50 protein-coding genes, 1 tRNA gene and 1 pseudogene (1 of these 52 cut by a window edge) are annotated in these 57,493 nt (G+C 58.3%); 18 read left to right on the top strand and 34 right to left on the bottom strand.

The features are described from left to right. From uvrB to coaE, 3 genes are all read right to left on the bottom strand, one after another. A protein-coding gene (uvrB, locus tag ACRCJM_RS06845; RefSeq protein ID WP_431464321.1) for an excinuclease ABC subunit UvrB crosses the window boundary here: on the bottom strand, nt 1-943 show its beginning. Its footprint begins 1,202 nt before the window's first position; 943 of the gene's 2,145 nt are visible here — the first part of the coding sequence; its start codon is at nt 941-943; its stop codon lies off the left edge, out of view. An 85-nt stretch (nt 944-1,028) separates the two neighbouring features. After that, nucleotides 1,029-2,861, bottom strand: a complete 1,833-nt coding sequence (locus ACRCJM_RS06840; protein WP_237206867.1) for a BCCT family transporter — start codon at nt 2,859-2,861, stop codon at nt 1,029-1,031. Nucleotides 2,862-3,091: 230 nt separating this feature from the next. Continuing rightward, nucleotides 3,092-3,733 carry a dephospho-CoA kinase gene (coaE, locus tag ACRCJM_RS06835; protein ID WP_431464320.1) on the bottom strand — a complete coding sequence of 214 codons (642 nt, stop codon included), beginning with the start codon at nt 3,731-3,733 and terminating at the stop codon, nt 3,092-3,094. Between the two features lie 62 nt (nt 3,734-3,795). Between coaE and ACRCJM_RS06830 the strand changes: the two genes are divergently transcribed. Further along, nucleotides 3,796-4,485 (top strand): IMPACT family protein, encoded by a 690-nt coding sequence (locus tag ACRCJM_RS06830; protein WP_237209330.1) that lies wholly within the window; start codon nt 3,796-3,798, stop codon nt 4,483-4,485. Here ACRCJM_RS06830 and ACRCJM_RS06825 read toward each other — a convergent pair. The 3 genes from ACRCJM_RS06825 to polA all read right to left on the bottom strand — a co-directional run bounded on the left by ACRCJM_RS06825 (nt 4,482) and on the right by polA (nt 10,934). Then, nucleotides 4,482-6,002, bottom strand: coding sequence for an inorganic phosphate transporter (locus tag ACRCJM_RS06825; RefSeq protein WP_423816955.1), 1,521 nt, complete (start codon nt 6,000-6,002; stop codon nt 4,482-4,484). The genes ACRCJM_RS06830 and ACRCJM_RS06825 overlap by 4 nt on opposite strands. 322 nt (nt 6,003-6,324) lie before the next feature. Continuing rightward, nucleotides 6,325-7,785: a 30S ribosomal protein S1 gene (rpsA, locus tag ACRCJM_RS06820; RefSeq protein ID WP_237185579.1), complete on the bottom strand. Its 1,461-nt coding sequence runs from the start codon at nt 7,783-7,785 to the stop codon at nt 6,325-6,327. Between the two features lie 329 nt (nt 7,786-8,114). Further along, nucleotides 8,115-10,934, bottom strand: a complete 2,820-nt coding sequence (polA, locus tag ACRCJM_RS06815) for a DNA polymerase I (protein ID WP_431464319.1) — start codon at nt 10,932-10,934, stop codon at nt 8,115-8,117. Nucleotides 10,935-11,012: 78 nt separating this feature from the next. Here polA and ACRCJM_RS06810 point away from each other — a divergent pair, with 78 nt between their 5' ends. The 3 genes from ACRCJM_RS06810 (at nt 11,013) to ACRCJM_RS06800 (ending at nt 13,007) form a co-directional block, all read left to right on the top strand. Then, nucleotides 11,013-11,441, top strand: coding sequence for a PaaI family thioesterase (locus tag ACRCJM_RS06810; RefSeq protein WP_431464318.1), 429 nt, complete (start codon nt 11,013-11,015; stop codon nt 11,439-11,441). Nucleotides 11,442-11,543: 102 nt separating this feature from the next. After that, nucleotides 11,544-12,812: a dicarboxylate/amino acid:cation symporter gene (locus tag ACRCJM_RS06805; protein ID WP_431464317.1), complete on the top strand. Its 1,269-nt coding sequence runs from the start codon at nt 11,544-11,546 to the stop codon at nt 12,810-12,812. Nucleotides 12,813-12,836: 24 nt separating this feature from the next. Beyond that, nucleotides 12,837-13,007 carry a hypothetical protein gene (locus ACRCJM_RS06800; protein WP_431464316.1) on the top strand — a complete coding sequence of 57 codons (171 nt, stop codon included), beginning with the start codon at nt 12,837-12,839 and terminating at the stop codon, nt 13,005-13,007. A gap of 141 nt (nt 13,008-13,148) precedes the next feature. On the opposite strand, the gene ACRCJM_RS06795 is transcribed toward ACRCJM_RS06800, so the two are convergent. Continuing rightward, a complete protein-coding gene (locus ACRCJM_RS06795) occupies nt 13,149-13,763 on the bottom strand; it encodes an ANTAR domain-containing response regulator (protein ID WP_185173006.1) in 615 nt (204 codons plus the stop codon). A 208-nt stretch (nt 13,764-13,971) separates the two neighbouring features. Between ACRCJM_RS06795 and ACRCJM_RS06790 the strand changes: the two genes are divergently transcribed. After that, nucleotides 13,972-14,054, top strand: a tRNA-Leu gene (locus ACRCJM_RS06790). Between the two features lie 339 nt (nt 14,055-14,393). Here ACRCJM_RS06790 and ACRCJM_RS06785 read toward each other — a convergent pair. Next, the gene (locus tag ACRCJM_RS06785; protein WP_431464315.1) at nt 14,394-14,576 is read right to left on the bottom strand and encodes a hypothetical protein; all 183 of its coding nucleotides are present in this window, start codon (nt 14,574-14,576) and stop codon (nt 14,394-14,396) included. A 608-nt stretch (nt 14,577-15,184) separates the two neighbouring features. On the opposite strand from ACRCJM_RS06785, the gene ACRCJM_RS06780 reads away from it, so the two are divergent. The 3 genes from ACRCJM_RS06780 to ACRCJM_RS06770 are packed head-to-tail and all read left to right on the top strand — an operon-like array spanning nt 15,185 to nt 16,449. After that, nucleotides 15,185-15,490 carry a helix-turn-helix domain-containing protein gene (locus ACRCJM_RS06780; protein ID WP_431464314.1) on the top strand — a complete coding sequence of 102 codons (306 nt, stop codon included), beginning with the start codon at nt 15,185-15,187 and terminating at the stop codon, nt 15,488-15,490. A 1-nt stretch (nt 15,491) separates the two neighbouring features. Further along, complete coding sequence (locus ACRCJM_RS06775; RefSeq protein WP_237185571.1) at nt 15,492-16,208, top strand: hypothetical protein; 717 nt, start codon at nt 15,492-15,494, stop codon at nt 16,206-16,208. Beyond that, nucleotides 16,195-16,449: a hypothetical protein gene (locus ACRCJM_RS06770; protein ID WP_237185570.1), complete on the top strand. Its 255-nt coding sequence runs from the start codon at nt 16,195-16,197 to the stop codon at nt 16,447-16,449. The genes ACRCJM_RS06775 and ACRCJM_RS06770 overlap by 14 nt, the downstream gene beginning before the upstream one ends. A gap of 79 nt (nt 16,450-16,528) precedes the next feature. On the opposite strand, the gene ACRCJM_RS06765 is transcribed toward ACRCJM_RS06770, so the two are convergent. The 6 genes from ACRCJM_RS06765 to pyk all read right to left on the bottom strand — a co-directional run bounded on the left by ACRCJM_RS06765 (nt 16,529) and on the right by pyk (nt 21,288). Continuing rightward, nucleotides 16,529-17,251, bottom strand: coding sequence for a hypothetical protein (locus ACRCJM_RS06765; RefSeq protein WP_431464313.1), 723 nt, complete (start codon nt 17,249-17,251; stop codon nt 16,529-16,531). Between the two features lie 21 nt (nt 17,252-17,272). Further along, nucleotides 17,273-17,656, bottom strand: coding sequence for a PH domain-containing protein (locus ACRCJM_RS06760; protein ID WP_431464312.1), 384 nt, complete (start codon nt 17,654-17,656; stop codon nt 17,273-17,275). A gap of 213 nt (nt 17,657-17,869) precedes the next feature. After that, nucleotides 17,870-18,622 carry a hypothetical protein gene (locus tag ACRCJM_RS06755; protein ID WP_431464311.1) on the bottom strand — a complete coding sequence of 251 codons (753 nt, stop codon included), beginning with the start codon at nt 18,620-18,622 and terminating at the stop codon, nt 17,870-17,872. 37 nt (nt 18,623-18,659) lie between these two features. Next, nucleotides 18,660-18,764 (bottom strand): excalibur calcium-binding domain-containing protein, encoded by a 105-nt coding sequence (locus tag ACRCJM_RS06750; protein WP_237185560.1) that lies wholly within the window; start codon nt 18,762-18,764, stop codon nt 18,660-18,662. Between the two features lie 501 nt (nt 18,765-19,265). Continuing rightward, entirely contained in the window at nt 19,266-19,721 is a 456-nt protein-coding gene (locus ACRCJM_RS06745; protein ID WP_431464310.1) for an SRPBCC family protein, read from the bottom strand. 97 nt (nt 19,722-19,818) lie between these two features. Continuing rightward, complete coding sequence (pyk, locus tag ACRCJM_RS06740; RefSeq protein WP_431464309.1) at nt 19,819-21,288, bottom strand: pyruvate kinase; 1,470 nt, start codon at nt 21,286-21,288, stop codon at nt 19,819-19,821. A 330-nt stretch (nt 21,289-21,618) separates the two neighbouring features. Here pyk and ACRCJM_RS06735 point away from each other — a divergent pair, with 330 nt between their 5' ends. After that, nucleotides 21,619-22,209, top strand: a complete 591-nt coding sequence (locus tag ACRCJM_RS06735) for a flavodoxin domain-containing protein (protein ID WP_431464308.1) — start codon at nt 21,619-21,621, stop codon at nt 22,207-22,209. Nucleotides 22,210-22,211: 2 nt separating this feature from the next. Then, nucleotides 22,212-22,769 carry a flavodoxin domain-containing protein gene (locus ACRCJM_RS06730; protein ID WP_431464307.1) on the top strand — a complete coding sequence of 186 codons (558 nt, stop codon included), beginning with the start codon at nt 22,212-22,214 and terminating at the stop codon, nt 22,767-22,769. Nucleotides 22,770-22,839: 70 nt separating this feature from the next. Here the strand turns inward: ACRCJM_RS06730 and ACRCJM_RS06725 are convergent. From ACRCJM_RS06725 to adhP, 3 genes and pseudogenes are all read right to left on the bottom strand, one after another. Beyond that, nucleotides 22,840-24,302, bottom strand: a pseudogene (locus ACRCJM_RS06725) (glutamate synthase subunit beta). After that, complete coding sequence (gene gltB, locus ACRCJM_RS06720) at nt 24,295-28,995, bottom strand: glutamate synthase large subunit (protein ID WP_431464306.1); 4,701 nt, start codon at nt 28,993-28,995, stop codon at nt 24,295-24,297. The pseudogene ACRCJM_RS06725 and the gene gltB overlap by 8 nt, the downstream one beginning before the upstream one ends. A 564-nt stretch (nt 28,996-29,559) precedes the next feature. Further along, a complete protein-coding gene (adhP, locus tag ACRCJM_RS06715) occupies nt 29,560-30,603 on the bottom strand; it encodes an alcohol dehydrogenase AdhP (RefSeq protein ID WP_237195784.1) in 1,044 nt (347 codons plus the stop codon). 182 nt (nt 30,604-30,785) lie between these two features. Between adhP and ACRCJM_RS06710 the strand changes: the two genes are divergently transcribed. After that, nucleotides 30,786-31,808: an aminoglycoside phosphotransferase family protein gene (locus ACRCJM_RS06710; protein WP_431464305.1), complete on the top strand. Its 1,023-nt coding sequence runs from the start codon at nt 30,786-30,788 to the stop codon at nt 31,806-31,808. A 71-nt stretch (nt 31,809-31,879) separates the two neighbouring features. Here the strand turns inward: ACRCJM_RS06710 and ACRCJM_RS06705 are convergent, their stop codons facing one another. From ACRCJM_RS06705 to hutU, 10 genes are all read right to left on the bottom strand, one after another. After that, on the bottom strand, nt 31,880-32,332 hold the full coding sequence (locus ACRCJM_RS06705; RefSeq protein ID WP_431464304.1) for a hypothetical protein: 453 nt from the start codon (nt 32,330-32,332) through the stop codon (nt 31,880-31,882). Nucleotides 32,333-32,503: 171 nt separating this feature from the next. Further along, nucleotides 32,504-33,415, bottom strand: coding sequence for a prolipoprotein diacylglyceryl transferase (gene lgt / locus ACRCJM_RS06700; RefSeq protein WP_431464303.1), 912 nt, complete (start codon nt 33,413-33,415; stop codon nt 32,504-32,506). Between the two features lie 10 nt (nt 33,416-33,425). Further along, nucleotides 33,426-34,274: a tryptophan synthase subunit alpha gene (gene trpA / locus ACRCJM_RS06695; protein ID WP_237235889.1), complete on the bottom strand. Its 849-nt coding sequence runs from the start codon at nt 34,272-34,274 to the stop codon at nt 33,426-33,428. Further along, nucleotides 34,274-35,626, bottom strand: coding sequence for a tryptophan synthase subunit beta (gene trpB / locus ACRCJM_RS06690; protein WP_431464302.1), 1,353 nt, complete (start codon nt 35,624-35,626; stop codon nt 34,274-34,276). Before trpB ends, trpA begins: the two co-directional genes overlap by 1 nt. Nucleotides 35,627-35,720: 94 nt before the next feature. Then, on the bottom strand, nt 35,721-36,548 hold the full coding sequence (trpC, locus tag ACRCJM_RS06685; protein ID WP_431464301.1) for an indole-3-glycerol phosphate synthase TrpC: 828 nt from the start codon (nt 36,546-36,548) through the stop codon (nt 35,721-35,723). 188 nt (nt 36,549-36,736) lie between these two features. Continuing rightward, nucleotides 36,737-36,985, bottom strand: coding sequence for an HGxxPAAW family protein (locus ACRCJM_RS06680; RefSeq protein ID WP_237185301.1), 249 nt, complete (start codon nt 36,983-36,985; stop codon nt 36,737-36,739). Between the two features lie 146 nt (nt 36,986-37,131). After that, nucleotides 37,132-38,673, bottom strand: coding sequence for a histidine ammonia-lyase (hutH, locus tag ACRCJM_RS06675; protein ID WP_431464300.1), 1,542 nt, complete (start codon nt 38,671-38,673; stop codon nt 37,132-37,134). A 73-nt stretch (nt 38,674-38,746) separates the two neighbouring features. Beyond that, nucleotides 38,747-39,754, bottom strand: coding sequence for a formimidoylglutamase (gene hutG, locus ACRCJM_RS06670; RefSeq protein ID WP_431464299.1), 1,008 nt, complete (start codon nt 39,752-39,754; stop codon nt 38,747-38,749). Further along, on the bottom strand, nt 39,754-40,944 hold the full coding sequence (gene hutI, locus ACRCJM_RS06665) for an imidazolonepropionase (protein ID WP_431464298.1): 1,191 nt from the start codon (nt 40,942-40,944) through the stop codon (nt 39,754-39,756). The genes hutG and hutI overlap by 1 nt, the downstream gene beginning before the upstream one ends. 2 nt (nt 40,945-40,946) lie before the next feature. Continuing rightward, nucleotides 40,947-42,611: a urocanate hydratase gene (gene hutU / locus ACRCJM_RS06660; protein ID WP_431464297.1), complete on the bottom strand. Its 1,665-nt coding sequence runs from the start codon at nt 42,609-42,611 to the stop codon at nt 40,947-40,949. 147 nt (nt 42,612-42,758) lie between these two features. Here hutU and hutC point away from each other — a divergent pair, with 147 nt between their 5' ends. After that, nucleotides 42,759-43,505 (top strand): histidine utilization repressor, encoded by a 747-nt coding sequence (gene hutC / locus ACRCJM_RS06655; protein ID WP_431464296.1) that lies wholly within the window; start codon nt 42,759-42,761, stop codon nt 43,503-43,505. Here hutC and ACRCJM_RS06650 read toward each other — a convergent pair. The 4 genes from ACRCJM_RS06650 to ACRCJM_RS06635 are packed head-to-tail and all read right to left on the bottom strand — an operon-like array spanning nt 43,502 to nt 46,970. Continuing rightward, nucleotides 43,502-44,128, bottom strand: a complete 627-nt coding sequence (locus ACRCJM_RS06650; RefSeq protein WP_431464295.1) for a Trp biosynthesis-associated membrane protein — start codon at nt 44,126-44,128, stop codon at nt 43,502-43,504. The two genes, hutC and ACRCJM_RS06650, sit on opposite strands and share 4 nt — an antisense overlap. After that, complete coding sequence (locus tag ACRCJM_RS06645) at nt 44,129-45,697, bottom strand: anthranilate synthase component I (RefSeq protein ID WP_431464294.1); 1,569 nt, start codon at nt 45,695-45,697, stop codon at nt 44,129-44,131. 31 nt (nt 45,698-45,728) lie between these two features. Beyond that, the gene (gene hisI, locus ACRCJM_RS06640) at nt 45,729-46,124 is read right to left on the bottom strand and encodes a phosphoribosyl-AMP cyclohydrolase (RefSeq protein WP_237198878.1); all 396 of its coding nucleotides are present in this window, start codon (nt 46,122-46,124) and stop codon (nt 45,729-45,731) included. Nucleotides 46,125-46,178: 54 nt separating this feature from the next. Next, the gene (locus ACRCJM_RS06635; protein ID WP_431464293.1) at nt 46,179-46,970 is read right to left on the bottom strand and encodes a lytic transglycosylase domain-containing protein; all 792 of its coding nucleotides are present in this window, start codon (nt 46,968-46,970) and stop codon (nt 46,179-46,181) included. Between the two features lie 152 nt (nt 46,971-47,122). Here ACRCJM_RS06635 and ACRCJM_RS06630 point away from each other — a divergent pair, with 152 nt between their 5' ends. Together ACRCJM_RS06630 and ACRCJM_RS06625 are read left to right on the top strand one after the other, a co-directional pair. Next, nucleotides 47,123-47,761 (top strand): TIGR03085 family metal-binding protein, encoded by a 639-nt coding sequence (locus tag ACRCJM_RS06630; RefSeq protein WP_431464292.1) that lies wholly within the window; start codon nt 47,123-47,125, stop codon nt 47,759-47,761. Between the two features lie 260 nt (nt 47,762-48,021). Next, nucleotides 48,022-48,420: an N-acetyltransferase family protein gene (locus ACRCJM_RS06625; RefSeq protein ID WP_431464291.1), complete on the top strand. Its 399-nt coding sequence runs from the start codon at nt 48,022-48,024 to the stop codon at nt 48,418-48,420. A gap of 217 nt (nt 48,421-48,637) precedes the next feature. Here the strand turns inward: ACRCJM_RS06625 and ACRCJM_RS06620 are convergent, their stop codons facing one another. From ACRCJM_RS06620 to ACRCJM_RS06610, 3 genes are all read right to left on the bottom strand, one after another. Then, nucleotides 48,638-49,831 (bottom strand): MFS transporter, encoded by a 1,194-nt coding sequence (locus ACRCJM_RS06620; protein ID WP_431464290.1) that lies wholly within the window; start codon nt 49,829-49,831, stop codon nt 48,638-48,640. 15 nt (nt 49,832-49,846) lie between these two features. Further along, nucleotides 49,847-50,329, bottom strand: coding sequence for a DUF2087 domain-containing protein (locus tag ACRCJM_RS06615; RefSeq protein WP_431464289.1), 483 nt, complete (start codon nt 50,327-50,329; stop codon nt 49,847-49,849). Between the two features lie 321 nt (nt 50,330-50,650). Next, nucleotides 50,651-51,508, bottom strand: coding sequence for a PhzF family phenazine biosynthesis protein (locus tag ACRCJM_RS06610; protein WP_431464288.1), 858 nt, complete (start codon nt 51,506-51,508; stop codon nt 50,651-50,653). A gap of 222 nt (nt 51,509-51,730) precedes the next feature. Between ACRCJM_RS06610 and ACRCJM_RS06605 the strand changes: the two genes are divergently transcribed. From ACRCJM_RS06605 to ACRCJM_RS06590, 4 genes are all read left to right on the top strand, one after another. Further along, the gene (locus ACRCJM_RS06605) at nt 51,731-53,722 is read left to right on the top strand and encodes a type I restriction-modification system subunit M (RefSeq protein WP_431464287.1); all 1,992 of its coding nucleotides are present in this window, start codon (nt 51,731-51,733) and stop codon (nt 53,720-53,722) included. Next, entirely contained in the window at nt 53,722-54,933 is a 1,212-nt protein-coding gene (locus ACRCJM_RS06600) for a restriction endonuclease subunit S (protein ID WP_431464286.1), read from the top strand. Before ACRCJM_RS06605 ends, ACRCJM_RS06600 begins: the two co-directional genes overlap by 1 nt. 5 nt (nt 54,934-54,938) lie before the next feature. After that, nucleotides 54,939-55,859, top strand: a complete 921-nt coding sequence (locus ACRCJM_RS06595; RefSeq protein WP_431464285.1) for a hypothetical protein — start codon at nt 54,939-54,941, stop codon at nt 55,857-55,859. A gap of 100 nt (nt 55,860-55,959) precedes the next feature. Beyond that, on the top strand, nt 55,960-57,273 hold the full coding sequence (locus ACRCJM_RS06590) for a hypothetical protein (protein ID WP_431464284.1): 1,314 nt from the start codon (nt 55,960-55,962) through the stop codon (nt 57,271-57,273). Nucleotides 57,274-57,493: the final 220 nt, after the last annotated feature.

Raw genomic sequence — 57,493 nt, 5'->3', positions numbered from 1 at the left:
CGATGCCGTTACAAAAACCCATCTGCTCCATCATCTCCAGATCGTATTGGGTGCGCATGCGCAGACGTTGGGCTTCAACGAGCTTGTTCTGGGATTCGAGTTCTTGCAGGCGGTCGCGCAGCTCGTCCTCGATGGAGGTAATAGCTCGGGCCATGCGTTCGGCGCCGGCAACGTAGTGGGAGGCCGGGAAAACGTACATTTCGGTTTCTTCGCGGATGACGTCGCCGGTGAGCGGGTGCAGGGTGTAAATAGCTTCGATTTCGTCGCCGAAGAATTCGATGCGGATGGCGTTTTCTTCGTACATGGGGATGATTTCGACGGTATCGCCGCGGACGCGGAAGGTGCCGCGGTGGAAGTCTAGGTCGTTGCGGGCATACTGCATGGAGACAAACCGGCGCAGCAGCTCGTCCCGGTCGATTTCTTCACCCTGGCGCAGGGTCACCATCTGGGCAACGTATTCTTCGGGGGTACCCAGGCCGTAGATGCAGGAGACGGTAGCAACCACCACAACGTCGCGGCGGGTCAGCAGGGAGTTGGTGGCGGAGTGGCGCAGGCGCTCGACTTCTTCGTTGATGGAGGAGTCTTTTTCGATGAAGGTGTCGGTCTGCGGCACGTAGGCTTCGGGCTGGTAGTAGTCGTAGTAGGAAACGAAGTACTCAACAGCGTTGTTGGGTAGCAACTCGCGCAGTTCGTTAGCTAACTGGGCAGCCAGGGTCTTGTTTTGCACCATGACCAGGGTGGGGCGCTGGACGGCCTCGATGAGCCAGGCAGACGTTGCAGATTTACCGGTGCCGGTGGCACCCATGAGCACGATGTCTTTTTCACCGTTCTGGACGCGCTCGGTCAGCTCCGCGATTGCCTTGGGCTGGTCGCCAGCCGGCTGATACTCAGAGACAACTTCAAAAGGTGCAACGACGCGGTTAATTTCTTGGGCAAGGCTCATGCCCTCTACCCTACCGAAAAACCCCCGACAAAACTAGAACATATGTACTAGTTTCATCGGGGGCTAACAAGCGGTCGCTCAGACCTTACTTCTTCGGGTCGATATCGGTAGCGGGCAGGTCACCGGTTACCACAGCGGTGTGGGTGCCCTGCTCTTCAGCCGGCTTGGAGGCTGCCTTCTTCGCGGCGGCGTCCTCAGCAATATCTTCGGCCGTTACCACAGGAATCTGACCGGTGTTGGGAACCAGACCCTCGAACTCGGGTTCGGTGCCCAGCTCGTACTCGGGGCGAATAGTGACCTCTTCAATCGACGAGAAGTCTTCCTGAGCACGGCGGTGGTATTCCTCGATGGGGATAACCTGCTTCCACTGGCGGGTGCGCATGGGAGGCAGCTCACCGGCGTCCTCGCGTAGGGCGCGCACCAGCATCCACATCTGCATGAAGCCGATAAGCCAGACCGGGAAGCCGATCACAATAATGACGTTCTGCAGGGCGGTCAGACCGTTATCGCCTGCTGCTACCAGGATGGAAGCCGATACAACGCCGATGGAGGCAGCCCAGAAAATACCCTGCTTCTTGGGGGCCGGGTCCTCATGGCCGTTAGCAATCGCGTCCATGACCAGGGCTGCTGAGTCAATGGAGGTGATGAAGAAGATGGTAATCACCACCAGGGTCACCGCAGCGACCAGCTGGTAGAGCGGGAAGTGGCCCAGGAACTCGAAGAGGGCAGCGGGAATATCGCCTTCTTCCGCCACGGTCTGCACCAGGGTGCCGTTTTCATTGCGCTCGATATTGAAAGCGCTCAGGCCAAAGACACCAACCCACATCAGGGTAAAGGTGGTGGGGGCAGCCAGTACGCCGACAACAAACTGACGGATGGTGCGGCCCTGGGAAATCTTGGCGATAAAGAGGCCAACAAAGGGCGCCCAGGTCACAGTCCAGGCCCAGTAGAAGACCGTCCAGGAGCCAATCCAACCGGTATCTGCAAAGGCGTCGTTGAAGAGCATCATCACGGGTAGCTTCTGCAGGAAGTAGCCGGCTGACTCGATGGTGCCCAGGGTGACGAAGCGGGTTGCGCCGGTCATCAGAATGAAGATCATCAGGGAAATAGCCAGCAGAATGTTGATGTAGGACAGGCGCTTAACGCCCTTATCCATACCCATCAGCACCGAGGTAATACCGGCGGCAGTAATCACAGCAACGATAGCGGCCTGAATCCAGCCACCCAGGGGCACACCGTACATGATGCCCATACCCGAGTTAATCTGCAGGGCGCCCAGACCCACCGAAACCGCAATACCGAAAACGGTAGAAACGATAGCAACCGAGTCGATGGTCTTACCGATAGGGCCGTGGATGCGCTCACCCAGCAGGGGCTGGAAGATGGATGAGACGCGCGGGGGCAGCTTGCGCTTGTAGGTAAAGTAGCCGAAAGCCAGGGCGGGAATAGTAAGAATAATCCAGACGCCCAGACCGATGTGCCAGTTAGCGATGGCGAGCGCTTCGAGCGCTGCATGATCCGACTGGGGCTCTACCCCGTCGTAGGGCGGGTTGGCGTAGTGGGTGATGGGTTCTGCCGCACCCCAGAAGAGCAGGACGGCACCAACACCAGCTGCGAAGAGCATACCGAACCAGGCAAGACCGGAGTACTCGGGTTCTGCGTCGTCGTCACCGATTTTGATGCGGCCGAAGCGGCTCATCGCCATGTAAATCAGGAAGAAAAAGAAGATGGCGATACCCAGGGTGTAGACCCAGCCCAGGTAGGTGATGATGAAGTCGGAGATGACGCCAATGCCATCTGACATGGCCGTTGGGAAGATCATCATCAGCAGGGTGAAGACGATGATAAAGAGTGCAGATGAGAAGAAAATGACGGGGTTGGTTCGCAGCCCCAGTCTGTCGTGTAGCTTGTTCAGCACAGGATTATCCCGGTGGAAGTACGTGTATGACCGTGCGGGCCCCTTGCATCCACCGCCCGCACAGCGGCTGCCCGGTCTCTGGGCAACGTATCAATAATAAGAGGGCTTGGGGTTGTTTTCCAGGGGAGATAAGCCTACTTGATTTTTACACTTTCTCCTGTTCTCACCTGTTTTCACTGGTCACAACCAGATTTTTTAGACCATACGTTCAAATAATGCTAGCTAAAAATTTATTCATGTAACGAGTCCGCTGTGATTTTGGCAAAGACCTCGCGCACCTGCGCAGCGGTGCGCTCTAAACTTCCCGAATTATCAATGACCCAGGTGGCAATAGCCCGGCGCTGCTCGTCACTGGCCTGCGCAGCAATGCGGGCGCGGGCGTCCGCCTCACTCATGCCGCGTACCTCAACCAGGCGGCGCAGCCGCTCCTGGCGCTGCGCCTCAACCACAATCACCGCATCAAAGTCTGCCGCCTGGCCGGTCTCGGCCAGCAGGGGGATGTCATCAACAATGACGGCGCCCTCCCCCAGCTTCTGCACCGCCGCCTCCCGCTGCCGCGCGGCTTCAGCCCGCACCGCCGGGTGCACGATGGCGTTCAGGCGGGCACGGGCAGACTCGTCCGCAAAGACCAGGGACGCCAGGGCAGTCCGGTCAAGCTCGCCGGTAGGGGTCAAAATGCCCTCGCCAAAGGCGCGGACGGTCTCAGCCAACACCGCCCGGCCCGGCTCCATCAGCTGACGGGAGATAGCATCGGCGTCAATCAGCACAGCCCCGCACTCCACCAGCATCTTCGCCACCGTCGACTTACCCGACCCGATACCGCCGGTCAGACCAATTCTCGCAACCACAGGCGTCCTTTCGTCTCTAAGCATCGGGCAGGTGCCCGCTCCCACCAGCCTACGCGCTCCACCGACTGCACACTAGAATAGACACCATGACTGATGAAACCCGCGCCAACCGCTACACCGTGCTCGCTACCCGCACCGAGACCCGGCACCTGTTAGAAATCAAGCGCAGTGAGTTCATCGGCTATGTTCAGCGCGTGGAAACTGAAGAAGAGGCCCGCGCTTTTATTGAGTCCAAGCGCAAGGCCTACCACGATGCCCGCCATGTCTGCTCTGCTTTTATCATCGGGGCAGACCGGCAGACCCAGCGCTCCAACGACGACGGCGAGCCCGCAGGTACCGCTGGGATTCCCATGCTCCAGGCCCTGCTGGCCCGCCGCACCGAAGGGCGCACCGGCGAAACCACCGACCTCTCCGATATCTGCGCTGTGGTGGTGCGCTATTTCGGTGGTATCAAGCTGGGTGCCGGTGGGCTGGTGCGCGCCTATACGGACGCGGTGGTCACCACCCTAGACGCCGCTCCCCTGGTGCCCCGCGAACGCCTGCGACTGGGAACAGTTACCGCCTCCCACGCCGAGGCAGGACGCTTCGAGAACGACCTGCGTGCGCTGGGCTACACGGTACTGGGTACAGATTACACAGCCAGCGGCGCCCACATCACCCTGGGTGTTTTTGATGATGCGGCAACCCGCGCCCAAACAGAAACGGCCCTGGCCGAGCTGACAGCCGGCGCAGGGCACATTTCGTGGGGTGAAACCCAGTGGGTTGATTTAGCCTAGAAGATTGCTGAAATAGCCAGCACACCTACCGAGCCGATAGCGGCTGAGATGGGCAGGGTGATGATCCAGGCAAGGGCAATGGGTCGCATGAGCTTCCAGTTAGCTGAGCGGTTGACGATACCGACGCCCAGCACTGCACCGATCAGGATGTGGGTGGACGAAACGGGCAGACCCAGAACAGATGCAGCCATAACCACACCGGCAGCGGCCAGCTCAGCGGCAAAGCCCGATGAGGGGTGCATCTTGGTCAGGCCGTGACCGACGGTAGCAATCACGTTACGGCCCACAAACCAAAGACCCACGATGAGGGCGATACCGAAGGCCACCAGAGCGGGCATAGGCACGACGGCCTCGTCGCCAATGGCACCGGTCTTGAGCACATCAAGAATTGCCACGAAGGGGCCGATAGCGTTGGCGATATCGTTGGCACCGTGGCTAAAGGCGAAGGCAGCTGCGGTGAAGACCTGCAACCAGGCAAAGATGGTAAAGGTAGCGCGGGAGAGTTCCTGCTTCTGCAGGCTGCGGGCAAAGACGGAAACACTCACCCAGGCGATAGCCGCAACCATCACCATAATCATGACGTTACCCATGGTTGAGATACCCAGCTCCAGGTTATCCAGACCCTTGAAGAGCAGCATGGCTGCAATCAGAGCCGCACCAAAGGCAGCCAGGATAGGCACATAAACCTCAAGTGCCCGGTGGGAGTCAGCGCGCTTAGCCTTCTGGTCAAGCTTGTGCACCTGGCGGTAGTACTCGCTCTCGGGGGCCGCGGGGTCAAGCTTCTTGAGCTTGAACTTCTTCTTGCGCAGCATAGCGTTGGAGTAGGCGTCCTGCTGCAGGTCGGTGATGCGCTGGAAACCGTCGTGCGGGGTGTGGGCTGCGCGCTCTTCTTCCTGGTGCTTCTTGATTTCGAGCATGGCCGCATCGACCTTCTCGTTGTAGCCCAGGATGTACTTCTTGATGAAGCCAAAGAGAACCCAGGCGAACAGACCGCCCAGGAGCGGTGAAAGAACCCAAGAAATGGCAATCTGGCCGATCTTGCTCCACTGCACCATGTCCATGCCGCCGGTGCCGGTGGTGAAGCCGATGGTTAGGGCCGCACCCACGATACCGCCGATGATGGAGTGGGTGGTAGAGACGGGCCAGCCCATCTTGGTGGCGACCAGCAGCCAGATAGCTGCGCCCAGCAGGGCTGCCATCATGATGTAGACGAACTGCATGGGGTCCAGGTCGATAGCGCCCAGGTCGACGATGCCTGAACGCACGGTGTCGGTGACCGAACCGCCAGCGATCACAGCGCCCGATACCTCGAAGACAGCCGCGATGAGCAGGGCCTGCTTGATGGTCAGGGTACCCGCGCCCACGGAGGTTCCGAAGGAGTTCGCTACGTCGTTACCGCCGATGTTGAAGGCCATGAAGAGGCCCAGAAGGACAGCTGCGATGAGGACGAGGGTGCGAGCTGACTGGTCGACGTAGTTGAGGGACCAGAGTGTAAAGAGTGTCAGTGAGACAGCCATGAGGCCGCCGAAGGCGAGGTGCCACCATTTGTCGGTGGTGTCTCGTTGCAACGCGGGGGTTGCGAGATGTGAACCCGAATTCGCGCTGGAATCCACGAGTCCCCCTTTGAGGTTGTGTTCATACGGTCTTAAGGCAAAATTTGAGCCCTGTTAATAGTCTGGGGAAAAGGTTAACGCAAGGTTAACTAACCCTAGCCTGAGCATGAACTATAGGCATGACGCCCGCCTCTACGCCCTCACACGCACGTTGCACCCTACAAACAAGGGCCCCTCCCACCCGAAGGTGGAAGGGGCCCTTGATTGCTGTGACTAATTCAGAGAATTAGTTACCGGTCAGCTTCTTACGTAGCTCAGCCAGCGCCTCATCGGAAGCCAGGGTGCCGGTTTCGGCAGGCTTCTCGGATGAGTATGAGGTGGGTGCAGCTTCGGCGGGAGCGGACGCGGGGGCAGCAGCTGCTGCTTCTGCGTCGGCTTCGAGAGCCTTGGCAACCTGTACCTTGTGAGCTTCCCAGCGAGCCTGGGCGTCAGCGTACTGCTGCTCCCATGCTGCACGCTGGGTTTCGAAGCCTTCGAGCCATTCGTTGGTCTCGGGGTCGAAGCCCTCGGGGTACTTGTAGTTGCCTTCTTCGTCGTACTCTGCAGCCATGCCGTAGAGAGCGGGGTCGAACTCGGTGGACTCGGGGTCTACACCTTCGTTGGCCTGCTTCAGTGACAGGGAGATGCGGCGACGGTCGAGGTCGATGTCGATAACCTTGACGAACAGTTCGTCACCGACGGAGACAACCTGCTCTGCCAGGTCCACGTGGCGAACGGCGAGTTCGGAGATGTGGACGAGGCCTTCGATGCCGTCTTCAACGCGAACGAATGCGCCGAAGGGTACGAGCTTGGTGACCTTACCGGGTACAACCTGACCCAGTGCGTGGGTGCGAGCGAATGCCTGCCAGGGATCTTCCTGGGTAGCCTTCAGTGACAGTGAGACGCGCTCACGGTCGTGATCAACTTCGAGGACCTCAACGGTGACTTCGTCGCCAACTTCGACAACCTCTGAGGGGTGGTCGATGTGCTTCCAGGAGAGCTCGGATACGTGGACGAGACCGTCAACGCCGCCGAGGTCAACGAAGGCACCGAAGTTAACGATGGAGGAGACAACGCCGGTACGGACCTGGCCCTTTTCGAGCTGGTTGAGGAAGGTTGAGCGGACCTCTGACTGGGTCTGCTCGAGCCATGCACGGCGTGACAGAACAACGTTGTTGCGGTTCTTGTCGAGCTCGATGATCTTGGCTTCGATTTCCTGGCCGATGTAGGGTGCCAGGTCGCGGACGCGACGCATTTCGACGAGTGAAGCGGGGAGGAAGCCACGCAGGCCGATGTCGAGGATAAGACCACCCTTGACGACCTCGATGACGGTACCGGTAACGACGCCGTCTTCTTCCTTGACCTTCTCGATGTCGCCCCAGGCGCGCTCGTACTGTGCGCGCTTCTTGGAGAGAATCAGGCGGCCTTCCTTGTCTTCCTTGGTGAGGACAAGAGCTTCAACGGTGTCACCAACAGAAACAACTTCGTCGGGATCTACGTCGTGCTTGATGGAAAGTTCACGTGAGGGGATGACGCCTTCGGTCTTGTAACCGATGTCGAGCAGTACCTCGTCGTGGTCAACCTTGACAACTTCGCCTGAAACGAGATCGCCGTCGTTGAAGTACTTGATGGTTGCGTCGACCGCTGCGAGGAATTCTTCTTCGTTGCCGATGTCGTTGATTGCAACCTGGGGAACGTTGGTGCTCATAGAGAGTAGGGCTCCAATATGGATAGTTTTCTAGGTCAATACAGGCAGGGCCTTACTGGGTCCCGCGGTGTAGCTTGTGGCTGTGGGCGGGGTAAGGTCCGCATGGTTCTCTGTATTGAGCGTTGATACGGACAATATGGTGTGCGGGTGCGGCGCACGCCAAAGCGGGCACTGTACACGCACAGATTCAAGTCTAGGGCGCGTGCGGGTGCCGGTCAATGGTTTGGTGGGCGTTTTCACCGCGTGTTCACGGGAAAGTGGGGTGATGTTGGTCTTAACCCGCGCCCGGGTATGTTACACCGGCGTCCGCGCACCTTATGCCCGCCCTGCTAGTGCCCTGCCTCGTGCCAGGAGCGGCCCCAGCCGACCTGGACATCCAGGGGGACACGCAGGGAGGCTGCCCCGCTCATTTCTTCAACCAGGATTGCCTCGGCGAGCTTTTCTTCACCCGCGGCAACTTCGAGGATCAGTTCGTCGTGTACCTGCAGGAGCATACGGCTGGCGAGGTTTTCACGGCGAAGGCGCTCGTCGATGTTGATCATGGCGATTTTAATGATGTCGGCGGCAGTTCCCTGAATGGGCGAGTTGAGGGCTGCGCGTTCGGCGGCTTCGCGGCGCTGACGGTTGGACGAGGCCAGGTCAGGCAGGGCGCGGCGGCGGCCAAACATAGTCTCGGTGTAGCCGGTCTTGTGGGCCTCACGCACGATGGAGCGCAGGAACCTGCCGACCTTACCAAAGCGCTGGAAGTAGTTGGTGCGCAGGCTGGTCGCTTCGTCCACGCTGATCCCCAGCTGCTTTGATAGGCCGAAGGGTGAGAGGCCGTAGGCAAGGCCGTAGCTCATGGCCTTGACCTTAGAGCGCATCTCGGGGGTCACATCTTCTGGCGCTACCCCGAATACCTCTGAGCCGACGAAGCGGTGCAGGTCCTCCCCCGCCTGATAAGCGGCGATGAGGTCTTCATCGTCCGACAGGTGCACCATGATGCGCATTTCAATCTGGGAGTAGTCTGCGGTCAGCAGGGTGGTGTAGTCGGTGCCGTCAACCGGTTCGGGGGCCACGACAAAGGCGTCGCGGATCTTGCGGCCTTCTTCGGTGCGAATCGGGATGTTCTGCAGGTTGGGGTCGGTTGATGAAAGGCGACCGGTAGCTGCGACGTTCTGCTGGTAGGTGGTGTGGATGCGGCCGTCCGCGGCGGTTGCCTTGCCCAGCCCCTCAACGGTCTGCTTGAGCTTGGTGTAGTCGCGGTAGGTTTGCAACTCGCCCAGGAAGGAGGCCCCCTGGCTTTCGGGGTCTACCTGGCCGAGGATTCCCGCAAGCGAGTCGGCGTCGGTGGAGTAGCCACTCTTGAGCTTGCGGGTGGTCGGTAGGCCTAGCTCGTCGAAGAGGACGCCCTGCAGCTGCTTGGGGGACGAAAGGTTGACCTCGTGACCCAGAATCTCGTAGGCCGCTTCGGTGGCGCGGGTGACGTGTTCGCCGTAGTAGCCCTTGAGTTCTGAGATGGCGCTGGCGTCGATTGCTACACCGGCAATTTCCATGCGGGCCAGGGCGGACGCAGCCGGCAGCTCAATTTCTTCGTAGAGGCCGAGCTGGTTTTTGGCGACCAGGTCAAGGTGTAGGGCGTAGGCCAGTTCTTGGACGTAGCGGGCAAGGAGCGCCTGGTGGGCGGTATCGACAGCCGGTTCCAGGGAGAAGAGTTCGCCCTGGTCCTCTTGTTCGGGTGCGGCGGGGTAGGTCTGGCCCAGGTAATCGCGGGTCAAGTCTTCAAGCATTTCGCGGTGGCCGCGGCGACGGGCGGTGGGAATGAAGCCACAGACGTAGGAGGAGAGCACCGGGTCTTCGATAACGCCTGCCAGGGGCAGGTCGTAGGCGGCTAGCGACTTAAAGTTCTGCTTAACATCGAAGGTAATTTTGGGGGCGGACGCGTCCCCCAGCCAGTCGCGCAGAGCCGCGCGGACGCCGTCCGCCTGCTTCTCAAAATCAAGGTAGGCTGCGTGGGCACCGGCAACCAGCATGAGGCCGTGCAGGGCCTGGCCGTGGGCCAGCCCCTTTTCACCGGCATGCTCATCAACCATGGGCCAGAGGGTGATGGCCTGCGCCAGGCGTTCAGGTACTTCAACCGACCGCTCAACCGCCGCGAGCGCTTCGGGGGCAGCTGCCAGGAAGGCGGTGAGGGCGCCCGCGCTGGTGATAGTTTCTACCGCTTCGATATCAATCTCAACCGCAGGTGTAGTTTGCTGCATGCCCTCAAAGAGCTCAGCGACGCGCTTGCGGATGGAGTTGAACTCTAGGTAGTCAAAGAGCTCTTCAAGCTCCTCAGCGTTAGGGCCGTAGCCCTCAGCATCATCGAGGGTGACCGGCAGGTCAAGGTCGTCCACCAGGCGGTTGAGGCGGCGATTGCGCAGCACGTCGTCGATATGCTCGCGCAGGGCCTCACCCTTCTTACCCTTGATCTTCTCGGCGTTGTCTAGCACGCCCTTGAGGTCGCCGTATTCGTTAATCCATTTGGCGGCAAAGCCCGGGCCCACGCCGGGCACGCCCGGCAGGTTGTCTGCCTGCTCGCCGGTGAGGGCAGCAAGATCGGGGTAAAGGTGAGGTGCAACCTTATACTTCTCCTCGACGGCGGCCGGGGTCATGTAGCGGATGCCCTTGGTAGGGCCGGTGGTCACCGGATAAAGCACGGTAACGGTATCGCTCACCAGTTGGAAGGCATCGCGGTCACCCGACACAATCTGCACCTCAAAGCCAGCCTCCCGCCCCTGACGGGTGTAGGTAGCGACAATATCGTCAGCCTCATAGCGCGGCAGGGTCACAGAAGGAATATTCAGGGCCGCCAGGGCCTTCTGAATCAGCTCAATCTGACCAAAGAACTCCTGCGGGGTTTCATTACGCCCACCCTTATACTCACCGTATTCCTCGGTGCGGAAGGTTCCACCAGAGAGGTCAAAGGCCACAATAATGTGGCTGGGCTGCTCATTTTTAATCAGAGAAATCAGGGTTGAGAGGAAGCCATGAACCGCATTGGTGTGCTGGCCCTCAGCGTTCACAAAGACATCCACCGGGGTGCCGTAGAAAGAACGGAAAGCCAGGGAATGCCCGTCAATGAGCATGAGCTTACCGGGTGCAGGTGCAGAAGTTTCAGGTCTAGTCATCACGCCTACCATCCTACCGCCTGCCCCTGCCCTACGATTGAAGGCAGACAATCTCCCCCTATTTTCTAAGGAGCACCCATGACCGAGACCCAGGAGCAGGACGCCCGCTACCAGCAGATACTTGAACGGCTAGGCGCGGGGACCCTGGCGCAGAAGCTGGGCATCACGATTCTGGAAGCCTCCCCCGAACTGACCGTCGCCACTATGCCGGTGGAGGGCAATACCCAGCCGGTGGGTCTGCTTCACGGGGGTGCTTCTGCCGCCCTGGCAGAAACCCTGGGGTCTATCTCTGCCTTTCTTTCGGTGGCCGAGCAGAAGAAGGCTGCTGTGGGCGTTGATTTGAACATCACCCACCTGCGCTCGGTTCGTTCCGGCACCATCACCGCGACCTGCCGGGCAGTCAAGCTGGGCCGCACCGTCTGCGTCCATGCCATTGATATCACTGACGAGGCAGGCAAGCTCATTGCCACCGCCCGCATTACCAATAACATCATCGACCTACCCTAACCACCAGTGTCCGCTCCCTATCCCCGGGCGCTGCTGACGGCATCCTGATAAACTGGCAGTCCGTGCAAACGCACACAAGACCACACAACACCAAGGAACCCCATGAAGAAGATTCCTCTGCTCGTGTGGATTATCGTCGCTATCATCGGCGGTATCCTCATCGGTGCCTTCACCCCCGGCCTTATCTCCGGCATCAACGACGCCCTGGGAACCTCCATTCCCACCGACTTCGTCGTCCAGCTCTTCGTCTCCTTCTCCACTATTTTTAGTGCCTTCTTGAGCTTCGCGATTCCGCTGATCATCATCGGCTTCATCGTGCCCGGTATCGGCTCACTAGCCAAGGGCGCTGGCAAGCTGCTGGGCACCACCGTGGGGCTGGCCTACACCTCCTCCATCGCAGCGGGCTTCCTTGCAGTGACCGTGGCCCACTTCATTTACCCCATCATCCTCAAGGGCCAGCAGCTCACTGCCTTCGAGAACCCTGAAGAAGCCCTCTCTGCCGGCTACCTGGAATTCACTCTTGACCCCATCATGTCGGTCATGAGCGCCCTAATTCTGGCCTTCATCATGGGCCTGGGCATCACCGCCCTGAACAGCAAGAACATGCTGAACCTCTTCCAGGACTTCCAAACCATCATCGAAAAGCTCCTGGGCTACGTCATCATCCCCCTGCTGCCCGTCCACATCGTGGGTGTCTTTGCAAACATGACCATGGCCGGCCAGGTCGGCCAGATTCTTGCGGTCTTCGGCAAGGTCTTCATCATGGTCATCATCCTGCACTGGGTCATGCTGGCTATCCAGTACACCGTCGCCGGCGCAGCTACCAAACGCAACCCCATCACCATGCTGCGCGGCATGCTGCCCGCCTACTTCACCGCTATCGGCACCCAGTCATCGGCTGCCACCATCCCCGTGACCGTAGCCTCAGCTAAGAACGTGGGTATCAAGGGCAAGATTGTGGACTTCGCTATCCCCCTGTGCGCCACCATCCATCTCTCCGGCTCCATGATCACCATTACCTCCTGCGCGGTAGCCGTGGTGTACATGACCAGCGGCTCCCTGAGCTTCACCGCCATGATTCCCGTGGTACTGGTTCTGGGCCTGATGATGGTTGCCGCCCCCGGCGTCCCCGGTGGTGCAGTCATGACCGCTATCGGCCTGCTCCAGTCCATGCTGGGCTTCGACGAGTCCATGATTGCCCTGATGATTGCCCTCTACCTGGCTCAGGACTCCTTCGGCACCGCCACCAACGTCACTGGTGACGCCGCCATCGCCTCCCTCACCGAGCGCGTTACTAAGGCCTTCGGCGCGGACGAGGACGACCTGCCCGAGGCCGACGAGCGCGAAGGCAGCCTGGCAGCAGCCCACTAACTCTGAGTACACGAAAGGCCCACCATGACCGCAGCACGCCGTAAACTCATCGGCAACATCTTCCTGGTCCTGACCCTGATTTTCACCGTGACGGCCCTGAGTCAAGGCGGTCTCTGGTGGGCAGCTGTCACAGTGAGTGCAGCTATCACCCTCTGGGGAATCGGAACTAAGAGCGACCACAAGGACGCCCTCTAGCACCATGAAAGAAGGGGCGGACGCCTACCCCATCAGCAGGCGTCCGCCCCTCTTCTTTTTGAACCCTACGTCTAAAGACAGCAAAGCCCGCTCCAGCTTCACGGCCGGGGCGGGCCTTGCTATAGGCTGCGGGGTACTCCCCTACTGCACCTGCTTGACGATGGTTTCTGCCACCTCGCGCATGGACAGGCGGCGGTCCATGGAGGTCTTCTGAATCCAGCGGAAGGCCTCAGGCTCACTGAGCCCCATCTTGGTCATCAGCAGTGACTTAGCGCGGTCGACCAGCTTGCGGGTCTCAAATTGCTCCTTGATGCTGGTGACTTCGTCTTGGAGAGCCCGAATCTGCTCGTAGCGGCTGATGGCCACCTCGATAGCAGGGATGAGATCGTTGGGGGTGAAGGGCTTGACCACATAAGCCATGGCACCTGCCTCAGTGGCGCGATCTACCAGTTCTTTCTGGCTGAAAGCGGTGAGTAGGACGACCGGCGCCAGCTGCTTCTCGCTGATTTGGCCGGCTGCTTCGATGCCGTCCATGATGGGCATGTTGACGTCCATGAGCACCAGGTCGGGGCGGTGCTCCTCAGCCAGTTCTACAGCCTTTTTGCCGTTGTCGGTTTCGGCGATGACGTTGAAGCCCTGGTCTTTGAGGATTTCGACGATGTCGAGGCGAATCAGCGCCTCGTCTTCAGCGACGACGACGGTGCGTGCGGGCTGCTGATCGTGGTTCTCGGGCTCCTGGGTGGTCTGCTCTGACATACCCTGCTCCTTAGGTCGTTTCAGCGTTTAGTTGAGGTTCGCTATCTATTTTCGCACGCGCACAACCTTGTGGGCGTGCATGCAACGGGTGACGGTGCGTACCCTCATCGATTCCTATCTTAGTCGGGGGCGGGTTCTTTCTTCCAGGGTGAGGGCCGATTGGCTTTTAGCGGGCAAAAACGTGTATTGTAGAAGAGCTTTCGCACTTGCCCAAGTGGCGGAATTGGCAGACGCGCCGCACTCAAAATGCGGTTCTTCGGAGTGTGGGTTCGAGTCCCACCTTGGGCACCATAAAACGCCTCGTCAGAGCGATACGAACCCTCTCCCGTTGACAGGAGAGGGTTTTTTGTTGACACGAGAACCATACCTTCGCTGAGAATCCGGATATTACCCCGGCATCACCAGGTGAATAACCGCTATTTCTCACTTCGTTCCGTTTTACGTGCAGGACGTCCAGCTCCGTGTTTTTCTCGATAGGCTTTATCCCAGGTTTCAGCAGTATCTGGAAGCCAACACTCACGCCCTCCAACAGAGATAAAGTCAGCCGGTGGTAGCTCACCTCGTTTGTATAGCCCTTGCTTAGTAAGCCCTAGGAAGGTGGCTAGCTCGATGGTGCTGACGATAACGGTTTTAGCCATTGCGACCGCCTGCTTTGAGATGCAGTGCCAAAGTTGCCGCGTTAGCTGCTGCCAGCACACCCCAGAGAATTGCCATGCCGGTATTACCCTGAGCTATCTGCATGATGACCAGTGTTACTGATAGAGCTAGTATGGCAACGTTGAGGGCTATCAGTGTTTTTCTACTCTGCTTCATAGTGTTTCCTTTCTGCCTTTCCTATCCTTGCTATTGTGGCGCAAGATGAGGGCTATTCCCCGCAGCACTAGCGCCAGGGCAAAGAGCCCGATTGCAATCCCGCAGAGAACCGGGTGTCGAGGATAAAGCCAGATGGCTAGGACCAGTGCAAGGGTATAGAAAATAGCTCCATAGATTTTGGTGTGCATAATGTTTATGGTTCCTATGATGTTGCAGAACCCGGTTCCGAGATAGCTGGGATATTTCGGAGCTAGGATTTCTTCGATTTTCTTCTAAGCCCTGAGAACTAACATTATTCGGTGATTGCTTATTCGGCGAAATCTGGCTCGATGGAGTGATCAGGTGCGTCAGCACACAAGAGCGAACGGAATCCGCCGCAAGGCGGGGCATGAATCTCCCCTGTGAGCGCTAGCGAACCGGGCGGTTGCTTGTGTTCGCCCGAGGTCGCAAGCCTCAAGACCAGGAATCAAGAACCGTAAAGTAAAAACGTCTTCCTGAATGGATATAACAATATCCATTAATCATAAACAGTACACCATGACGGAAATAAAACCATCTCTTATTGCTCAGTTCTGGCAAAAATATATCCACTAAGGCAAAATAGAACCATGACCCTACCAACCTTTACCATCCTCGACCGCCTACGCAAAGCACGAGAGCACGTCGACCTTACACAAGCGGCGTTCGCAGAAAAGGTAGGCGTATCAACAGTCACATACTCCCGCTATGAATCAGGCGCTCGCAGTGTGCCCGACGAACTAATCGAAAGAGCCGCGGAAGCTACCGACATCCCCCTTGAATGGTTCTATCAGGACGACAATACCCAACCCTCTGCCGCCCCCCCATGGGTGACCTGCCCACCTCTCTCACAGTCCAGTGGACCCCCGGTGGGATTGAAGTCGCTAAGTAGATAAGATGGCAAATTCTAGATGGCGCTGGCTATACCCACTTGGAGTGACACTCTGGTTCATTGTTGCGTTCGCGATTAGTATCAACATCATTGTTTGGTTCTTCACGTCTGTTGTTGACCTGGAATCAGAGCAGTGGCGACTTATCGGTGAGATTTCAAGGAACACAAACGCTCTAGCTGTCCTTGCAGCAAGTGTTGCTGCCTGGATTGCATGGGGAACAAATAAAGCTCGAAAAGAAGAGGCAAAACGAGCTGACTTCAAAGATCGCATCCAATGGGCAGTTTCACGCTTCGACGGTAGCCCCTCATTGGAATCGATGGCTGCTGGGAAGATGATTGACCAGTTCGCGCAGGATAAAGGTTTATCTGCAAACGATACCGAGCTAGCAATAGAGTTGGCAGATCATAAGAAGTTCATAGAACAAGATGTGTGGCGAAGAGTCGAAGTTCTCCTGAACTCTATAAATTCTTCCCACGTCAAACTGAAAAAGCTATTAAATGATAATCGTATCTCAGACTTAGCTGAGACCGTTAGCCCTGCTCAACTTGCACAATTCCAACGTGAACTTGCTCAAAAGAACCTCGATTACTTGCTTAGTTCTGTAGAATCTAGAGAAACAGAATCCGTTGCAAGCTTGAAAGTGTACCAGGCTTCTTTAGATAGCTGGATTCAGCTACTTGAAGATCTCATTGCTGGGAGGTGGAAGAATGACTCAAACTGATTACAATGCTCACTCGCTTGAGGCAGCAATGAACGCCCTCAGGGAAGAGAACGCAAAAAATCTGACCTACTGGGAGGAAGCTAAGCCACGTCTGCAAGCAGAACATGAAGAGCGGATGCGTAAAAGCCAGCAGATAATTGATGATTTGAACGCTCGTTCCCAAGAGATTCAGCGATACGAGCAAATGGGGACATTGGGTAAGTTCTTTTACCGCCTGTTCCACCGGCCAGCTTGGCTCTAGATTCTATAACGTAGGAAAGCCCCGGCTCACTCATGAGAACCGGGGCATTTGTGACGTTCTTCAGGGTACTCGATGTCTATTACTCAGCATTAGGGCGGTTTGTGAAGGCTATCTTGATTACTTGCTCTTCAGAGGTAGACTGCTTGATCCCATCAAAATCTTTCCATCTGACTGAAGTGCCAAAGCCTTCTAAATTCCAAGGTAATAGGTCGTCAAATTGGTTCGTGACTTCTTGAAGGTAACGATAAAGCCTTTCTTGGAGCTCGGTATGCAGGTTCCATGTAGCTGTATCTCCGCCGCTGAGTTCAAGAGCTTCGTATGAACTAAAGTGCCCAAATGCCCTCACGCTTACGCATACTCTGTAGGAACTGCCGATTCCTGTGTTTGTAAGCTGAATCTGCCAATTTGGCACTGTGATATACATGTTAGGGACGTTTGTGCAGCGTTGCCTAGTTTCAGGATGCAAAGGTACTAAAATCCATTCTAGAGAGATGAACCCTCTCCCCAATTCCCTTTCATATGATTTGCGCGTGTAATCGTTGGCTTCACGCGATAAAGCGTTTGCCTCCTTAGAGATTTCAAGAGATTTGGCACCATACCCATTTGCGTCTTGGGCAATCCGGTTAGCTTCTTTAGCAGACTTAGCCGCAAGCTCGGCAATCTCATTGGCTTTGTTAGCAGCGCGAGTCTGTTTGAAAGCAAAAAATAGCGCCCCCAAGGCCACAATGAGCGACAGTAGAGAAAAGACGTTGGCGCTCACGCCACTGTTGAAGAAGGACAGAATTTGTTCCAAATTATCCACCAAGTAAACTCTCTGAGCGGGTTAAAGACCCCCTAAGATACCTACGCTGATAAGCTGGTCAATACGGCGAATGTCGAGCCCCTTGCGAATCTTGACCTTGATGTGCCCTACGCGGGTCCAGAGCTCAAGCTCTTCGTCGCGGTCGAAAGTGCCTGCGTTCTCTGAAGACCACATATCGATGGACTTATAAGGCAGAGAGTACATCTCAATCTTCTTGCCAGTAAGCCCCTGAGCATCACGCACAATCATGCGCTTGTTGGTGAAGGTCGCGGAGTCGCGAAAGGTCTTAAATGAGGCCACAGGTTGTTCCCCTGGGGCTAGGATTTCACCGATGTTGGCAGGGTGCGGGCATTCGCTGATAAGAGTCCAGGCAAGGATTGCGCCGGTGCTGGGGGAAAGTGCCATTGTGGCTCCTTAGATAGTGGTAGATATGACTGTCATTAAACTTACCGATTAGCTGAGCTCATTTGTTGCACATCATGAATAACGATTCCCATCAACTTGCTCGCGACGGGCTTTCCAAGGCTCATCCGATGCTCTGAGTCAACTCAGACAGCTCAGCGAGTTCGATTTAGAGAGCTTGCATGGGGCTTAGCTTTATCGGTTATCCTAATCAATTCAACGAACGACTACATTAGAAGCATAAATACTATTTATCACTTTGACACATTTTCTCAAACGCACAGCTGCGTCTTGTGCCACACGATTTTCAGGCATCATCACAACTGATTTTGTTCTCAAAGAACCAGTCTTTGAACTTGCTGAGATTTTTAACTCTGCTGTAGTCATAACGCTGATTCCCATTGATGAAAGAATTGTAAATAATTCTTTGCAACCCTTAGCATTGTATGCAGTTACAAACCCCAAAAAATCATCATCAATCATGCCAGATAAACCAGTAGAACAGTCATCATTGCTATCTCCGGTGTACATCGGGCGAAGCTCAATGACTGTATGTTGTGTGATGCTTTCACCATTCTCAGGGCGTCCCAGCTCATTCAGATAGCCCTCAATCCCTTCTTCCTTATTTCCTGATAGTGTCGCCTGCGCCTGCTCGTAAGGCATAAATACCAAAGATGGTGCGCTGAAATCTCCGATTTCTCCCAAGATTTCTGCAATTTCTACAGAAGCCGTACGTAAAGGCGAAGGGATAAACTCCCCTTGGCTGTGTGCGTGTTTCCACTTCTCATGCCCTTCGTTCCATGCACGGGCGACTTCCACGAAGGTTTGAGCGCGAGCTTCCGCAAGGATGCGTGCCGCTTCTTCATTGGCGAGCTCGATTTCATCAATGGTGGGCTGATCTCCTAGCCTCGCCAGTTGCTGTTTGAGGGCAGCATTCTCGTTAGCTAAGCCTGCAATCTCTTGTGCCATAGCTTTCATACGGGTGCTTTTGAGGGCTTTACTATTTCTACTCGTAGCCGACGCCGTCGCCATCTCGGTCTAAATGGGTTCCGTATCCGGATTGCCCTACATAGACGGGTACCGCTCCAGCGTCTTTAGCTGCAGAGCAGATAGTGTAGTAGATATCTGCTGGAGCTGGGGTTGACTCTTCAACGGACGCTATGTAGACGGCGGCACCACTCAGAGAGCACTCGCTGCATAGCGTCTTCCTCTTCTAGTCCCACCTTGGGCACATAGCACGCCCCCGACCTGGTGAAACATTCCAGGTCGGGGGCTTTTCTTTGCCCTCTCAAAAATAGTGTAAACCCCTTTTTGAACCCCATTTCATTTTTAGGCCAGCTCGCGCTGCTCATCAAGCGAAATAATCTTTACAAAAAACCCGCCCGCCCCGTGACGGGGCGGGCGGGCTGGTGAGGAGACAAGACCGAAGCCAGGCTTTGATCTTGTGGTTCCTACGGCGGTTCGATTCAAAACCAAATCTCCGGTCCTGAATCACCAGGAACCAGTCTACACCTGTCAGTCAGGTTAAAGTTCATTCATCAATCACAATAGGCAACTATGACCCCTATATGACGAATAGCTTCCCGCAGGCAACTTAGGTGAGGCGGGCGTCCTAACCCTCTGCCGCCGCCTTGAGACGGGCTAATCCGCACTCAAAATCAGCACCGATGCGCTTTTGCATATTAAAGACCTTGAACATTGCTTTCATCATCAGGTTCTGCTCACCGCTCATCGACCAGGCAACTGCGGTACCGCCCTCGGTAGGCTGCAGCTTGAAGTGGCTACGGTTCTGAGCGGCCCAGGGCTTGATGAATTCAATATCAACCTCAACCAGGTTGTCCTCCGCCGTCACTACAGTCATGCGACCCTCACCGGCCTTCTTGTTACCAGCCCAGGCCATCTTTGCGCCGACACCCCTCTCGGCACCCGAGTAGGTCTGCTGCATGGCGGGGTCTTGCTCCTGCCAGGGCGACCAGTTTTCCCAGGCGTGCAGGTCCTCAAGCAGGGAGCGGACGCGCTCAAGGGGCGCGTCGATAACGGTGGAGCGAGTGAGAAAAGTATTTGTCATATCAACCAGTCTACAGAGACAAAGGCCCCGCCACTTCAGGTCTTGAAGTGGCGGGGCCCTCAGCGTGGCTTCACGGAGCCGTTTATCCTTTAGTCACTTAGTCAGTGAAGGGACCGACGGTTTCGCGAGCTTCGGGCAGCACAGCGCCGGCGTCATCAAGGTCACCAACACGGTGGACCTTGACGGTGTTGGTGGAGCCAGCAACGCCGGGAGGTGAACCTGCTGCCATGACAATCATGTCGTTGGCTTCAGCCAGGCCATTGGCCAGCATGTAACGGTCAACCACGGCGGTCATCTCATCGGTGTCCTTAGCGGTGGGTGAAACAGCAGCTTCAACACCCCACAGCAGGGACAGGAAGGCGCGGACGGAGGGCTCAGGGGTCAGAGCCAGCACGGGCTTGGCCGGACGCAGGCGGGCCAGACGGCGGGCGGTGTCACCGGACTGGGTGAAAGTAGCGATGTACTTAACATCCAGCTGGTCAGCAATGTTCACAGCTGCGCGGGTGATAGCGCCGCCACGGGTGCGGGGTGAGGTGCCCAGTTCGGGAACACGGAAGAGGCCGCGCTCTTCGGTGGACTTGATGATGCGAGCCATGGTCTGGATGGTGATGATGGGGTACTTACCCACTGAGGTTTCACCGGAGAGCATGACGGCGTCGGCGCCATCGAGGATAGCGTTAGCGCAGTCGGAGGCCTCTGCACGGGTGGGGGTGGGGTTCTGAATCATGGTTTCCAGTACCTGGGTTGCCACGATGACGGGCTTTGCCCAGCGGCGGGCCAGCTCAATGGCGCGCTTCTGTACCAGGGGAACCTCTTCGAGGGGGAATTCCACACCCAGGTCGCCACGGGCTACCATGATGCCGTCGAACTTGTCGACGATGTCCTGCAGGTTTTCAACAGCCTGGGGCTTTTCAATCTTGGCAATGACGGCAATCTTGCGGCCCTCTTCTGCCATGATTTCGTGGACGCGCTGGATGTCGTCGCCGGAGCGGACGAAGGAGAGAGCGATAATGTCAACACCCAGGTTCAGGGCGAAACGCAGGTCGCGTTCGTCCTTTTCGGTCAGGGCGGGAATGGAGACAGCAACGCCGGGCAGGTTGATGCCCTTGTTGTTGGAGATGGGGCCACCGACGATGACGCGGGTGGTCACGGTGGTCTCGTTGACCTCGATAGCTTCGAGGCGGATCTTGCCGTCGTCAATCAGCAGGGTGTCGCCGGGCTTGACGTCGCCGGGCAGGCCCTTGAAGGTGGTGCCGCAGATTTCCTTGGTGCCTTCAACGTCTTCAGTGGTGATCTTGAAGGTGTCACCGGGTTCGATCACCTCGGCGCCGTTCTTGAAGGTTTCGAGGCGAATCTTGGGGCCCTGAAGGTCGGCGAGAATCGCGACGTTGTGACCAAGCTTTTCAGCCTGCTCGCGGATGGTTGCGTATGAGTTGGTATGAACCTCGTGGTCACCGTGGCTCATGTTCAGGCGGGCGACGTTCATGCCCGCTTCGATAGCCGCTGCAATCTTCTCGGGAGCAGAAATTGCGGGGCCAATAGTACAAACAATCTTTGCGCGTCTCATCAATCAACCTTAGGTTTGTAGGGGTCTGAGAACCTTTGGTGCGGTTTCTGTCGATAGGGAATCAACAACCAACATATTCACAGATAGTCAGCATGAAACCAACATGTCCACACCTCATTATACGTTGTTTCGTGAGGTTTTGGTGGAGGAATTGGGCACTTTTTGTGTAAATATTCGACACAAATCCCACCAAAACACACATAAACAGTCATAAACAAACAAATTGTGTCATCTGGCTTGTCAGCTTTGAGGACACACACCGGTAGCGCGGTATTCTGTATGCAGAAGCCCCGGTAAGCCACCGGCCCGCAAACAAACGAAAGAGTGCCCATGCCTACCCCCAACGTCCTGATCCTCTTCGGTTCAACCTACGGCCACACCGAACGCTACGCCCACTGGATTGCCGAAGACCTGCGCGCCCACGCGTCCGCCCCTCAGGTCTCCCTCTCCCCCGTTGCCGAAGCCACCGACGAGATGATCGAAGCAGCAGACGTTCTCATCGTCGGCGCCAGCTACCTGGGTGGCTTCCTCACCGGCGCCCCCACCCTGCGTAAGCGCCGCGAAGCCATGCTCAAGGTACCCAACCGCGTCTTCTACACCGTCTCCTTCAACGGCACCGAGGTTTACCCCCGCTCTTACCTGGACGAGCGCGTCCTGAAGAGCTACAAGGCAGACGTCGCCGGTGACCGCCCCGCCTTCCACTTCCGCGGGGGCCTCAAGATGGACGAAATATCCAAGCTCCACAAGACCGCTCTGACCGGCGTCAAGACCGCCTACAAGCTCAAGCCCAAGCAGAACGAATACGACAAGCAGCTCATCGAGGCCTTCGAAAACGGCGGCGCCGACCACACCAACCGCGAATGGACCAGGCCCCTGATCGCCGAGGTTGAAACCTACCTGACCGACATCGCAGCCGCCTAGCAATGAAAACACTACTAATTGCCTACGGTAGCCAGTACGGCTACACCGAGCAGTACGCCCGCTGGATCAGCCAGCACCTAGAGGGGCGCTTTACCACCCAGCTACTCCCCGTAGACCAGCTAACCGAACGCGCTGTAGCCGACGCGGACGTCCTGGTGGCGGGCCTGAGCGACTACGGCGGGTTCCTCACCGGCGCCCAGGAGCTCAAAAAGTACGAGCAGGAGCTGAGGGTCAAGCCCTTTGCCCTCTTCACCGTCTCGTTCAGTGGCTTGGCGGGGGCAAGCCAGCAGAAGCTCGATGCCCTGCTGGCCAAGAACCTGGGTGAGACCCTGGTTCAGGACGCCCTCGGCACCTTTCACCTGCGCGGCGGCCTCGACCACACCCGGCTTTCTTTCAAGCACAAAACCGTGATGGTGGGCATCCGCTCCGCTATCGCCGCCCTGCCCAAGAAAACTGAAGCTAACCAGCAGATGCTCGACAGCTTCACCCGCAAAACCGTTGACTACTCCAGTCAAGAGCAGGTTGAACCGCTGGTCGAGGCAATAGCCGCTCTCGCCTAAGGGAAGTTCTAAGACACCCACAGAAAACCGGCCCCGCCCCAGAGATTCTGAGGCGGGGCCGGTTTCTTTACTAGAGCGCCAAATCAATCGCCCGGTCGCTGGGAGCTACCGGTGAGGGCAGTTCTGTGGAGCCGGTCAGGTGCTTTTCGACGGCTGCGGCGCAGGCCCGTCCTTCGGCGATAGCCCAGACCACCAGGGACTGCCCGCGTCCGGCGTCGCCGCAGGAGAAGACGCCGGGGACGTTGGTCATGTAGTTCTCGTCGCGGGCCACGTTGGTGCGGCGGTCGAGTTCAGCGCCGACCTGGGTGGTGATGGCGTCGTTTTCCTGGCCGGTGAAGCCCAGAGCCAGGAAGACCAGGTCTGCGGGGATTACGTGTTCGGTGCCTGCCTTGGGCACTCGGCGGCCGTCGGGTAGGTATTCGGTTTCTGCGACCTTGAGGCCGGTGAGTTTACCGTTTTCGCCCACGAATTCGACGGTTGAGGCCAGGTACTTGCGTTCACCACCTTCTTCGTGTGATGAGGATACCTCGAAGACCTTGGGGAACATGGGCCAGGGCTCGTGATCGGCGCGGCCTGCCGGGGGCTGGGCGCCGATGGCCAGGGTGGTGATGGACGCAGCTCCCTGGCGGACGGCGGTGCCGATGCAGTCTGAGCCAGTGTCGCCGCCACCGAGTACGATTACGTGCTTACCCGCTGCGTCGATGGTGGGGGCGGCGAGGTCGCCGGCTACCACGCGGTTGGCTTCGGTCAGGTAGGGCATGGCGTAGTGGACGCCGTCCAGGTCGGCCCCGGGGATGGGCAGGGCGCGGGGGCGGTTGCGCCGGTGGCAACGATGACGGCGTCGTAGCGGCGCTTGAGGTCATCCCAGGTGATGTCCTTGCCGATTTCAACGCCGGTGCGGAAGCGGGTGCCCTCTGCCTTCATGACCTCGATACGGCGATCAACGATATCTTTTTCTAGCTTGAAGTCGGGGATGCCGTAGCGCAGCAGGCCGCCGACCTTGTCGTCGCGTTCGAAGACAGCAACGGTAAAACCTGCCTGGGTGAGCTGCTGGGCAGCGGCTAGACCGGCGGGGCCTGAACCGACTACGGCGACGGTCTTATCGAGCATGCGGTCGGGCATGATCGGCTCGATGTAGCCGCCCTCGAAAGCCTGCTCGGCGATCGAGTACTCGATCTGTTTGATGGTCACTGCGGGCTGGTTGATGCCCAGCACACAGGAGGTTTCGCAGGGAGCCGGGCAGACGCGTCCGGTGAACTCAGGGAAGTTGTTGGTCGCGTGCAGGCGTTCCACAGCCTTTTCGGTCTGCTCGCGCCAGGTCAGGTCGTTCCATTCGGGAATCAGGTTGCCCAGGGGGCAGCCGACGTGGCAGAAGGGAACGCCGCAGTCCATACAGCGGGAGGCCTGGGTCTTGAGAACCGCTGAGTTCTGGGCGACCTGCACCTCGTTCCAGTCAAGGATGCGCACGGGGACGGGGCGCTTGGGTCGGTCTTGACGGGTGGTTACTTTCAGAAAACCGCGGGGATCAGCCACGAGCGGTCACCTCCAAAATCTTGTTCCAAACCTGCATGGATTCGGTGTCTTCGCCGGCGGCTTCGGCCTCGGCACGGATAGCTTGTACGGCGGCGAAGTCGCGCGGGAGTACCTTGGTGATGCGGGCGTAGGTGCCCTCCAGGTCCTCCAGCAGGGCGGACGCCAGGGTTGAGCCGGTCTCGGTACGGTGGCGGGTCAGCAGCTGGGCAACCTCGGCGCGGTCGTCCTCGGTTAGTTCCAGGAAGCCAAGTTCGCCGGATTCACGGGACTGCTTGTTGACCTTAGCCATGTCCAGGTCGAGCACGTAGGCGGTACCGCCGCTCATGCCCGCACCGAAGTTACGGCCGGTTGAGCCCAGAATCAGGGCTTTACCACCGGTCATGTATTCGCAGCCGTGATCGCCGATGCCTTCAACAACGGCAGTGGCACCGGAGTTACGTACCAGGAATCGCTCACCGACGATACCGCGGATGAACATTTCACCGCTGGTGGCACCGTAGCCGATGACGTTACCGGCAACCACGTTCTCTTCGGCAACCAGGGGGGCTGCGGCGTCCGGAGCCACGATAATGCGGCCGCCGGAGAGACCCTTGCCTACATAGTCGTTGGAGTCACCGGTCAGGCGGATGGTGATGCCCTGCGGCAGGAAGGCGCCCAGTGACTGGCCGGCGTGGCCGGTGAGGTTGAGGGTGATGGAGTCGTGGTCCAGCACCTCAATACCGAAGGTCTTGGTGACGGTGTGGCCCAGCATGGTGCCCACGGAGCGATCGGTGTTGACCACCTGTGAGTCAATGGTGACCGGGGTGCGAGCGCTCAGGGTTTCCTGGGCAGCTGCAATGAAGGTGTTGTCGATGTGCTGGTCCAGTTCGTGGTCCTGGTCCTTGAGGTGGCGGATGCCCTGACCCTCGTAGTCGACGGCGGTTGAGGTCAGTACCTTGGTCAGGTCGAGCCCGTCTGCCTTCCAGTGGTCAATGGCCTGGGACATGTCGAGCACCTCGGCGTGGCCGATAGCTTCGTCCAGGGTGCGGAAGCCCAGCTGGGCCAGGTATTCGCGCACCTCTTCAGCGATGAACTCAAAGAAGTTGACCACATGGTCTGCCTGGCCGGTGAAGCGGGCACGCAGGTCGGGGTTCTGGGTAGCGACGCCCACGGGGCAGGTATCCAGGTGGCACTTGCGCATCATGATGCAGCCTTCAACGACCAGCGGTGCGGTGGCGAAGCCGTATTCTTCGGCCCCCAGCAGGGCGGCGATGATGACGTCGCGGCCGGTCTTGAGCTGGCCGTCCGCCTGGACGACAACGCGGTCGCGCAGGCCGTTAATCATGAGGGTCTGCTGGGCTTCAGCCAGGCCGAGCTCCCAGGGTGCACCTGCGTGCTTGAGGGAGTTGAGCGGGGCTGCGCCGGTGCCGCCGTCGTGGCCCGAGATGAGCACGACGTCCGCTTTAGCCTTAGTGACGCCTGCGGCCACGGTGCCGATACCGATTTCAGACACCAGCTTGACGTGGACGCGGGCGGACGGGTTAGCCCGCTTGCAGTCATAGATGAGCTGGGCGAGGTCCTCGATGGAGTAGATATCGTGGTGGGGCGGGGGCGAAATCAGGGAGACACCGGGGGTGGAGCGACGGGTCTTGGCCACCCAGGGGTAGACCTTGGCAGCCATGAGCTGGCCACCCTCACCGGGCTTAGCGCCCTGGGCCATCTTGATCTGGATGTCGTCGGCATTGGTCAGGTAGAGGGAGGTCACGCCGAAACGGCCGGAGGCGACCTGCTTGATGGCGGAGCGACGCTCGGGGTCGAGCAGACGCTCGACGTCCTCGCCGCCCTCACCGGTGTTGGACTTAGCGCCCAGGCGGTTCATAGCGATTGCCAGGGTCTCGTGGGCTTCCTTGGAGATAGAGCCGTAGCTCATAGCACCGGTGGAGAAACGCTTGACAATCTCGCTGACGGGCTCGACCTCGTCGATGGAGATGGGGGTGCGGTCTTCGGTGAAGGTGAAGAGGCCGCGCAGGGTCATCAGGTCCTTGGCCTGGTCGTCAACCAGCTTGGTGTAGGACTTGAAGATGTCGTAGCGACGGGTCTTGGTCGAGTGCTGCAGACGGAAGATGGTCTGGGGGTTGAAGAGGTGGGGCGGGCCCTCACGGCGCCAGTCGTATTCGCCGCCGGTTTCCAGGGCACGGTGGGGCACGGCAACACCGTCGTCGGGGTAGGCATCGTGGTGACGCTTACGGACCTCAGCTTCGATGACGTTCAGCCCCACACCGTCCATCTGGGAGTGGGTACCGGTGAAGTACTGGTCAACCAGTCTCTGGGACAGCCCCAGGGCCTCGAAGGTTTGGGCCCCGCAGTAGGAGGAGACGGTGGAGATGCCCATCTTGGACATAATCTTCTGCAGGCCCTTACCCAGAGCCTTGATGAGGTTGTAGACCGCTTCAGACTCGGTCACACCGGTGATTTCGCCCTGGGCTACCAGCTCTTCTACTGATTCCATGGCCAGGTAGGGGTTGACTGCCGAGGCACCGTAGCCAATCAGGGTGGCAACGTGGTGTACCTCGCGCACATCGCCCGCTTCAACAATCAGAGCGACCTTGGTGCGGGTAGCTGAGCGCAGCAGGTGGTGGTGGACGGCGCTGGTCAGCAGCAGGGACGGGATGGGTGCCCAGGCGCCGTTAGAGTTACGGTCTGAAAGAATCAGGAACTGCACGCCGCGTTCAACCGCGGCAGAAACCTTTTCACAGATTTCAGCGATACGGGCGCGCAGGGCTTCTTCTCCCCCGTGAGCCGGGTAGAGGCCGCTGACCTTGAGAGCGGCGGGCATGCCGTCCTCGTCCTCGATGTGGGCAATCTTATCGAGCTCGTCGTTATTGATAACCGGGAAGTTGAGCCCTACGTGCTGGACCTTGACGCGGCCGTTGCGCAGCAGGTTGCCGTCGGCACCGATAGAGGTCTTGAGGCTGGTTACCAGCTCTTCACGGATGGAGTCCAGCGGCGGGTTGGTCACCTGGGCAAAGGACTGCACGAAGTAGTCAAAGAGCAGGCGGTGGCGGGTGGACAGCACCGCAATGGGGGTATCGGTACCCATGGCGTAGATGGGCTCAGCACCGGTCTTGGCCATCGGGGCGAGAATCTTACGCAGCTCTTCTTCGGTGTAGCCAAAGGTCTGCTGACGCTTGAGAATCGACTTACGGGAGGCACGGATGTGCTCACGCTCGGGCAGGTCAGCTAAGTCAACGATGTTCTCATCAGCCCACTGCTTCCAGGGCTGCTCGGCAGCCACCTTAGCCTTGACCTCTTCGTCGGGCACCAGGCGTCCTGCCTTGGTATCAACAAAGAACATCTTGCCGGGGGAAACGCGGCCCTTCTCAACAATCTTTTCTTCGGGCATATCGACCACGCCGACCTCAGAAGCCAGAATGACCAGGCCATCATCAGTAACCCAGTAGCGGCCGGGGCGCAAACCGTTGCGGTCCAGCACAGAACCCACGTTGTCGCCGTCCGTAAAGGCGATAGCGGCAGGGCCGTCCCAGGGCTCCATGAGGGAGGAGTGGTAGCGGTAGAAGGCGCGGCGGTCTTCGTCCATGGTCTCGTGGTTTTCCCAGGCCTCGGGAACCATCATCATGAGTACCTGGGCAGCCGAGCGACCCGAGAGCATCAGCAGTTCAGCGACCTCGTCGAAGCTCTGGGAGTCAGAGGCACCCACCGAGCAAATGGGAAAGAGCTCTTCGGGGTTGCGGCCCAGAACCGGGGACTTGAGCTGGGACTGGCGAGCGCGCATCCAGTTGCGGTTGCCCTTGACAGTATTGATTTCGCCGTTGTGGGCGATGGTGCGGAAGGGCTGGGCCAGGGGCCAGGAGGGGAAGGTGTTGGTGGAGAAACGCGAGTGGACGATCGCCAGCTTAGTGGCAAACCGCGGGTCAGAAAGATCCGGATAGAAGGGTTCCAGCTGGGCGGTGGTCAGCATGCCCTTATAGACGATGGTGCGCGAGGAGAAGGAGGGGAAGTAAACGCCAAGCTTGTGCTGTGCCCGCTTGCGCACGCGGAAGGCCTTCTGGTCCAGCTGGCGGCGCTCTGAATCTTCGTCCAGGTTAACCACGGGGATGTGACCGGTAAAGGGGGCGTTGACGGCGTCCAGATCCTCACCTGATGCTTCTGCAATGAACATTTGCACGAAGTAGGGCATGACCTCGCGGGCAGCCTTACCCACGATATCCGCATTGACGGGCACCTCGCGCCAGCCGAGCACCCGCAGGCCCTCGCGCTGGGCAATCTGGGTTAGCCCCTCCTTGAGTTCATCTGCGTTCTCGCCACCGGTGGGTAGGTAGGCGGTACCTACGGCGTATTTACCCAGTTCGGGCAGGTCAAAATCAACGACCTCGCGCAAGAAGGCATCGGGAATCTGTAGGAGAATACCGGCGCCGTCGCCGGTGCCTTCGTCCGCGCCGACCGCACCGCGGTGTTCCAGACGGCGCAGGGCGGTTAGGGCGTGGTCAACGATGTCGTGGCCGGGGGTGCCGCGCAGGGTGGCAATCATGGCCAGGCCGCAGGCGTCCTTTTCGTTCTCCGGGCTGTAGAGACCGGTTGCCTCGGGAATGGAGGCGAAAGTGGTGAAGGGTGAAGGGGCGTGCCCGAGGGTGTGGGGGTCCTGGGTGAAGGTCTTATCGGCGTGGACTGCACTGCCGAGCATGGTGTGACTCATGTGGGCCGTTCCTACTTACGTTGGGCTCTGGTGCCGGTGGAGTGGGCTAAACGGCTGGCGCGCGGGAGCTGATGGCACAGGACGCCTGCGGTTTAGCCGCTCCCTTGCAGCACAAGATGTCGGTGGTCGCCTCGCTGTGACGATGGAGCGTGTGGTGACTCAAGGACGCCCGGGTGGGGGCCTGAGCCTGCGGTTCATCTCGCATTCGGGTAGGTGCGAGAGTAATCTTCCATCAGTCTCTAGAGACTTCGTTACGTATGTGTAAATTTATACGCCCCTGCGTGTAAAGATTCAACAGGCAGCCGGGCGTTACACGGGTGGACTTGGGGCCGCTCCCCTACTAGATACGCTTTTTGTCTAGAAATTGAGCCCGTGTGACCTAGGTAAAACCAGATTAGGTCATGAATATTTTGCGTAATTATTCAAAGGGTGACGTTACGCAGCGGCGGTAAATTGAAACAGACTCGAAACTTTGAATCTTGATATATGAGATAAATATTTCATATAGAGATTAGAAAAGTGGGGCCCTGGAAAGCTCCAGAGCCCCACTCGGCCGGTAGGGATTTAGCGGGTTGCCCCCGTAAAGTCGAGCACCATGCGTCCGTTAATTAAGCCGGCGTGCATTTCGTCAAAGATTGCCTGAGCGTCTTCGACCGGGCGCAGCTGAACCACGGGCTTGACGCGCCCCTGGGCGCCAAATTCGAAGGCCTCGGCGAGATCCTGGCGGGTACCCACCAGGGAGCCCTGCACCTTGATACCGTCAAGAACCAGGCGGGGGATGTTGAGGTCCATGGACTCGGTGGGCAGACCCACGGCAACCACGGTGCCCCCGGCGCGCACAGAGTCAACGGCCTGGTTGAAGGCTGCCTTAGCCACGGCGGTGACGACAGCGACGTGGGCACCAGCGCCGCCGGTGGTGTTCTTGATTTCTTCTACAACGTCTTCAACATTCTTGGCGTTGATGACCACATCTGCACCGCTGTCTTTAGCCAGCAGTAGCTTATCTTCATTGAGGTCAACGGCAATGACCTGGGCACCAAAGACGTTCTTGGCGTACTGCACAGAAAGGTTACCCAGGCCGCCAGCACCAAAGCAGACAATCCACTGGCCGGGGCGCACCCCGCTTTCCTTCACAGCCTTGTAGGTGGTCACACCCGCACAGGTAATGGAGGTTGCCTCGACCGGGTCGAGGGCATCAGGAACCTTGACGGTGTAGTCAGCGTAGAGCAGGGTGTATTCACTCATGCCACCATCGGCGGTGTAGCCGGCATTGATGGCGGAGCGGCAGAATGTTTCACGGCCGTCCGTGCAGTATTCGCAGTGGCCGCAACCCTTGAAGAACCAGGGAACGCAGACGCGGTCGCCCACCTCAAGGTGGTCTACACCGGGGCCAACTTCGGTAATCACGCCGACGCCCTCATGTCCCAGAATGCGGCCGGGCTTTTCACCGAAATCGCTGGCGGCTACATGCAGGTCGGTGTGGCAGATGCCCGAGTATTCAATCTTGGCAAGCACCTGCCCGTGCCCTACTTCGGGTACGGGCACATCCTTGATGTCTACGGTTCCATCGAGGCGGTCAGAAACAACAACGGCTTTCATCGTGGCCATGTGATAGCTCCTTACAAAGCAAACCAATTAGAGTGTTGTGGCTCACTTAAAGACTAGGTGTTGAGTGCGGCTACGTGCCAGGACCCTAGGGTTTTTTCTGCTCTGTTACGGTGCAAACTGAACTAAGAGCGCCGAAGGTGGATGTGCCGCCATTAGCAGCGCCCGGTAGCTACACTAGAGCCATGAGTGATCAGACCGCATCCACAGAAGCCATCAGCCAACGTGCCACTTGGGCAGATCTTCCCCGTTCCGTACAGGCGTGGGTTGAGAAAGAGCTCGGCAGCCCCGTAGTAGGCGCCGAGTCGCAAAGCGGCGGGTACAGCCTGGGTACCACCGACCGCCTAGTCACTGCAAGCGGGCGCAGGGCTTTCCTCAAGGCTGTTGACGCTAGCCTCCACCCTTACACTGCTGACCTGCACCGGCAGGAGGGCCGCATCACCGCGTCCTTCCCCAGCAACACCCCGACCCCGGCCATCCTTGCTACCCGCGATTTTTCCGGGGCGGACGGCGCAGGCTGGGTTGCCCTGCTCCTGGAAGATATCGAGGGGCGGCACCCGGCAAACCCCTGGCAGAAAGAAGAACTGGCCGCCGTTTTTCGGGCCTTAGAGAGCATGAGCCGGGTTCCGGTTGACCCAAGCCTCAACCTACCGGCCACCGAAGCTGACCTGACAGAGGAACTCATTTTCTGGCACAAACTCGCTCGGGGTGTGACTCTGGAGCACCTGGTCTATGTTCAGGCCACTGATTCCTACCAGCAGCTGGTGCAGCTGCTGCCCTTTATCAACCAGAAGGCCGCCGAGTTTGCCGCCTTTGTAGACGAGCATCTGGTTGCCCATCTGGCAGGGTGCTCCTATGTGCATACCGATTTGCGCGGCGATAACATTCTGATTCGCCCCACCGGCGAGGCTGTTTTGATTGACTGGCCCTGGGCAACGGTGGGTAACATCCACATTGACTGGGCCTCGGTGGCAACTGACGCTCTGATTGCCGACCCCGAGCTGACTCTCGCTGAGATATACGAGCTGATGCCGGCGTCCGGGCGCCCTGCGCTCGAGTTCTTACAGGCTACTGTTGTCGCTTTGGCGGGCTACTATCTCTACGCTTCGATGCAGAAGCCCAGCGAATCGACCAACGCGTCACTGGTGAATATGCGGGCTCACCGCGCGTCCGCCCTGCTCACCAGACTGGTCCAGGGCAAAAACTAATCCGCACTTATTCTGATGTACCCGCAACTAGTTGCGGACTTTTCAGAATAAGTGCGGATTAGGCGCCCGGGTTAGGCGTTATCACCGCGAGCTAGGTTTCGGTTAAAACCAGCAGCGGCGAGCGGAAGCGCTGCCACGAACCCCATGAGCGCCGTGACCCAGGTGAAATCTGCGCCAGTTACTAACCCAATTACATATACAGCACCATTGACAGCACAACCATATACAAGAAGTGCCAGCACAGCTTCAACAGGGTTGCCCGGCAGCCAGGAGTCAAACATTCCACGGCACTTTGCACCATCTGCTTGCTCATGCTCAGCTTTTACCCGGTGGTGCAGGGGTAAGAACGCCAGCGCTCCACCACACCAGGCTCCGAACAAAACCGTTAGCCCAGGCTGGAAAAATCGCGAAGAAAAAACTGTTCCAAGCGAGGCAAGCAGCCCGTAACCTGCCAGCGCGTACAGGGCAGAAGACAGCAGATACGCCGGAACCGTTGTGAGATTTGGGAAAGATGAATACCTCATGTTTACTTCCTCTTTGAAGCTGACTACCTCTACCCTACCTTTTAATAAGCAAGCATATCAATTTGTTACTGGCTCAGAGCAAAAAGTAATCCGCACTTATTCTGATGTACCCGCAACTAGTTGCGGACTTTTCAGAATAAATGCGGATTAGTTTCTATGCTTGCTTTGGCGTTAGTTGCCGGAGGAGCGGACGGACGCCGGGGCGGGCTCGTCCGCGCTGGGCACGACACCGCCCTGCCTATAGGCACCTGGGAGCTCGCCGCGCCTACGCGCTCGTAGCCCCATCAGCGCAAACATGACGATACCCAGCAAGAAGATAGAACCAGAAGTCCACACATGAATGCGAACCCCCAGCAGCATCTCAGCGGTATCGATTCGCAAGAAAGTCTCAATCATGAGACGGCCAAAACCGTACCAGACAACGTAGGCCCAGAAGGTCTGGCCCAGCTGGAAGATGCCGCGACGGCCCAGGGCAATCAGCAGGGCCGCGCCGAGTAGGTTCCACAGGGACTCATAGAGAAAAGTCGGGTGAAAGAGCGTGCCCGCCGGGTACTGGTCAGGGAAGTTGGGCGATGTGGCCGAAATTTCCAGGCCCCAGGGCAGGGTGGTGGGCTTGCCAAAGAGCTCCTGGTTAAACCAGTTACCCCAGCGGCCCATAGCCTGGGCGATCATGATGCCGGGGGCGGCGGCGTCCGCAAACTTAGCCAGCGAAATTCCGTAGCGGCGACAGGCGTACCAGGCGCCCAGGCCACCGACCGAAATCGCGCCCATGATGCCGATACCGCCCTCCCAAATCTTGAAGACATCAAGCGGGTCAGCGCCCTCACCGAAGTAGGAGCCGGGGTCGGTAATCAGCACGTGGTAGAGGCGGGCACCGATAATGCCGGAGGGAATGGCCCACATGGCAACGTCCCAGACCCTCTCGGGGTCCTCGCCCCAGGCGGCCCAGCGGCGGCCGGTGAGCCACATGCACACCATAATGCCCGCCAAAATACAGAGGGCATAGAAGTGGATGGTCAGGGGGCCCAGCTCAATGGTCGAGATGGACGGCGAAGGGATAGATGCAAGAACAGTTGAAGTCACAGCCCCTACCCTACTCGCGACCGGCCAGCTGGCGGGTCAGGGCGCCCACAGCGGACGGGCCGCCCTCAGCCAGAGCCTTGACCAGGGCAGTGCCCACGATGACGCCGTCGGCGTAGGCACCGATTTCTTCAACGTGCTCACGCTTGGACACGCCCAGGCCCACACAGGCAGCGGGGGCACCGGCGGCACGCAGGTCAGACACCAGGGTCTCTGCGGCGGTGTTCACCGACGAGCGGGCACCGGTCACGCCCATGACCGAGACAGCGTAGACAAAGCCGCTCGAAGCCTTCGAAATCAGGGCTAGACGCTCAGGGCTGGACGAGATTGCTGCCAGGAAGATGCGGTCCAGGCCGTGCTTTTCGGACGCTTCAAACCAGTCAGCGGCCTCATCGGGAACCAGGTCGGGGGTAATCAGACCCGCACCACCGGCTGCAGCCAGCTCCCCAGCGAACCGGTCGACGCCGCGGCGCAGCACGGGGTTCCAGTAGGTCATCACCAGCACCACGGCATCGGTGGCGGCGGTAATCTCGCGGACCGCGCGGAAGAGATCGTCGGTGCGGAAGCCCTTCTCAATGGCCTCAACGGTGGCCCGCTGAATCACGGGGCCGTCCATGACCGGGTCTGAATAGGGCAGGCCCAGCTCGATAATGTCAACCCCGTTCCGGCCCATCTCAATCGCAGCCTCGATAGACTCATCAACGCTGGGGTAGCCTACCGGCAGATAGCCGATGAGGGCTGCTCGCCCCTCAGCCTTGCACTCGGCAAGGCGGGCGGCCAGCTTGGAGTCGGGGTTGGGGGCAGGGAAGCTACCCTTGCGCACGGAGTAGCGGGTTTCGTCCTGAAAATCGATGTGGCTCATTAGGCGCCCTTGCTTTCGTTCTGCATAGCCTTGTCGTTCTGTGCGGTGGTCTCTGCCGCCGCTTCCTTGTTGCCCACGTTCAGGCTGGTTGAGGGAATGGCCTTGCCCAGGCCGAACCACTTGAGAGCGGTTTCCATGTCCTTATCCCCTCGGCCGGAGAGGCAGACAATCATGGACTTCTCGTGAGCGGTCGCGGGGTCCGCCTCCGCCCATTCCTTAGCAACACGCAGGGCACCTGCGAGCGCGTGGGCCGATTCGAGGGCGGGGATGATGCCTTCGGTGCGGCAGAGCAGGCGCAGGGCGTCCATGGCTTCGGTGTCGGTGACAGCCTGGTAGTCTACGCGGCCGATGTCTGAGAGGTAGGCGTGTTCGGGGCCGACGCCGGGGTAGTCAAGACCCGCTGAGATGGAGTGAGACTCGATGGTTTGGCCGTCCCCATCCTGCATGAGGTAGGTGATGGCCCCGTGGAGCATACCGGGACGGCCCAGGGAAATGGTGGCGGCGTGGCGGTCGGTGTCGATTCCGTCGCCGCCTGCTTCAAAACCGAAAATCTTAACGTCGGCATCGTCCAGGAAGGCGTGGAAGAGGCCGATAGCGTTGGAACCGCCACCGACGCAGGCGGCAATGCCGGTGGGCAGGGTGCCGGTTGCTTCAAGGAATTGTTCTCGGGCTTCGGTGCCGATAGCGTCGTGGAAGTAGCGCACCATGGCGGGGAAGGGGTGGGCACCGGCTGCGGTTCCCAGCAGGTAGTGGGTGGTGTCTACGTTGGCTACCCAGTCGCGCAGGGCCTCGTTGATGGCGTCTTTGAGGGTGCGGGAGCCGGTCTGCACAGCAATGACGGTTGCGCCCAGCAGCTGCATGCGGGCAACGTTGAGGGCCTGACGTTCGGTGTCTTCTTCGCCCATGTAGACTACGCATTCCATGCCGAAGAGGGCAGCTGCGGTAGCGGTGGCAACGCCGTGCTGGCCTGCGCCGGTTTCGGCAATCAGGCGGGTCTTGCCCATGCGCTTGGCCAGCAGGGCCTGGCCGATAACGTTGTTGATTTTGTGGGAGCCGGTGTGGTTGAGGTCTTCCCGCTTAAGGAAGAAGCGCACTCCCCCGGCTTCTGCCGAGAGACGGGGCACCTCGGTCAGCAGGGAGGGGCGGTTGGAGTATTCGGCTGAAAGGCGGCGGAATTCATCGATGAAGTCGGGGTCGAGCTTGGCCTTTTCAAAGGTTTCTTCGAGCTCGTCCATGGCGGCAATCAGGGATTCTGCCATGTAGCGCCCACCGTACTGCCCAAAGTAGGGGCCGGGGGCGTTCTTGAGGCTCTGGCCTGCTGCCAGGAATTGTTCTGCCAGGGTTTCGGTCATGGGAGTTTCCCTTCGGTGGGCTGGTCGTAAAGTTTTGGGTGAGGTGCGGACGGCTGTGCCCGCTTTAGCTCACAAGAGGTGAGGACGGTCGGGGTTAGGAAGACGTAGAACCCAGCCAGGTTTGACGGGCCTGGCTACCGGCGGCGCGGAAGTCGCGCAGGGTTCCGGTGGGGGTACCTGACTTGACGAGGGCCTCGCCCACCAGCACAGCCTTGGCGCCGTGCGAGGCGTAGTCGGCGACGTCCTGGGGGCTGGCAACGCCGGATTCTGCCACGATGATGGCGTCCTCAGGCAGCATAGGGGCTAGCTTGCTGAAATTGGCGTTATCGACTTCGAGGGTCTTGAGGTTACGCACGTTAACGCCCACGATGCGGGCACCCACAGCAACAGCCCGTTCGATTTCTTCGGGGGTGTGGGTTTCGACCAGGGCGTTCATGCCCAGCTCATGCGTGAGGTCCAGGAAGCGGCGCAGGGTGGCATCGTCCAGGGCTGCAACGATGAGCAGCACCAGGTCAGCCCCGTGGGCGCGGGCTTCCCAAATCTGGTACTCGTCCACGGTGAAGTCCTTGCGGAGGACCGGGATACTGACGGCGGCGCGGACGGCATCCAGGTCAGCCAGGGTTCCCTTGAAGCGGCGTTCTTCGGTCAGTACCGAAATAGCGGCTGCTCCCCCGGCCTGGTAGGCGGCAGCCAGTTCAGCAGGGTCGGGAATGTCGGAGAGGGCGCCCTTCGAAGGGGAAGAGCGCTTGACCTCGGAAATGATTTCGACGCTTCCCTGCTCAGCCCCGCGCAGGGCTGCCAGGGCATCAAGCGCGGGAGCCTGAGCGGCGGCGCGCTTCTTGAGCTCTTCAAGTGGCAGGGCGGCGCGGCGGGTTTCGAGATCTTCGCGGACGCCTACGATGATGTCATCAAGTACGGTCATGGTGCCCCTTGGTGCTGGTGCGCGGACGGCGCAGGTTGGGTTGGTCGTGCCCCTCTAGTATCGCTCAGGTGGCTGAACGTTTGCCAGACGGGTTCACCGGGTGAGAACACGTGTGAAGAAAAGGCAAGGGGCACCTCGCGTCTGTGCGGGGTGCCCCTTGTCTCGCCTCACCCGGGTGGGTTCGGGTTTTAGTGGTGGTACTTGGTGTGCTTGCCGCCCTGGCCGTAGCCTGCTGAGCGGAGCACGATACCGGCGACAACGCCAATGGCGATGATGGCGACGCCGACCACGAAGATGGGGGTGCTTGAGATGCAGAAACCGACTGCGCCGATGATTGAGCCGACGATCATGATGATGACCATGGCCCATGAGGCGGTGGTGTTGCCGTGGTTGTTGTAGGGCAGGTCGGGGACCATCTCAACGGTCTGCTGTGCCATGTGAGTCTCCTTGTAGTGTGTGGGCGTGCGCTTGCCGGTGTATGGGGTGCCGAGCACACGGGTGCTTATCTCTATCTTAGAAGATTGGGGGCTCTTTGGCCCAGTTTAGGCACCCGTGTGCCTTTTTATTTCCTTGAGGCAGGGCACTAGGCGAGGTGTCCGGTAACGCTTTCAGCCGCCGCCAGCAGTTCGCCGCTGGCAACCAGCTGAACGGTCTGCTCGATTTCGGGTGAGAGGAAGCGGTCGGGGCCGGGGCCAGCAACGTCCTTGCGCAGGCGCTCAATCACAGCGGCGGTTGCCGGTGAGGGGGTCTGCGGGGCACGCAGGTCGATACCGCGGGCGGCTGTAAGGATTTCGATGGCAAGGACGCGGGTGAGCCCGTCCACTGCCTTGCGCAGCTTGCGTGCAGCCGACCAGCCCATAGAGACGTGGTCCTCCTGCATAGCCGAGGAAGGAATGGAGTCGGCAGAGGCGGGCACAGCCAGGCGCTTGAGCTCAGAGACAATCGCGGCCTGGGTGTACTGGGCGATCATGTGGCCCGAGTCCACACCGGGGTCGTCGGCTAGGAAGGGCGGCAGGCCGCGGTTGCGGGCAACATCGAGGAAGCGGTCGGTGCGGCGCTCCGAGATGGAGGCAGCATCGGCCACTGCGATGGCCAGGAAGTCCAGCACGTAGGCGACCGGGGCACCGTGGAAGTTACCGTTGGATTCCACACGGCCATCGAGGGTCACCACGGGGTTATCGACCGCCGATGCCAGCTCGCGCAGGGCAACAGTGCGGGCGTGCTCGATGGTGTCGCGCACTGCCCCGGCGACCTGGGGCGCGCAGCGCAGGGAGTAGGCGTCCTGCACGTAGGTGGTGACGTTCTCGGCGTGGTGCTGGATGATGCCGGAACCTTCCAGCACCTTCTTCATATTGGTAGCCGCTGCCCCCTGGCCGGGGTGGGGGCGCAGCTCGTGCAGTTCGGGAGCAAAGACGCGGTCGGTACCGGCGAGCCCCTCAACGCTCATGGCCGCAGCGACGTCGGCGAGCTTGACCAGGGCGTCCAGGTCGGTCAGGGCCATCACCAGCATGCCCAGCATGCCATCGGTGCCGTTGATGAGGGCCAGGCCCTCCTTCTCAGCCAGTTCAACAGGGGTCAGCCCAAACTTCTCGAAAGCCTCAGCGGTCTCGTAGAGCTGGCCGTCGGCGTCCCGCACCTGCCCTTCACCAATGATGGCCAGGGCGCAGTGCGACAGGGGCGCCAGGTCGCCGGAGCAGCCCAGCGAACCGTACTCGCGCACCACCGGGGTGAGGCCGGCAGAAAGCATGTCGGCGTAGGCCTGGGCGACGACGGGGCGGACGCCGGTGCGGCCGGTTGCTAGGGTTGAAAGGCGCAGGAGCATGAGGGCACGAATCACTTCGGTTTCGACCTCGGGGCCGGAGCCTGCGGCGTGGGAGCGAATCAGGCCGCGCTGCAGGGCCTTGCGCATCTCAAGGGGGATGTGCTTATTCGCCAGGGCGCCGAAGCCGGTGGAAACGCCATAGACGGGGGTGTCGGAGTTGGCGAGGTCGCGGATGCGCTGGCTAGATTTTTCGATTTCGGCCAGGGCTTCGTCGCTGATGGTGACGGCCGCGCCGTGGCGGGCAACTGCAATCAGGTCGGCAAAGCTCACGGGCCCGAGGCCGACGGTGACGGTGGTGGTCATGGTTTTCTCCTTTGAAAGTGTATGAGGTGAAGCAGGCTCACAGCGAGCGCGAGCCTGCAGAACCTATAGAGTTTTACTCCGGTAAAGGCGCGTGCCGGGTCAGAACGGTATGAATCAGGCGGGCGGCGGTTTTGGCGGTGCGTCCGTCGATATCTAGGGAGGGGTTGAGTTCGGCCACGTCGAAGGCGGCGAGCTTACCCGAGGCAGCAACCCTGCTCATGATGCGGTTGATGATGGCAGGGTCAACGCCGAGCGCGGCGGGGGCGCTGACGCCGGGGGCAACGGCCGCCGGGAGCACGTCTAGGTCCAGGGTCAGGTAGATCAGGTCGACGTGTGCGGTGAAGACCTCAACGAACTTGTCGATGGCTTGTAGGTTGCCCCAGTGGGTTTCTTCATCGAGCAGGTAGTGCACGCGGGCGCGGTCTGCGGCGTCGAAGAGTACCTGGGTATTGGCTGCCTCAGAGATGCCCACGACCGCGTAGGTCAGTTCGGTGCCCGCCCATTCTTCGTCGGCGAGCGCCTGACTGAAGGGGGTTCCGCTGGTGGGTTCGTCCGCTTGGCGCAGGTCGAAGTGGGCGTCGAGGTTGAGGATGCCGATACGTGCGGCTCTGCCCTGCCCCCGGTGGTTTTTTCTGCGGGCGGACGCCGCCAGCCCCTTGTAGGTGCCGTAGGCGACTTCGTGCCCGCCGCCGAGTACCACGGGTAGGGAGCCTTCGTCGATGGTGGCGGTGACGGCTTCTGAGAGCCTGCGGTGGCCGCCGACCAGGTCGCGGTTAGTCACAACAACATCACCGGCGTCTCCCAGGACGAGGTTGGTGCGGCGCTTGCCAGAGGCGCCTTGGGCCAGGGCCAGGGTCCCCAGGGCCGAGCGCAGGGCGGTGGGCCCTTCAGCGGCGCCGGTGCGCCCCTGGTTGCGGCGTACTCCCTCGTCGGAGGCAAAGCCGATGAAGAGGGCGTCCGGCTTCTGGGTGAGCTGGGCAAGCGGCTGCACTACCTGGAATAGTCTGCGGTGTTCGGCACCGGGGCCATCGTCGCGTCCGCTCCAGGTCGGGGCCTGCCGGTCGGTAAAAGCCTGTATCACTAGATGTCCTCCTCGTGCAGGGGTACGACGCTCTGCCCGTCCTTCCAGACGCCGGCGACCAGGGGCACGCCGGGACGGTAGGCCAGGTGCAGGTGGTTGGGGGCGTCCAGGGCAAGGACGTCGGCGCGGGCTCCCACGGTCAGGGCACCGATGTCGGTGCGCCCCAGGGCTGCCGCACCCCCGGCGGTTGCCGCCCAGACAGCTTCGTCCGGGCTCATGTGCAGATCGCGCACGGCCAGGGCAATGCAGAAGGGAATGGAGGTGGTGAAGGAGGTGCCGGGGTTGCAGTCTGCTCCCAGGGCCACGGTGGCCCCGGCATCCAGCAGGCGGCGGGCGTTAGGGTAGTCGCCCCGGGTAGAAAAGTCGGCCCCGGGGAGAACCGTAGCCACCGTAGAGCTGTTGGCCAGGGCGTCAACGTCCGCGTCCGACAGGTAGACCACGTGATCCACACTGGCGGCCCCCAGCTCCACTGCCAGCTGCACACCAGCTCCGTAGGTCAGCTGGTTACCGTGCACGCGAGCCTTCAAACCGGCAGCGATCCCTGCCTGCAGAACTGCCCGCGACTCCTCCTCACTAAAAGCCCCGCGCTCGCAGAAAACATCGATCCAGGAGGCGTAAGGGGCGCACTCGGGAATCATGGTGTCTACCACCATCTGAACGTATTCGTCCTGCTTATCCCGATACTCCGGCGGAGCCACGTGGGCAGCTAGCAGGGTGACCTCGTCGGTGCAGGCAGCGGCGACCTGCACCGACTTCAGCTCAGACTCAGCTGACTGACCGTAGCCGGTCTTTACCTCAATCGTGGTTGCCCCGGCGCGGGCGTACTCCTGCATGAGCGAGCAGGTGTTGAGTTCCAGCTCCGCTGCGCTGGCGGCCCGGGTGGCCTCGATGGTGGTGCGGATGCCACCGGCCTCGTAGGGTTTGCCCTCCATGCGGGCAGCAAACTCGTGGGAGCGATCCCCAGCAAAAACCAGGTGGGAGTGGGATTCCACAAAGCCCGGTAGCACAGCTCGCCCGCTCAGATCAACGCAGCGGTCGGACGCCGGTGCCTGGCTGGCAGGGCCAACCCAGGCGATACGGCCCTGCTCCACCACAAAGGCGGCCTGGTCCAGCACGCCCAGGGACCCGCGCTCCAAAGCGGGGTCATTGGTGACGAGCGACCCGATATTGGTAAAGAGACGGCTGGTCATGGCTAGCGGTTTTCCTGCATGGGAATACGGACCCCGCGCTCGGCGGCAACCTGCTGGGCGTACTCGTAGCCGGCGTCCGCGTGGCGAATCACGCCCATGCCGGGGTCGTTGGTCAGCACCCGCTCCAGCTTGGCAGCTGCCAGCTCAGAGCCGTCGGCGATGCAGACCTGGCCCGCGTGGATAGAGCGGCCCATACCTACGCCGCCACCGTGGTGAATGGAGACCCAGGAGGCACCCGATGAGGTATTCACCAGGGCGTTGAGCAGGGGCCAGTCGGCAACGGCGTCGGTGCCATCCTTCATACCCTCGGTCTCGCGGTAGGGGGATGCCACAGAGCCGGAATCCAGGTGGTCGCGGCCAATGGCGATGGGGGCAGAGAGCTCACCGTTTGCCACCATTTCGTTGAACTTGAGACCGGCCTTGTGGCGCTCGCCGTAGCCCAGCCAGCAGATGCGGGCGGGCAGGCCCTCGTAGGCGACCTTTTCACCGGCCATGGTGATCCAGCGCTTAAGGTGCTCGTTCTCGGGGAAGAGCTCGAGAATGGCCTGATCGGTCTTCTTGATATCCTCGGGGTCTCCGGAGAGAGCGCACCAGCGGAAGGGGCCCAGGCCCTCTTCGAAGAGGGGGCGGATGTAGGCGGGCACGAAGCCGGGGAAGTCAAAGGCGCGCTGGTAGCCTGCCTTGCGGGCCTCGTCGCGGATGGAGTTGCCGTAGTCGAAGACCTCGGCGCCGGCGTCCATAAAGCCCACCATGGCCTCAACGTGGGCTGCCATGGCCTCGCGGGAGCGCTTGGTGAAGAGCTCGGGGTCTCGGGCGGCTTCTGCCTTCCAGTCCTCGAAGGTGACCTCGGTGGGCAGGTAGCTCAGCGGATCGTGGGCACTGGTCTGGTCGGTGACGATGTCGATGGGGGCCTTGCGGCGCAGCAGCTCGGGGAAAATCTCAGCGGCGTTGCCAACCACACCGATAGAGAGGGGCTTCTTGGCGTCGCGGGCCTCGATGGCAAGCTCTAGGGCGTGGTCGAGGTCGCGGGCCTTGACGTCCAGGTACTTGTGGTCGATGCGGCGGTCAACGCGGGACTCATCAACGTCCACACAGATTGCTACGCCTTCGTTCATGGTCACGGCCAGGGGCTGGGCACCGCCCATACCGCCAAGGCCAGCGGTCAGGGTGATGGTTCCGGCCAGGGTGCCGCCAAAGCGCTTGCGGGCTACCGCGCCAAAGGTCTCGTAGGTGCCCTGCAGAATGCCCTGAGTGCCGATGTAGATCCAGGAGCCCGCGGTCATCTGGCCGTACATCATCAGCCCTTCGGCTTCAAGCTTGCGGAAGTGCTCCCAGTTGGCCCAGTCGCCAACCAGGTTGGAGTTGGCCAGCAGCACACGCGGGGCCCACTCGTTGGTGCGGAAGACGCCCACAGGCTTGCCGGACTGCACCAGCATGGTCTCATCGCTCTTGAGGGTCTTGAGGGTGGCGACGATAGCGTCAAAGGCCTCCCAGGAGCGGGCTGCGCGGCCGGTGCCGCCGTAGACCACCAGGTTATCGGGGTGCTCGGCCACCTCGGGGTCGAGGTTGTTCATGAGCATGCGCAGGGCACCTTCCTGCTGCCAGCCGAGGGTATTGAGTTCAGGGCCGCGAGGGGCGCGGACGGGGCGGGGGCCGCTGGTGGTCATGTCTACTCCTTTGTACATGATGGTCTGCTGTATCCAGCTTCTGATTCTTTACTTTTGCCTGACCGCACCGGGGCGGTACAGTGGAAAGATGAAGAAGGTCACACACCTATCTTCTTGTATATACAACCACTTGTCAATGGAGTAGGCGTGGAAAAAATCACCGACTTGTCCCAGCAGTTCGCTGACCACAAAGACAGTAAGGCCCCCGCCTACCAGCTCCTCAAAACCATCATCACCGAGCAAATCACCGGCGGGCACTGGGACGCAGGTGAAACCATCCCCTCAGAAAACGAAATAGCCAGCGCCCTGGGGCTTTCCCGCATGACGGTTAACCGCGCAATCCGCGAAATGACGCTGGAGGGTCTGCTGGTGCGCACCCGCGGCGTGGGCACCTTCGTGGCAGAGCACAAAAAATCTTCTGCCCTCTTTGAGGTGCGCAATATTGCTGATGAAATCACCGAACGCGGCCACACCCACAGCAGCAAGGTTCTCACCCTCGAAGAAATTCCGGCCACCCAGGCCCAGCGCCGCCTAGCACCCGAGCTGGGCGAGAGGGTCTTCCACAGCGTGCTGGTGCATTACGATGACGGGCTCCCGATTCAGCGTGAAGAGCGCTACGTGAACGCCCAGGCTATCCCCGACTATCTCCAGCAGGACTTCACCAGCATTACCCCTAACTTTTACCTGGGGCAGTGCTCCCCTATTACCCGGGGTACGCACACCGTTGAGGCTGTGCTACCTACCAGCGCACAGGCGTCCGACCTACACATCACCCCGGCCGATCCCTGCCTGCGCCTGCTGCGCAGCACCTGGTCAGGCGATGAACTCATCAGCCAGGTGGTGCTGCTGCACCCCGGCTCCCGCAGCAGACTCGAAGGGTCTTTTGGCAGCTAGTCTTGTGTGGGGTCCTTGCCCTCGCTTAGGGAGTCCCAGGTGTCGATTTCGTCCGTTTCTTCGGCAGAAGCCACGCGGGCTGCCCGGGCAGCTGACCGGTCGTACTTGCGCCCGGTCTTCCAGTGGGAGGTAGCAACAAAGGCCCACACACCGGCCAGGGCAACCAGCACACCGCACACGGTCGCCAGCAGGGGCATGACGGTCACAGCGTAGGAGTTAGCCGGGGCGTTAGTACCGGTCATCGCACTGACCTGGGCCATAGAGGCAGCCTGCGGGTCGGCGTTCACGCCAAAGGCAGCTACTGCCAGGCCCAGCCCCACGCCCACCAGCAAGAGAGCCAGCACCTTGCGGAGCTTAGGCCCGGCAATACGCAGGGCAACCGACGCCACCAGGGCAACCAGAGCCAAGGCAGAGACGGTGGAGCCGGCGTCCGCCCCCGAAATATCCAGGGTGGATGTCGAAACGACCGTGCTGATCTCGGCACGAATCCAGGTCGGCAAAGTGGTAAGGAAGGCGGCGGCAGAAACCGCCATAGCCCCCAGCATTACGCGGGCAGGTTTAGCCCAGCCCGGCACCGGGCGCGCGGTAGCAACCTCAGCAGGCTGGGCCTGTGACTCGCTCATCTAGTCAATCACCTCGGTCGACAGGGGCGCCAGACCCGACGCGGTGAGCACGGCGCGCAGCGGGGCGGCTGCCTTGTTCACAGATTCTTGGGCTTCAGTGACGGGCACCGAGTCCATGACGATACCGGCACCAGCCTGCACGTAGGCACGTCCGCTCTTGAGCACCGCGGTACGGATGGCAATTGCCATATCCATATTGCCCGCAAAATCGAAGTAGCCGCACACACCGGCATAGATACCGCGAGCGCTCACCTCATACTCGTCAAGTAGCTGCATGGCGCGGGGCTTGGGCGCACCCGAGAGGGTGCCTGCGGGGAAGGTTACGCGCAGTACGTCGTAGGCGTTCATGCCCTCGGCCAGCTGGGCCTGCACCTCGGATGAGATGTGCATGATGTGGCTGAAACGCTCAACTTCCATGAACTGGGTGACGCTGACACTACCGGGAACCGCGATGCGGGAGAGGTCGTTGCGGGCCAGGTCGATGAGCATGAGGTGCTCCGAGCGTTCTTTTTCGTCGGCAAGCAGCTCTTCGGCCAGGGCAAGGTCTTCTTCGCGGGTGGCGCCGCGCGGACGGGACCCGGCGATGGGGTGGGTGGTGGCGGTGCCGTTTTTGAGGGTGACCAGGGCTTCGGGGGAAGAGCCGACAATCTGGAAGGGCTCGCCGTCTTCGGTAGATTCGAAGTTGAAGAGGTACATGTAGGGCGAGGGATTGGACTGGCGTAGCACCCGATAAACGTCCAGGGCGCTGGCGCGGTTTTCTGCCTCGAAACGGCGGGAAATCACAATCTGGAAGACGTCACCGTCGATGATGTTTTTCTTGGACTTTTCAATGGCGTCCAAGAAGCCCTGTTCTGCCCAGGTGTGCTTGACCTGCGCGACCTGCGCCTCGATATCCGATGTGCCGGTGAGGGTTGAGACCGACTCGGGGGCGGGCTGGGCCAGTTTGTCCATCATGGCGTAGACGCGGGAGAGCGCGTCGGCGTAGGCGGCGTCGATGTTGTCGTCGGTGCCGTTGAAGTTGATGGCGTTGGCGATGAGGGTGACGGTGCCGTCGGAGTTATCGTGCACTGCCATGTCTGAGACGATGTTGAGGGCGAATTCGGGCAGGTTGACGTCGTCCGCTGGGCCGCCGGGTAGTTTCTCCCAGTGGCGCACAACGTCCCAGCCCATGTAGCCGACCAGACCGCTGGTGAGCGGAGGCAGGTTATCGAGGGGCTCGGTATGCAGCATTTCGAGGGTCTCGCGGATAGCCTCAACAGGGTCACCCTCGGTGGGTGCGCCGGAGGGGGTGAGCCCCTGCCAGACAATCTGCCCGTTCTTGGTGGTGAGGGTTGAGCGGCTAGAGGCACCGATAAAGGAGTAGCGTGACCACTGCTTCTGCTCGTTCGCTGATTCCAGCAGGAAGGTGCCGGGGGCGGGTGCGCCGTCGGCGGCGACCAGGGCCCGGTAGATGCCGATGGGGGTCATGGCGTCTGCGAGAACTTTGACGCGCACGGGAATGACGCGGCGGCTGGTAGCTAGTTCACGGAACTCTTCTAGGGTCGGTTCGACAATTCCCAAGTCGTGCATGGTTTCCTCTGGTTGTGGTGTGTCTGGGGAGCTATTCGGGGCGGACGCCGGTTGCGGCGGGCAGCTGCCCGCCGGCTTCGAAGCAGGTGGTGGTTCCGGTGTGGCAGGCTGCGCCTACCTGGTCGGCCTGAATAAGCAGGGCGTCGCCGTCGCAGTCGATGCTGACGCTTTTGACGTACTGGTAGTGGCCGCTGGTGTCACCCTTGCGCCAGTATTCCTGGCGGGAGCGGGACCAGAAGGTGACCCGCCCTTCGGTGAGGGTGCGGCGCAGAGCTTCGTCGTTCATCCAGCCGAGCATGAGCACATCGCGGGTGTCGTGCTGCTGAATAATTGCGGCGAATAGGCCGTGCTCATCGCGTTTGAGGCGAGCGGCGATATCGGCGGGCAGTGAAGCGCCCTCGGTGGCGCTGGGTGCTGGTGTACTCACCTTTCCATCCTAGCTGATGGTGGTAGCGGGGCTGGGGCAGCTCTCAGCATCTGGCTACGGGCTGGGGCTGGGGCTTGTAGGGCTAGTGCCTGCGCTAGGTGGAGCAACCTGCCGGTAGGTTTCTGAATGGCTGGCTACCTGGTTAGCGTAGACCACCGACCGGTTGTAGGCCAGCACTCCGCGCTGCCAGCCCTCGTCGGTGCTGGTGTCGCGCTGCCCCTGGCAGAGGTAGACGGCGGTGGTCAGAGCCGCATCGTCGATCTGGTGGGGGTCGCGCTTACCGTCGGCGTTGCCGTCCTGCCCGATGTAGTCCCAGGTGGAGGGGATGAACTGGAGCGGCCCCACCGCCCGGTCCCATTGAGTGTCGTCATCGAGTTGCCCGCCGTCGGAGTCTTCAATCGCCATCACCCCTTCGGACCCGTCGAGGGCCGGGCCGAAAATCTTGGGGGTAACCTGGCCGCCCTGATCAGTGCTAGCACCCCGGTAGGTGCCGTGCAGGGTTTCCACCGCACCGATACCTGCGATGGTGTTCCAGCCCAACCTGCACTCCGGGTAGGTCTGCGCCACCCTCAAGGACGCCCCCGCATAGGCCGCCAGCACCCGCCGGGGCATATCGGTCGCATCTGCGGTGGCATCGAGCCAGGAACTGTCGGCCAGCTCGGCGATAGGGGTCTGCTCTGTTACGCCCTGTTGCGCGGACGCCGGCAGCACCTGCTCGGGCGCGGCAGGGAGCGTGGTGGGCAGGTTCTCGCGTGATGCTCCCTGGTAGCTAGCGGAACATCCGCTCACGGTAAGAGCGGCGAGAGCCAGGAAGGGGGTCAGGCGCGCTCTAGCGGAAATCGTCATACGACCTTTCAGGGGTTGGGTCCTGGTGAAAGCCTAGCGGCTGCGGGTCAAGACGGGGTGGGCGGACGCTGGATGTTTCCTGCAAGCCGTAACCTGTCTCGATAGTTGCCCTGGCTCGCTCTCTGGCCCGGCTTCGGGTTTAGACTGGGCGTATGACTTCTTCTGCCCTTGTTACCTCAGAACGCACCGCCCTACTTGATGCTCTCGCTGCGGCGGGGCCGTCCGCACCCACCCTCTGCGAGGGCTGGGAAACCCGCCATCTCGCGGCCCACCTGCTGGTGCGCGAAAGCAAGCCTCTGATTGCAGCGGGTATGCCGGGCGGCCCGCTGGCTGCGCGCACCGAACGCTACACCGATCAGCTTGCCGATGAGCTGACCGGCCAGCGCCGCTACGAGAAAGCCCTGCGCGATTTTGAGGCGCTGCCGGGTTACCTGCACATGCGCACGCGCTTCCCGGGCCTGGACGAGGCAATGAACCTGATTGAGTATTTTGTGCATACCGAGGACGTCCGCCGCGCCTCACTCACTGACGGCGAGCAGCCTGCCCCGCGCGAGCTGGCTGAGGGCGTGCAAGAGAAGATGTGGAAGGTGCTGCGGGCGCGCGCTCGCCTGATGGCCGGGAAGAAGTACCCTCACGGGCTGGTGTTGGAAGCTCCGGGCTACTCCCCCGCTGTTCATACTGTGATTGCTCCGCCTGCTGGCCAGGTTGCGACTGTGCTGACCGGCGAGCCGGGCGAACTGGTGCTCTACCTGTTCGGACGCGAGGCCGCGGCCCGGGTTGAGGTGAGCTAAAGACCTAATAAAGGGAGGAATGAGACCGATCTTTAAGGCTGGGCAGGGTCGCGCTTGCTGCCGACCCTCTCGCTGGTTCGCTTCGCTCACAAGCGATTCACGCCAGCCGCCGAGCCAGCAGCTTCGCTGCGCCCCTGCCCAGCCTTCACCTAAGGATTTAGTCTCAAAGTTCTATGCAACTAACCATGATATTCAAGGGCTCAAAGCCAGCCTCAGCCCATACTCTGCCAGGGCAGATACGGCCTTTCACTACGAATGAAGTGCCTGTTCTGGCTCAGCTCTACTTTGATAGCTACCCGCAGGGCACGGTGGAAGATGTAGCTGAAGCTGAAGCCGATATTTCTGCTGCCCTTCGGGGAGATTACGGAACCTTTCTTCCACAAGCCAACCTGGTGTATGTGGTCGATGGGCAGATTTTGGGCTGTGTAATGACGGTTGATTCACCACCCTGGGACGATGTGAGCGATTTGTTCTTCATCATTGATGTGTTCATTCACCCCAAGGTACGGGGCACCGGCGTAGGAAGAGCTCTCATGCAAGCTGCCCTTGCTAGCCTTCCTGTGCATAGGCCTGTAGGCCTGCGCGTGGAGAGCGATAATGAGCCTGCCTATGCTCTCTACAGGTCGCTGGGGTTCATAGAAGTCACGTCGGGTAGATAGACAGGGTCGTCCAGTTGCAAGCAGCTAAGAGCCCTTGCCCTCAGACTAGGGACCAGAAAACTCTCAATAGTATGTGTGCACCACAAGGATTTTGGGAGGAATCTGGTCCCTAGTTGCTACATAGCCTCTGCGGCCAGGTAGCCCGGTAGCCACATCGCTTCCCAGGCCGGGGCCTCGGCAGCCAGCACGGTACCTGCCCGGTCGGGAGCCCGGGTCGCTAGCGACTCCGTTTACAAATCGGCCGAAGAACTAAGAACAGCAGTATTACCCCTGTGGCTATAGCCCCACAGCCAATCACCACTTGCTGAGGTTCGCCTAAGAGATACGGGGTTCCCAGCATCTTGCCTAATCCGGCTAGAAGTGTAAAGCTCACACTCACCATAGCCCATACCTGACCGGTATGTTCCTCAGGAACTTGCTCATAAACAGAAGAACGCACCCCCACGTTATGCACGGCATTACCTATCCCTCCGATTAAAAAGGCCACAGCAATCACAGGTGCATAGGGAAACATTCCTTCCACCACAATGGCCAGGGAAATAGCCAGACCGCCTACTATCAAAGATTGATAGGTAGACAGTGAAAACCAGCGCCGATTGGGTATAGCCGAACCAAGTAGAAGCCCCAATGACCAGAAGGCGGTTAGGGCAGCATAGCCTGCTGGCCCTGGATTTTCTACCATGCCAGGGAAGGCTCCGGCGATAAAGTCGCCACCCACCTGCTGGAGGTAGATAAGGCCAGGGAGGTCTTCTGCTGACGTTGCGGTCACAACCAAGTACATCACCGGAAGGTACGCTAGAAGCCCTAAACTCTTACTCAAAGCCCCCAGCCCGAGGGCAGCGTCTTTGAAACTGAGTTTCTCAAGTTGAGGAGCCTCACCCTTCGGAGCCACCTTAAGTAACAGCAGTACTGCCGGGACTTGTAATGCGAAGGCAAGCAAGAAGCAAGCGTGGGGTGCTACTGCGTAGAGCAAAGCCGCACCTGCCGGAGTGACCACCCCCAGCACAGCTCCCATCCCCACAAGGAATGAACTTGCAGAAGTCTGCGTCATACCGGGAGTCTTAGGAAGAGCCTTGAAAATAACAGTTCCACTGACCACCTCAGCAGCAGTTATACAGGCTAGGAGTACTAGCCAAAACCACGGAGTAGAAGTTAGGTGCAACCCCAGGGTCAAAAAGGCACTCGTGCTAGTAGCGCCAATCCACAAAGTTCTTAGGTCGCTCCGGTCAACCCATGCTCCTAATGGTGCAGCGCAGACTGCGCCGGTGAGCATGCTGACCAAAGCTACAGCTGTCATCCCCCAAGGGCTTGAGTCCTGGGCGAAGCGGAAAAGAAGCAGAAAATATATAGTTGCACTGGCAAAGGCATCGAGAAAGATAACCGTTTTCACGGTTGTTTTCAGTCCAAACATGGATGCCTCACCTACTTAGCTTGCCAGGTAGCCCGGCAGCCACATCGCTTCCCAGGCCGGTGCCTCGGCAGCCAGCACGGTACCTGCTCGGTCAGGCACCCGGGTCGCCAGGCGATAGGAGGATGCGTCAGCAGTTCGCACCAGGTAACCGTACTCGACCATCTCCCGACGCATAAAGGCATAGTCCTGCCAGAGGGCGGCCAGAATCTCGTTGACCTGTTTCTCGGTGTAGGTGCGACCCGGCTCAAAATAGGTCACCAGGTGCAACAGCAGGTGGGCGCGGGTGCGGCGCTTAGAGGGCCAGGAGGTCAGGCGTCCGCCCTGCAGAAAACGGTCAACGACTGTGCGGTGCTCTGCGTAGGCTTGTTCACGGGGATCGTTCAGGTCGGCGGTCGACGGCCTGGTCTCGAGGAGGGCTGCTCGGGCGGTGGTGTAGTTCTCACCGGTTTCTTCCATGCGGGCGCGCACGAGCTTTTTGAAGTTTGATTGGGCAGTCACGGGTATCGACTTTCTTCGCACTCTAGCTGCGGTATCAATCGACGGTTCGGTGGTGCCTACCCCGGTCTTGGAAGGCCGGTGCAACCCGAGAATTCTCTTCCCTTCGCGCTGATAGCCTGCTTGCTAGAGTTACAGGGGCAAAGCGCTGGGCGGTGGGTGACGCCTCACACCTTTATATCACAGTCGCTCCCGAATGTAACCGAAAATGCCATCTGCGTGTTCTTTGACCGCGCAGATGGCATTTTCGATTACATTCAATGAGCGGACGGACGCCCGCCCCGGCTTGGCGGGGCAGCACAAGCCAACAGGTGGAGTAAAGACCTAAAGACTAACCTCTCCCCTGATGAGGGTGTGGGTTCTTCCGCCAACCCAAATGTCGGGTGTGCCGGTGGGGCAGGCGTCCTGCCCTACCGTGATGGTGAGTCTGCCGTCGCGGTGCAGGCAGGTGCCCTGGCGTACGGTGTAGGTTCCGGCGACCCGGTTTTCGCGGGCGAGCCACTGGGCGACGGCGGCGTTGAGGGAGCCGGTGACCGGGTCCTCAGAAACGCCAATACCGGGTACGAAGGCGCGGATATCGTAGGCGATGTTTGAGCCTTCCGGGTACATGGCGAAGACACCGAGTTTGAGGTCTGTGCCGCGGGTGAAGTCCGGGGTGAGGGCGAGCAGTCGGTCGGGGTCTGCGATTTCGACGGCGGACCAGCCGGGCCCGTTGTCGACCCACTGGTGGGAGAGAATCTGGCTGCGCTCTACCCCTAGGGCGGTGGCAATGTCTGCCAGGGTTGCCTCTTCAAGGGCACCGGTGCGGACGGTCGCCGGGGCGGCGAAGGCGAGCTCTTGGCCGCTGCGGGTGATGTCGATGAGCCCGGCAACGCATTCTTGCACGATGACGTCGGGGCGCTGCGGCTCGCCACCGGCTTCTAGCCAGGCGTGGGCGCTGCCCAGGGTGGGGTGCCCGGCGAAGGGCAGTTCGCCGCCGGGGGTGAAGATGCGGACGGCGTAGTCGGCCCGAGCGTCAGTCGGTTGGGTGATGAAGGTGGTTTCTGAGAGGTTGGTCCAGCGGGCGAAGCTCTGCATCTGCTCGTCGGTGAGGCCGCTGCCGTCGAGCACCACGGCGAGGGGGTTGCCTTTGAGCGGAACCGAGCCGAACACATCGACCTGGGTGAAGGGGCGGGTTTTCATGGGCGGTCCTTTCGCCTGCGCTTCTATGGGGTTTACTTCTACCCTACCGGGCAGCTGGCTAGCTCACCGCCCAGCCCTGGTGAGCAGGTGAGACACAAGAGCTGCACTTCGTCTTCCCAGCCTGCCCCTTGAGTATTATTAGTTTTTATCGGGGTAAAAGCTCTGCCTAGTGGCTAGGGCTTTTATTCGGAGCCATTAGTTTGCCAATGTTGAGGGGCTTGTGTGTCTTCTTTGAACTATTCTCAGTTCATTTGGAATGTGGCTGATGTTTTGCGCGGTACCTATAAGCAGCATCAGTACGGTCAGATTATTTTGCCTTTCACGGTGTTGGCGCGTCTTGATGCGGTGCTTGAGCCGACTAAGCAGGCTGTTCTAGAGGCGGCAGACGGTTATGTGCTCGATACGATTCCTCCGGCGATGCTCTCTGCCCGGGCGGGGCATGATTACAGTTTCTATAACCTCTCCCAGCACAATCTCAAGACGGTCGCGAATGACCCCGATACTCTTGAGCAGAATCTGCGTTCTTACATTAACCAGTTCAGTGAGAACGTGCGCGATATTTTTGAGAAGTATAAGTTCGAAGACACTATCGCAGACCTAGCCGCCCAGAACCTGCTCTATCAGGTGATTCAGCATTTCTCGCGGGTGAACCTGCACCCAGAGAATGTGAGCAACGAGCAGATGGGCAACATCTTCGAAGAGCTCATTCGCAAGTTCGCGGAGGCTTCGAACGAGACTGCCGGTGAGCACTTCACCCCGCGTGAGGTCATTGAGCTGATGGTTAACCTGCTGCTGGCTGATGATGAAGACTTGCGCACTGATTATATTGCCCGGTCGGTCTATGATCCCACCGCTGGCACCGGCGGTATGCTGTCGGTGGCTGACGATAAGATTCACCAGCTAAACCCCACCGCCGATGTGAGCCTGCTGGGCCAGGAGCTCAACCCCGAGTCCTATGCGATTTGTAAGGCTGACATGGTAGTTAAGGGCCAGGACGTTGATAACATCGCCCTGGGTAATACCCTGACTGACCCGGCTTTTGAGAACCGCACCTTCCATTACGGGCTGAGCAACCCACCCTTTGGCGTGGACTGGAAGGGCGCTAAAGCTGTGGTTGAGGCTGAGCACAAGAACCAGGGTTTTACGGGCCGGTTTGGTGCTGGCCTGCCCCGGGTATCTGACGGCTCGCTCCTTTTCTTGCAGCACCTGATTTCTAAGCTCAATGAACCAACGGTTGCTAGCAATGGTGTTGCCCAGGTGGGCGGCCGCGGGGCTATTGTTTTGAATGGCTCGCCCCTCTTTACGGGTGGCGCGGGTTCTGGTGAGTCCAATATTCGTAAGTGGGTTTTGGACCAGGACTACCTTGAGGCAATTATTGGCCTGCCCACTGACATGTTCTATAACACCGGTATTTCTACCTATATTTGGGTGCTGAATAAGCAGAAGAAGGCTGAGCGCAGGGGTAAGGTTCAGCTGATTGACGCGACGAATATGTTTGAGAAGATGCGTAAGTCGGTGGGGTCTAAGCGGAAGCGCCTGAGTGAGGAGCAGATCGCTGAGATTACCCGCCTCTACGCTGCTTTTGATGCTGCGGATGATAAGCGGTCTAAGGTTTTTGATCGTGAGGAATTTATGTACCGCACGATTACGGTGGAGCGTCCCTTGCGTTTGAATTGGGGTTTTTCTGCTGAGCGGGTTGAGAGGCTCTTGGCTTCTAAGGAGTTTGGCAAACTCAAATTATCTGAGGGGGAGGACGCCGCCGTGCGTGCTTCGCTTGCTGCCTTGGTTGAGAGCAAGGCAGGGGTTGTTAATGCTGATGTTGCCAGCGTGAAGGCTGAGCTTTTGCAGGTATTTGCGGACGCCGGTGCCCTGGTGAAGCCTGCGGCTTTGGCTAAGTTGGTGGATGAGTTGGCTGAACGCGATGAGTCTGCCGAAGTGGTGTTGAAGGCTAAGAAGCCGGTGGCTGACGCTAGCCTGCGCGATACTGAGAATGTGCACTGGGGCGAGGATATTCACGAGTACCTGGAGCGTGAGGTTAAACCCTTTGTGCCTGATGCCTGGATTGATGAGTCTAAGACCAAGGAGGGCGCGGAGATTCCTTTTACCCGCCACTTCTACGAGTATGTTCCGCCCCGCTCCCTGGAGGAGATTGACCGCGACCTCAACGAGGTACTGGGCCGAATCAAGAAGAGGCTGGAAGAGGTGCTGGGTTAATGAGTAACAAAGTACCGTTTAAGGTTCGTTGGCTTTCTGGTGGGGTCCCTAACCATTGGAAGATTGTTGAACCCCGTAGGATCTTCAAACTGGTCAAAGAACCAGAACGCCCTGGCGATATCCATCTAACGCCCTCACAGAGATATGGCGTTCTGCCGCAAGAAGAATACATGAAGATTACTGGTGCAAGGGTTGTTCAGAATCTTTCTGGAACTCAGATGCAACATGTCGAACCAGGCGATTTCATTAGCCATTTGCGCACTTTTCAGGGCGGTCTTGAACTAGCAACTATGCCAGGAAAAGTTAGTCCTGCATATACCGTTTTGCGTCCGTCTGAAGCTGTTTATCCTGGATTTTTCAAGCATGTTTTGAAATCTCCCAGCTATATTTCTCAAATCGCATCTGTCACTGACCAGCTTAGAGACGGTCAGACTATGCGATTTAACGAGTTCAACCTGACATGGCTACCGCTACCCCCGCTTGAAGAGCAAAAGAAAATCGCAGATAAGCTTGACCGGGAGCTGGCGGAGATTGATGAGTTCATCGCTGACCAGCAACGTCTTCTTGAACTGGCTACTGAGAAGTTCAATGCTGAACTACGTCAGCTAACGTTTCCCACCAATGCACCAACTGTTCCTTTGAAACGGTTTGCTCAGATTACGCTGGGTAAGATGATTACACCTTCAAATAAAGGTGGCATGGAATTGGCACCCTATATCAGGGCAGCTAATATCCAGCCTGGCGGTGTTTTCACTTACCAGTCGGACTATAAGAAGATGTGGTTTTCTTCTGACGAGTTAGCGCATTTGGATTTGAAAAAGGGTGATGTTCTGGTAGTAGAGGGTGGGGCTGGATTTGGCCGAAGCGCCGTCCTGACCGAAGACTTACCTGGATGGGGTTTCCAGAATTCGATTAATCGTGTACGAGTTAAGCCAGGTTTAGCTGATCCGCATTTTATTGACTTTTGCATTCGAGCTAAGTTGCTTTCTGGCGAGCTTGAGAACCTGACGAGCCAATCAACAATCCCCCACCTGACTGCAGAAAAATTAGCTCAAGCTAAAATACCTGATTTTAGCCACCAAAATCAGATAGCAACATCGCAAACCCTCATTAACAAACTAGGTGAAATAATAGAAACAAAACAACAAATTCAAACCTCTATCGATTTACTCGTTGAATTAAAAAAAGCAAAAATAAATAAGGAATGGTAATAGCGATGCCTTATCAAGCCAACATCTTACAGGTACTCCTATCTTCACCCTCTGACCTACCACCTCAGCACCGTGAAATTATCACTAATGCAATGCACATGTGGAATGCCACGACAGGACGGATGTCTAAGATACATTTCGCAGCCACTGATTGGAAAATAGGCGTCTCCCCCACTTTCGGCATGCATCCGCAGCAAATCATCAATGAAACCATTGTAGACTCTTCTGATTTAGCAATCGTAGTATTTTCAGGAAAACTTGGAACTCAAACTGAAAACTTTGAATCTGGGACGGTGGAAGAAATTGAGCGCCTGGCACAAGCGGGAAAACAGGTTGCAGTTTTTGTAAATCGTGTCCCATCTATCTCCAACGGAGTTCATGAAGCTGAAGAAAAGCTAAGACTTGAAAAATATTTAGAATCAATTCAAACTAAATGTTTATACAAGCAATATTCAGATACTGACGAACTTACTCAAGCCATTAACGCATTTCTACAATCAATTGCTTTCTCGCATTCAACTAAATTTTCATCTGAATCAAAAATATCAGATTCTAAAAAACTAGATATGGATAACCCATCGATTGGTGTTTGGGCGTCAATAACAAAAGAATCATATCAGGAGACCGATAGCAAAGGTCGTTTGAGAACAAAGACAAAAAACTTACTTAATCTTGAAAACCTAACTGGAGTCCCTGTAAAAAATGTAAGATATCAGTTCATAGATTCAAATGGAAAACCAGACGAACTATTTGATGTAATTTCCCATGGAGAGCCACAACCAGCTGGCTCCTTAAAGCCTGGTGGACAATCAGAATTTAATATCCTACAGGTATTAGCATCATCCAATTCTGCGGTATGTAAAGTAAAGTGGGAATCCCCAAACGGAGAAGAATTTTTCACCGAAACTGAAGTGTTTATTCGATAATAAGACAATATATATCACCACTTTTTGGGACTAAACCATCAAAATAATGTAATGCACAACAAAAAACATTAAAAACTACTCAATATAACAAGGATTTTTGATGAAATCAAATGAAAAAAAATGGAAAACAGAACTTCTTGTTCAGCAACCGTTAAATTTTGGCGCTTTCTCGGTATATAAACTTTTGCATTTAGAGAAAACCTCATTCACCTGGGGTGAAGAAACCATTACTGATATTCTTAAAAGCCAAATAGCCGGGGGGCACTATACTATCGAAGCTGCTTGCCCAGATCATGGAGACGAACCAGGATGTGAGTGGCATGATTCCGATAAAGGCACGCTAAATCCCTACGGGAATGTGTTTACATTTACAAAACATGTTGAAAGTCAAAAGACTGGATCAGATTTGGGATTCTGGGTTTACAAGCATCCAGACCACTTCCGCCGAATTGAAATTTTATTCCAAGCTAAAAAAATTGAAGATTTAAACAATTTAAAAAAATCATTTCTAAAAAGTGTAAAATACAAAGATGGAAAGCAGTTTAACACAATCAAGAAGGCTTGTGCAGACAACGAGCGTACAGGATTCTACCTATTTTATATTAAATCACAGGGTCCTCATGATAACAAATTTAATGCTTCCTGTGCGGACCACGCTAAAAATTTTAACTCTACATTGAGAATTATTAATTTAAGCTCAATTGAAGTGTTAATGAACGAATCTGATAAATATGATGAAAGTAATTTTTTTAAAAAATTTAACGAATATTCTACGCCCTTAATATGCTTACTGGCTGGTTGTTTCAATGAAAAAAATCAGGATAGACATGATCCTTACGAAAATTTAATCCGGTATCTGAAAAAAATTCAAATACATTTTACAGAAAAAGAAGATGAACCTTCTGGACCTGACTACTGTATTCACATATCACGTCCACATATTATTAAAAATGACTTCACATCTTCTTCAAATATTGAGCTAATTATTAATCTATTAAATCCATTAGAGTTCATAACATTTTCTACTCTTGCAGGCCTTATATCCGACAATAAAGATGAGACTGAGCAAAGGTACTTAGCGCGCCCTACGTCAAACCAGGTACTGAAACCAACCATATCTGCGGAGGTAGCTGCAAAAGTTGTTAAAAAGAATCATGCAGAAAGTTTAGAAAAGTATATAAAAAATAAGGATTCCGATAATATTATCAAAACGATAAATGCAATGGATTCTTACTTTGAGACAAAGAAAACGAGTCAAAAAAGGTCTGACATTGTATTTAAAGACTTAAAAGTTGATGGAACGGAACGATCTAATTTTAAGATAGATGATATTCGCATAGTCACCTTTAGGGAGATGAAAAACAGAATAAAATACGCGGGTATTATTTACGCTAAAAAGCAGCGCAGTGCTTAGAATCAGCTACCCATTACTTGTAATGTATCCTAGTTTTTGTTTGACAACACCCAATGTTAATTACTGTCCTGAATGTTTATTCTACTCAATCTTTCAGATATAAAATATTTCTACTTTAAAACTGGACAGTTAATATATTTTCAAACACTTGTTTCACATTTTGTATTAATTTGAAAATTCCTAGATTTAAAAAATGAATATTTCACCAAATACCAATTAT

The sequence above is a fragment of the Rothia sp. L_38 genome, assembly GCF_050689125.1.
Taxonomy (GTDB): domain Bacteria; phylum Actinomycetota; class Actinomycetes; order Actinomycetales; family Micrococcaceae; genus Rothia.
Note: the sequence above shows the minus strand (reverse complement) of the source record. Positions and strands in the feature narration are given on the sequence as shown.

Excerpts from the sequence above, each read along its gene's own strand:
- ACRCJM_RS06810 (WP_431464318.1), top strand. The coding sequence starts at position 11,013 with ATGACCGAGACCCAGGAGCAGGACGCCCGCTACCAGCAGATACTTGAA.
- ACRCJM_RS06730 (WP_431464307.1), top strand. The coding sequence starts at position 22,212 with ATGAAAACACTACTAATTGCCTACGGTAGCCAGTACGGCTACACCGAG.
- ACRCJM_RS06760 (WP_431464312.1), bottom strand. The coding sequence starts at position 17,656 with ATGGCACTTTCCCCCAGCACCGGCGCAATCCTTGCCTGGACTCTTATC.
- ACRCJM_RS06830 (WP_237209330.1), top strand. The coding sequence starts at position 3,796 with ATGACTGATGAAACCCGCGCCAACCGCTACACCGTGCTCGCTACCCGC.
- ACRCJM_RS06710 (WP_431464305.1), top strand. The coding sequence starts at position 30,786 with ATGAGTGATCAGACCGCATCCACAGAAGCCATCAGCCAACGTGCCACT.
- adhP (WP_237195784.1), bottom strand. The coding sequence starts at position 30,603 with ATGGCCACGATGAAAGCCGTTGTTGTTTCTGACCGCCTCGATGGAACC.
- ACRCJM_RS06645 (WP_431464294.1), bottom strand. The coding sequence starts at position 45,697 with ATGCACGACTTGGGAATTGTCGAACCGACCCTAGAAGAGTTCCGTGAA.
- ACRCJM_RS06705 (WP_431464304.1), bottom strand. The coding sequence starts at position 32,332 with ATGAGGTATTCATCTTTCCCAAATCTCACAACGGTTCCGGCGTATCTG.
- ACRCJM_RS06775 (WP_237185571.1), top strand. The coding sequence starts at position 15,492 with ATGGCAAATTCTAGATGGCGCTGGCTATACCCACTTGGAGTGACACTC.
- trpB (WP_431464302.1), bottom strand. The coding sequence starts at position 35,626 with ATGACCGAAACCCTGGCAGAACAATTCCTGGCAGCAGGCCAGAGCCTC.
- ACRCJM_RS06650 (WP_431464295.1), bottom strand. The coding sequence starts at position 44,128 with ATGAGCGAGTCACAGGCCCAGCCTGCTGAGGTTGCTACCGCGCGCCCG.
- polA (WP_431464319.1), bottom strand. The coding sequence starts at position 10,934 with ATGACTAGACCTGAAACTTCTGCACCTGCACCCGGTAAGCTCATGCTC.
- ACRCJM_RS06770 (WP_237185570.1), top strand. The coding sequence starts at position 16,195 with ATGACTCAAACTGATTACAATGCTCACTCGCTTGAGGCAGCAATGAAC.
- pyk (WP_431464309.1), bottom strand. The coding sequence starts at position 21,288 with ATGAGACGCGCAAAGATTGTTTGTACTATTGGCCCCGCAATTTCTGCT.
- ACRCJM_RS06825 (WP_423816955.1), bottom strand. The coding sequence starts at position 6,002 with ATGGCTGTCTCACTGACACTCTTTACACTCTGGTCCCTCAACTACGTC.
- trpA (WP_237235889.1), bottom strand. The coding sequence starts at position 34,274 with ATGAGCCACATCGATTTTCAGGACGAAACCCGCTACTCCGTGCGCAAG.
- gltB (WP_431464306.1), bottom strand. The coding sequence starts at position 28,995 with ATGAGTCACACCATGCTCGGCAGTGCAGTCCACGCCGATAAGACCTTC.
- ACRCJM_RS06800 (WP_431464316.1), top strand. The coding sequence starts at position 12,837 with ATGACCGCAGCACGCCGTAAACTCATCGGCAACATCTTCCTGGTCCTG.
- ACRCJM_RS06755 (WP_431464311.1), bottom strand. The coding sequence starts at position 18,622 with ATGGCACAAGAGATTGCAGGCTTAGCTAACGAGAATGCTGCCCTCAAA.
- ACRCJM_RS06620 (WP_431464290.1), bottom strand. The coding sequence starts at position 49,831 with ATGTTTGGACTGAAAACAACCGTGAAAACGGTTATCTTTCTCGATGCC.
- ACRCJM_RS06630 (WP_431464292.1), top strand. The coding sequence starts at position 47,123 with ATGACTTCTTCTGCCCTTGTTACCTCAGAACGCACCGCCCTACTTGAT.
- ACRCJM_RS06610 (WP_431464288.1), bottom strand. The coding sequence starts at position 51,508 with ATGAAAACCCGCCCCTTCACCCAGGTCGATGTGTTCGGCTCGGTTCCG.
- ACRCJM_RS06590 (WP_431464284.1), top strand. The coding sequence starts at position 55,960 with ATGAAATCAAATGAAAAAAAATGGAAAACAGAACTTCTTGTTCAGCAA.
- ACRCJM_RS06805 (WP_431464317.1), top strand. The coding sequence starts at position 11,544 with ATGAAGAAGATTCCTCTGCTCGTGTGGATTATCGTCGCTATCATCGGC.
- rpsA (WP_237185579.1), bottom strand. The coding sequence starts at position 7,785 with ATGAGCACCAACGTTCCCCAGGTTGCAATCAACGACATCGGCAACGAA.
- hutH (WP_431464300.1), bottom strand. The coding sequence starts at position 38,673 with ATGACCACCACCGTCACCGTCGGCCTCGGGCCCGTGAGCTTTGCCGAC.
- hutI (WP_431464298.1), bottom strand. The coding sequence starts at position 40,944 with ATGACCAGCCGTCTCTTTACCAATATCGGGTCGCTCGTCACCAATGAC.
- ACRCJM_RS06745 (WP_431464310.1), bottom strand. The coding sequence starts at position 19,721 with ATGACAAATACTTTTCTCACTCGCTCCACCGTTATCGACGCGCCCCTT.
- ACRCJM_RS06635 (WP_431464293.1), bottom strand. The coding sequence starts at position 46,970 with ATGACGATTTCCGCTAGAGCGCGCCTGACCCCCTTCCTGGCTCTCGCC.
- hutU (WP_431464297.1), bottom strand. The coding sequence starts at position 42,611 with ATGACCACCAGCGGCCCCCGCCCCGTCCGCGCCCCTCGCGGCCCTGAA.
- ACRCJM_RS06785 (WP_431464315.1), bottom strand. The coding sequence starts at position 14,576 with ATGAAGCAGAGTAGAAAAACACTGATAGCCCTCAACGTTGCCATACTA.
- trpC (WP_431464301.1), bottom strand. The coding sequence starts at position 36,548 with ATGACCGTACTTGATGACATCATCGTAGGCGTCCGCGAAGATCTCGAA.
- coaE (WP_431464320.1), bottom strand. The coding sequence starts at position 3,733 with ATGCTTAGAGACGAAAGGACGCCTGTGGTTGCGAGAATTGGTCTGACC.
- ACRCJM_RS06780 (WP_431464314.1), top strand. The coding sequence starts at position 15,185 with ATGACCCTACCAACCTTTACCATCCTCGACCGCCTACGCAAAGCACGA.
- ACRCJM_RS06680 (WP_237185301.1), bottom strand. The coding sequence starts at position 36,985 with ATGGCACAGCAGACCGTTGAGATGGTCCCCGACCTGCCCTACAACAAC.
- ACRCJM_RS06795 (WP_185173006.1), bottom strand. The coding sequence starts at position 13,763 with ATGTCAGAGCAGACCACCCAGGAGCCCGAGAACCACGATCAGCAGCCC.
- ACRCJM_RS06595 (WP_431464285.1), top strand. The coding sequence starts at position 54,939 with ATGCCTTATCAAGCCAACATCTTACAGGTACTCCTATCTTCACCCTCT.
- ACRCJM_RS06600 (WP_431464286.1), top strand. The coding sequence starts at position 53,722 with ATGAGTAACAAAGTACCGTTTAAGGTTCGTTGGCTTTCTGGTGGGGTC.
- ACRCJM_RS06735 (WP_431464308.1), top strand. The coding sequence starts at position 21,619 with ATGCCTACCCCCAACGTCCTGATCCTCTTCGGTTCAACCTACGGCCAC.